This is a genomic window from Photorhabdus antumapuensis (assembly GCF_020387775.1).
Lineage (GTDB): Bacteria > Pseudomonadota > Gammaproteobacteria > Enterobacterales > Enterobacteriaceae > Photorhabdus > Photorhabdus antumapuensis.
Genome location: NZ_JAHZMK010000013.1, coordinates 1 through 40,723, shown reverse-complemented (window position 1 = coordinate 40,723; position 40,723 = coordinate 1). Strand labels below are relative to the sequence as shown.

Here is a 40,723-nt window from a genome sequence, read left to right as displayed (position 1 = left end):
TGAAAAACCTTGGTTTAAAAGAAGAGGCTAAACTAGCTGCTGCTGAAGGATTATTAAACTCCGATGGTTATATAACTATTCCTATGATAGTTAATGGTGTACCAAAGAAGTGGATATTTCAGTGGATGACAGGCCCAATTTGTAATAAAGAAGATGTAACTTACCCAGTATTACAGTTTCCACTTGCTTTCCCGAATATGTGCTTAATAGCTCTAACCGCAACAAAAGGCAATGACACCCGTTTCTCGGATCAAGTATTTCAAGTATCCTCTTGGACTAATTCAGAAGTAAAAATATTCCCACAATGGTTTGGTACAGGAAATCAAGGCTTATGTTATCCACTTATTATAGCTATCGGGTATTAAATATACTCAACAACTTAGGATTTTCACCCAGATATGTTAAAAGCTGGTTATCTTTCTATGAAAAGTTTTCCCTATCATGCAAAACATTCTGATGAACGAAGAATGGAATAGTTAACCAAATTGGTATTTCAAAAATACTAGAGATTGACTGACCAATTCCACCATTATCGTAACTTAAAGGAAGACCGGGGATAGAATAGTGCCCGGTCTTAATAATTTTATTTATTCTGGTATTTTTGGCCATTAAGTATCATAAGCCTATGAGGTATCAACCCTGCTCAGTAAAATCATAGATCCATTGTTCTACCGGCAAAGTTTGATCCGATTTAGCTTTCTGGGCTTCAATAACAATATTATTTTTATCAAGATTTTTCAAAACTCACCAATCCATGATAATTTCCGAAAAGATAGTCTCATATTGGTACTAAGCAGGGTTACATATGGGAAAGATTGGCTATATTTGGGTGTCAACAAATGAACAGAACAGTGATTTACAGGGAAATGCATTGATGTGTATAAATTACAATCTATTTTTGTAGAAAAAATCTGTGAAAAAATAACCAACGAACAGAGCTAAGAACTCATAATAGGAAGAAACAGGCTTTGATTTATAGAGGTTTCCCTTTCCACGGTAATAAAGTACTTACAATTAAATTATTAGAAAAAATAATAAATTAACCAACCTGATTTGTATCATCTCTCACACATTTCCCATCGAATGATTTAATAATTCGGATACTTCAACATAGCGGGACACCTTAATAGGAGAACCGCTAATATGGCACAAGAATATCATCACGGCGTCCGTGTAGAGGAAATTAACGAAGGCACACGCACCATCACCACTGTTAGCACCGCTATTGTTGGTATGGTGTGTACTGGTCCTGAGGCAGACGAAAAAACTTTTCCATTAAACACTCCGGTTTTGATTACTGATGTTTCGATGGCAATTGGCAAAGCGGGTAAAACCGGTACATTGCCTCAGGCACTTAAAGCTATCGTAGACCAGTCTAAACCCGTTACTGTTGTTGTCCGTGTAGCACAAGGTGAAACGGAAGAACAAACTACCAGCAACATTATTGGTACTACGACTAATGAAGGTAAGAAAACCGGTATACAGGCACTGTTGGCAGCACAAAGCCAATTGGGTGTGAAGCCTCGTATTCTGGGGGTTCCTGGGCTGGATACAAAGGCTGTTGCTGTTGAGTTAGCGAGTATCGCGCACAAGCTGAGAGCAATGGCTTATATCAGCGCCTATGGCAGTAAGACTATCTCAGAAGTTATCGAATATCGCAAAAACTTCAGTCAACGAGAATTAATGCTGATTTGGCCTGATTTCCTGAGTTGGGATACTGTTTCTAATAAAGAGACTATCGCCTACGCTACTGCTCGTGCACTGGGTTTGCGCGCAAAAATTGATGAAGAAACAGGTTGGCACAAAACACTGTCCAATATCGGTGTCAATGGTGTGACTGGTCTTTCAGCAGACGTATTCTGGGATCTTCAAGATCCGGCAACAGATTCAGGTCTGCTAAACCAAAATGGTATCACAACACTTATCCGTAAAAATGGCTTCCGTTTCTGGGGTTCCCGTACCTGTGCTGATGACCCATTGTTCCAGTTCGAAAGTTACACTCGTACCGCTCAAGTATTGGCTGACACTATGGCGGAAGCGCATATGTGGGCGATCGATAAACCACTTACTCCTTCACTCGTACGAGACATTATCGAAGGTATTAACGCTAAGTTCCGCGAACTGAAATCTGGGGGTTACATTATTGACGGTCAGTGTTGGTATGACGAAAACGCCAATGATAAAGACACCTTGAAAGCGGGTAAATTGACCCTCGATTACGACTATACACCTGTACCACCACTGGAAAACATGATGTTACGCCAGCGTATTACAGATCGTTACTTGATGGATTTCGCGAAAAGCATAAACGGCTAAGGGGACACAGATGGCATTACCTCGCAAACTTAAATTCCTGAACTTATTTAATGATGGCAATAGTTATCAGGGAGTAGTGGAAGAACTTACTCTGCCTAAGCTGAGTCGTAAACTGGAAACCTATCGTGGCGGTGGAATGAACGGTAGCGCAACCGTGGACTTAGGCTTGGATGAAGGTGCATTGGATGTTGAATTTACCCTAGGAGGTATGGAAGCTCAACATTATCGGCAATGGGGACTGACCAAAGCCGACGGTGTAATGTTGCGCTTTGCGGGCTCCTGCCAGCGCGATGATACCAGTGATGTGATTGCTGTTGAAATCGTGATGCGTGGCCGTTTCCATGAGTTTGACCACGGTACCTATAAGCAGGGAGATAATACTCAGACCAAGATCAGCGCTAAAAATACCTATTTCAAATTGACATGGGATGGTCAAGTTCTGATCGAAGTAGATACCGTTAACATGGTTGAAGTTGTTAATGGTGAGGATCGCCTGGCAGATCACCGTCGCGCTATGGGTCTTTAATCTAATCGGATAAACAAGGTTGAACCATGACAGAAACACTAATTACTCAAAATGACGAGCAGCGCACAATCGTATTAGAAGAACCGCTTGCACGTGGTAGTAGCAACATCACTGAAGTGGTGGTGCGCAAACCGAACAGTGGCGCGCTGCGTGGTGCTCGGCTACAGGCTTTGCTGGAGATGGATGTGGATTCAATGATATTGGTTTTGCCCCGCGTCACCACACCAGCGCTCACTAAAAGCGACCTGTTGTCAATGACACCCGGCGATCTGATTAATCTCAGTGTTGAGGTGGTCAATTTTTTGTTACCGAAGTCGGCGAAGTCCGGTTTCCAGACCGACTAACCGTAGATGAATTGGTGGCAGATATTGCCACCGTTTTCCACTGGTCTCCGGCAGTGACAGATGAAATGTCACTACCGGAATTACTGGACTGGCGACATCGGGCCATCTTACGAAGTGGTGCAGAAAATGAGTAATACACAGTCACAGCTTAAATGGGTAATACAGTCCGTTAATAAGCTGACCAGCGTCTTGAAATCCGCGCAGCGAAATAATAAAAGGTTGGCGGATTCTATCCGGCAAAATCGTGATGAATTCAAGCGATTAAATCAGACTTATAAAGCAATTAAACCTTATTCTGCTCCTGAATATGCGCAGGAAACTGCGCATACCAGTAACAAAAAGGAAGAAAATCGCGGTGAAGGTCGTTATAGCAAAATCAAAGAGCTTCGTGAGCGCGTCAGCCAATATGGCGCTAATGCGAAATCGGCAGGCAGTAAGATACTGACAACCGGTAAAAACTTTCTGATACCGGGTTATGATCTTAGTACTCAAATGTCCAAAATTCAGGCGCAAACTAATATTGAAAAGAGTTCTCCTGAATACACCATGTTGCTCAATCAAAGTCGTGAGCTGAGTAAAAGCACTGGGATTCCTGCTAGCCAGATTGCACAGGGACAGAGCCTTTATGCCTCCAAGGGTTATTCTCCTGACCAGATAAAGAATATGATGCCTGGCGCGGTATTAATGTCGCAGGCAAGCGGTACGGATTTTACCGCTGTAGCTGATATTGGTACCGATGTACTGAAAGGGTTTAAATTGCAATCCGAAGAGATGGGGCATGTTAGTGATGTTTTGACGGCAACGTTTATTGGTTCAAAAACAACGTTGGCGGGATTGGGTGATACCATGAAATCTGTCGCTCCAGCGGCCGCTTCTTTGGGGGTTGATATTGAAACCGTTGCGGCTGCTACAAGAAAGCTAAGTGATGCCAATATTAAGGGAAGTGAAGCTGGAGAGGCTTTGAGCAGTGTACTAAGCCAGTTGGCTGAACCACCTAAAGCTGCTGCTGCCGCATTGAAACAACTCGATATTAAAACTCGTGATGCTAAAGGTAATTTACGGCAATTACCTGATATTCTCGTTGAACTAGATGATAAAACCCGCTCAATGAGCAGTAAACAACGTACGAGTTATTTCACAACAATTGGTGGTGAAAATGCCGCTCCTGCTCTGGATGTGCTGGTAAATCAGGCAGGGCAGGGGGGATTGCAATCTTTTATCGCTGAACTAAAAAATGCTCAAGGTGAATCCCAAAAAGTTGCATCTGCAATGACGAATAGTCTTACCGGTGATATCCAAAAGCTTAATGCTGCCTGGAGTGATCTGGGTGTTCAGATGTTTTCCGGCGCAGAAGGTCCTTTAAGGGGAGCCACTCAGCAAGTGACAAATGTGGTCAATAAAGTCGGTGAGTGGATGGAGGCTAATCCACACTTGGCTGCAACGCTTGCGACTATTACGATGGTAATCGGAGGGGTGTTAACTGTTTTTGGCGCATTGGTGCAGGCGATCGCTTCAATATTACTTCCGTTAGCTGTGGCGAAATATAGTCTTACTCTCTTTGGTAGTGCTGGTGTGAGAGCCCTAGGATTTGTGGGCAATGCTCTGAAAATGTTGGGTAACACCATGATGATCGTCGGTCGTCTGATGATGGCTAACCCAATCCTCGCCATTATTGGTGTAATTGCTATGGCTGCTGTTTATATTTGGCAAAACTGGGAAACATTGGGACCGAAATTTTCTCAGCTTTGGGAAAATATTAAAATTAGCCTAAGTGAGAAATGGGAATCTATTAAACAGAGTGTCCTGCAAACTTGGGAAAATATTAAAAATAGTATAAGTAATGCCTGGGAATTAGTTAAGCAGAACACATTGGATATTTGGGAAAATATTAAAATATCGATTTCGGATAAATGGAATGAAATTATTGCCGGCATAATGAGTCTGCCCGATAAATTTAAAGAGTTCGGAACAGCGATAGTTAATAGTTTGCTAGATGGGATTAATGAAAAGTGGGAAGCCCTGAAAAAGAAATTGACTTCATTGTCTGAGTATCTCCCTGATTGGATGCGGTCAAAGGAAGATATTTCAAAAGATGCCAGTAATAATGTGAATCCTAATGTCAGTTCGGTTCTGCCCAAACATGACAAAGGGGGCATTATTCCGTCTGGACGATTTGGCATTGTTGGTGAATATGGACCAGAGATTGTCACTGGACCTGTCAATGTTATTAGCAGGCGACAGACTGCTAAACTTGCCGCGGCTGCTGCATTTTCTTTAAGCGTAATGGTGCCTTCTACCGCAGCCAGAACAGCACCGTTGCATACTCAGAGCTTGCCGGTTCATGCTTATCCGCAGATTCAGGAAAAGAAAGCGGACAAACGTCAGGTGGTAGAGTACCGCAGTGAATCACCGGTTTATCACATAAATATCTATGGTGCACCGGGGCAGTCTGCGCAGGATATTGCCGCTGCGGTTAGGCGCGAATTGGATGATCGGGAGCGTAAACAGCAGGCCCGTTTACGTAGTTCATTCTCTGATAGAGGAGAATTCTAATTATGATGGCTGTACTGGGTTTATTTGTTTTTATGTTGAAAACCACACCATACCAGAGTATGCAACATCAGCAGTCATGGCGACATGCTTTTAACAGCCGTATCGGGATGCGGCCTGCCTGGCAATTTCTGGGGCCGGATAACGACACAATGACACTTTCCGGTTCGTTATATCCAGAAATTACCGGTGGTCGTTTATCATTGACGGTACTACAAGTGATGGCTGATAGCGGTAAGGCTTGGTCCTTTATAGATGGCAGTGGCACGGTTTACGGTATGTTTGTCATTGAGAGTATCGACCAGACAAAAACTGAATTTATGTCGAATGGTTCTGCGCGCAAAATTGATTTCACGTTGACATTGCGGCGAGTGGATAGTTCTCTAAGTGAAATGTTTGGTGATCTTCAGGAACAATTCTCTATGCTTACAGACAATTTGTCAGATAGAGTCAGAGAGGTATTGCCATGACGTCTGAATTTGGCAGAGGTTCCGAAAAAGGCAGTGCACCGGCATTTCTTTTGGAAATTGATAATAAAGATATCAGCGGGCGCATTCAATCGCGCCTGATATCACTAACAATGACAGATAATCGTGGCTTTGAAGCCGACCAGCTTGATATTGAACTGGATGATGCAGATGGAAGTTTGGTGCTACCTTCCAGAGGTAATGTGATTTCATTGGCATTGGGATGGCGTGATCAACCACTGATTAGTAAAGGCCGTTTTACTGTAGATGAAATTGGCCACAGTGGAGCACCGGATAAATTAACGATTCGTGCCCGTAGTGCTGATTTCCGTGAATCTCTCAATATGAGACGTGAAGAGTCTTATCATGAGAAAACGATAGGTGATATTGTCCATACTATCGCGGCTAGAAATAACCTTACTGCCGATTTGCATCAAGATATTGCGAAGATATTTATTAGCCATATTGATCAGACGAATGAGTCAGATGGTAGTTTTCTTACGCGTTTGGCAAGGCAAGAAGGGGCAATTGCTTCAGTAAAAAATGGTAAGTTGATATTTATTCGGCAAGGACAGAATAAAACAGCCAGTGGTGCGGTTATCCCTGCATTAGTGATTACACGTCGGTCAGGTGACAATCACAATTTTACCCTATCCGACCGAGAAGCTTATACTGGCGTGGTAGCAAACTGGTTGGATGTCCGTAAACCGGAGAAAAAACATACCTTAACCGTTGAGCGAAAAGGTCAGAAGAATGCTGATAAATTAACATCTTATTTAGTGGGTAGTAAAGATAACGTATTGGAACTTTCCCGCACTTATGCTGATGAAGCTAGTGCTAAACGTGCTGCCAAGGTTGCCTGGGAGAAAATACAACGTGGGGCAGCGACGTTTTCGATTCAACTGGCTCAGGGGCGTGCAGATCTCTACCCTGAAATACCAATCAAAGTTACCGGCTTTAAACCAGAAATAGATACCGCCGAATGGACATTAACGACAGTTACTCACATGGTGAATGGATCTGGTGGTGGTTTTACAACAGCACTGACTCTGGAATTAAAAATTGATGATCTCGAAATGAAATAATTGTTCTTTAATAGAGATCTCATTGCTATATTGTTCACATAATGAGAGTTCATGTTTTAGTTAAAGGTAAAAAATATGATCAAGTGTCCTCTTTGTGGTAAAGCTGCTCATGCACGTAGCAGCTTTGAGCATTCCTGCCATACAAAAGAACGTTATAATCAATGTCAAAATATCAATTGTGGTGCAACTTTCGTTAGCCATGAAACGTTTGTCCGCTTTATTTCCAAACCTGGTGAAGTAATAAGTGTTAAGCCGCATCCCAAAGAAAAAACTAAAACTCAATTGAATGTGACTTGAAAATTAAAAGTTAATTGTAAATATTTGCCACCAAACAGGTGGCTTTTTACTCAGATGCTCGATTTGTTATATATCTTGCTGCTAGCTACGTTGCTAAATATCTTGTGAATGAGTTAATAAATTCACTTGCGTCCCTGGTCATATTTTGTCAGCTTTGGTGTAATCAGAATCACTGATCAACACTCACTAAAATAGGACAATAATGATGAAAAATGTGGGCTTTATCGGCTGGCGCGGTATGGTCGGCTCAGTATTAATGCAGCGTATGATTGAAGAGCGGGATTTTGATGTTATTCGTCCGGTATTCTTCACGACATCACAACACGGACAGCCCGCACCTGATTTTACTGGTCAGCAAGGTACGTTACAGAATGCTTTCGATATTGAAGCTCTTGGTGCTTTGGATATTATTATTAGCTGTCAGGGGGGAGATTATACTAATGAGATTTATCCAACGTTAAGAGCAACAGGTTGGCAAGGATATTGGATTGATGCGGCGTCAGCACTGCGTATGAATGATGATTCTATCATTATTCTTGATCCAGTTAACCATGTGCATATTCAGCAAGGTCTTAATGAAGGTATAAAAACTTTTGTTGGTGGTAATTGTACTGTTAGCCTAATGTTAATGTCTTTGGGCGGTTTGTTTGCTAATGATTTGGTTGAATGGGCTTCTGTTGCGACTTATCAGGCGGCTTCTGGTGCTGGTGCCCGTCATATGCGTGAACTTCTGGTTCAGATGGGATCTTTGCATACTCAGGTAGCAAAAGAGTTGCAAGATCCGGCATCGGCTATTCTGGATATTGAAAGAAAAGTAACGGATTTCACCCGTAGCGGAGTTATGTCAACTGAGCAATTTGGTGTGCCGTTGGCAGGTAGTTTGATCCCGTGGATTGATAAACAACTTGATAACGGCCAAAGCCGTGAAGAGTGGAAAGGGCAGGCAGAAACCAACAAGATCCTCAATACCGGTAATAATATCATTACTGTGGATGGCTTGTGTGTTCGTATCGGGGCGTTGCGTTGCCACAGCCAGGCATTTACTTTGAAATTGAAAAAAGATATTTCGGTTCCTGAAATTGAGCAATTACTGGCTGCGTATAATGACTGGGTAAAAGTGATCCCCAATGATCGTGAGTTGAGTATGCGGGAATTGACTCCGGCAGCGGTAACAGGCACGTTGAATACTCCTGTGGGGCGTTTACGTAAGCTGAATATGGGCCCGGAATATTTATCTGCTTTTACAGTAGGTGACCAATTGTTGTGGGGAGCAGCAGAGCCTCTGCGTCGTATGCTACGTATTCTGGCTTAATCATTTTAATCTATTTATTTATGTAAAAATCCACTCGTTATTCGGGTGGATTTCTCTATATGGCATTTGATGGTTCTGTTGATTGTTTCTTTATTGGTTTATTTTTGTTATATTCCATAAATTATATTTATGATTTGTATCTACCTGGTAAATCATTTTTATGGAGATGACAGGAATGGAACAAGATAAGCTACTGAGTTTAAAAGTAAGAGAATTAAGAGAGCTGGCAAGAACGTTATCTTTTCGCTATATCAGTCATAGTAAAATCAAAATGGATTTTAATTCAGATGTAAATCTTTTTATAGAGGATATATTGGGACGGGTTCGTGTTCATTGTTTATCTTCAAGTGGTGCAATTGAATTAATCCAATTTGAAATAGATCACCTGAAAGAGCAAGCTTTCTATTTAACAGCAAATAGAGTAAAGCAATATGCAATAATTGAAAAGGAAAGAGAGAAATCAAATTTTTTTACTCTTATGTTAAAGCAAGTTGGATTTGTTGCTGGTGGTACTCAACTTCTTACTGGGTATACAGTTTGTAAAGCTTCCCTGGGGTTAGCATGTGCTTCGTTTGGTGTTCCAGTAATGTCTCATGGATACAATAATATTGTTGAAAATGGATATTATCTACTGTACAGAGAAAATATTAATGGTGGTGTCAGAGAAGGATACAGGTATATTGCTAACAAAATCGGTTTAAGTGATAAAGATGCAGATATTGCTTATGCAACTGTTGATTTGGCTCTTTCAGGTTATGGAATTTTTAGAAGAGTCTTGAAGCCAAGGGAAAAATCCTGGAGTTTATTTAGAAATATCAATAGTGATTTTACCCGAGGATGGAAAGAAATGGATGTAATTAGCTTATCAACAGAAGTTGCTGCCGATTCTTATACTGCTTGGGGTATTTATAAAATACAAAAGGAAAAAGAATAATGGATTATACTGATATTATTATTTCGACTAAATCATCATGGTTAGATATATTATGTTATTATTTTTTTTCTATTATTATATTATTTATTTTGTTTATTATGAAAAGAATTGTAGAGGGAAGTAGTAATAGTTTTTTTATTATTTTTGGTGTTATTTCTGTTCTTATATTATCTAGCATTCAGCTAATTTTAACAGGATATGAATACGATATACCCTATTTTATTAACTTTAAAAGTGAAAGTATAAAGTTTGGTGGTGTTATATTTTCTATATTATATGCTTGCATGTTACCAAGGAAATATTGAAATTAGTTTTAGATTAGATGCTTATGAAATGAATTTGTTAATGGATAGGATAAGCTTATAATAACTATCTAATTACTGAGAAAATCATAATATGCTTGTTGAGTATTTGTTGATTAAGATAGGAAAGAATATGGATTATATTGATGTTATAATTTCCACTAAGCCCACTTGGTGGGATATTTCTCTTTATTACATTATGTCTTTAGTTGTTTTTATCTCATTTTATTTTATAAAAAAGATTGTGGATAAAAAGCGTAATTATATTTTGTCTGTTTTTGTTTCTATTTTAATAATTATATTTGGTTATATACAACTATTTGTTGTTGGCCTTAATGAGCACCATGATTTTATATCGAAATTCATTAATTTAAATAGTGAGGAGATTAAAATAGGAAGTATGATATTCTCTGTTTTATATGCTTTGGTCTTACCGAGACAAGTTCATTAATGAAACAAGGCGTTAAATTAAAACGCCTTGTTTTGATTATTTAATAAATCCTGTCATCCCAAATACTATAACCGCCAGTACCTGCGATAAGGTGATTCCAGGTAATGTTTGTATATTTTAACGAAATACTTTCTTGGGGTGGAAGCTCATTATGATTCAATGAATGTGGATGTAAGACACTTATTTCAGTGATTGTGGCGCCAGTGATTTTTATATTGTAATAACGTTCTTGAGCACCATTTGAGTTAGTTCGATAAAAATCAATAGAGCATTCAAGAGACTCATTATCAGAAATAGCAACACCAAGTAATGGTGATGATTTGTCGATAGGTTTTTGAATAACAATGGGTTGATGTTCGACGTTTTGAGCTCGTGTTATCGCGTGGCTTAAGCTATAAACTAATATTTGATCAAAGTGGTTTGCTTGATATTTATTACCAATAGAATCAACAGAAGAACATCCCGCTGATATTAATCCTTGTTTCTTTCCCTTTATAGTCATGTAAATCATGTCAGCCATATTATATCCTTAGATTATATTTAAGTGATGTTTTATAGAAACATTAGATAAATTACACTTTATTGGTTATAAATAACAGATAAAAAAGCGCTCATAGAGAATAAATATGAGCGCTTTGGAGATTGTTAAGAATAGCAATTAGATATCAATATTGGCCGCTTTCAGGGCGTTCTCTTCAATAAATGCACGGCGAGGTTCAACAGCATCACCCATCAGAGTTGTAAATAGTTGGTCAGTTGCAATAGCATCTTTTACTGTCACACGCATCATACGGCGGGTTTCCGGGTTCATGGTTGTTTCCCATAACTGCTCAGGGTTCATTTCTCCCAAGCCTTTGTAACGCTGTATGGACAGGCCACGACGTGACTCTTTGGTTAGCCAGTTCAGAGCCTGCTCAAAATCAGAGACAGGTTGGCGGCGTTCACCACGCTCAATATAAGCGTCTTCTTCAATCAAATTGGCAAGTTTGTCGCTCAATTGGGTAATACGGTGATATTCACCACCGTGGACAAAATCGAAGTCTAGTAGATAGTCAGTATCAATACCATGTGTACGAACACACAGAACGGGTTCATACATTTGGCGCTCACGGTTTTCATGGAGGCGATAGCTGTAGCTGCTGCTGTGTTGTTCACGGTCATTCAGACGAGTAACCAGCGTTTTAATCCATTCTTCAACTTTGGCCTTATCAGACAGCTTTTCTTCGGTTAGCTTTGGATGATAAATCAGATTGTTTAACAAACTTAGTGGATACAGGCGCTCCATACGTTTAATGATTTTCTGCACGCCATTGAATTCTGTCACCAGTTTTTCCAGTTGTTCCCCTTTCAGGGCTGGTGCGTGTTTGCTGGTGTAAAGTGATGCGCCATCCAATGCAATGGACAGTTGGTACTCATCCATTGCTTCATCATCTTTAATGTATTGTTCTTGTTTGCCTTTTTTCACTTTATACAGTGGTGGTTGCGCAATAAATACATGACCACGTTCAATGATTTCTGGCATTTGACGATAGAAGAAAGTTAACAACAGAGTACGGATATGAGAACCGTCGACATCCGCATCTGTCATGATAATAATACTGTGATAACGCAGCTTATCCGGGTTGTATTCGTCACGGCCAATACCGCAGCCCAGCGCAGTGATCAGGGTTGCGACTTCCTGAGAAGAGAGCATTTTGTCGAAACGCGCTTTTTCAACGTTCAGGATTTTACCTTTCAATGGCAAAATTGCCTGATTTTTACGATTACGCCCCTGTTTTGCGGAACCTCCCGCAGAGTCCCCTTCCACTAAGTAGAGTTCGGACAGTGCCGGATCACGCTCCTGACAATCTGCCAGTTTGCCGGGCAGACCAGCTAGATCAAGAGCCCCTTTGCGGCGTGTCATTTCGCGTGCTTTACGGGCTGCTTCACGGGCGCGGGCAGCGTCGATAATTTTACCGACGACGGTTTTAGCATCATTCGGGTTTTCCAGCAGGTATTCCACCAGCTTCTCGTTCATCAGTGTTTCAACCGCCGTTTTCACCTCGGAAGAAACCAGTTTGTCTTTGGTCTGAGAAGAGAATTTTGGATCAGGTACTTTAACGGAAATAACTGCGACCAAGCCTTCACGGGCATCATCACCGGTGGCGCTGACTTTAGATTTCTTGTTGTACCCTTCTTTGTCCATATAGCTATTGAGAGTACGGGTCATCGCAGTACGGAAACCAACTAAGTGAGTACCACCGTCACGTTGCGGGATGTTGTTGGTAAAGCAGTAAATATTTTCCTGGAAACCATCGTTCCATTGCAATGCGACTTCAACACCGATGCCATCTTTTTCTGTAGAAAAATAGAAAACATTGGGATGGATTGGTGTTTTGTTTTTATTTAAGAATTCGACAAACGCCTTAATACCACCTTTATAATGGAAATGGTCTTCAATATTGGTGCGTTTATCAAGCAGGCGGATAGATACACCTGAGTTCAGAAAGGACAGCTCACGCAGACGTTTAGCCAGAATGTCGTGTTGGAATTCAGTGTTGTTACTGAAAGTATCCATGCTCGGCCAAAAGCGGACACGGGTACCGGTCTGTTCGGTTTCACCAACGACTTTTAGTGGGCTTTGTGGCACACCAAGGTGATAAGTCTGTTCATGAACTTTGCCGTCACGGCGGATAACCAGTTCCAGCTTTTCAGACAAGGCGTTAACAACAGAAACCCCTACGCCGTGCAAACCGCCGGAAACTTTATAAGAGTTATCGTCGAATTTACCCCCCGCATGCAGCACAGTCATAATAACTTCAGCTGCTGAAACACCTTCTTCTTCGTGTATACCGGTAGGAATACCGCGGCCATCATCTTGTACAGAGACAGAGTTATCGGCATGGATAGTGACGATAACTTCACTACAGTGGCCTGCGAGGGCTTCGTCGATAGCGTTGTCGACAACCTCGAAGACCATGTGGTGTAAGCCGGTACCATCGTCTGTATCACCGATATACATGCCCGGACGTTTACGAACCGCATCCAGCCCTTTTAATACCTTGATACTTGAGGAGTCATATGTATTCGACATCAACGTTTCTCGCTCATTTTTAATCCTGTGGTTGAACCTCTATTTTGCCATTTTCCACGCGAAACATCTTGCTATTTCCATCAAGCATGTCTGTTATTTGGTCGGGATTTATCGCACTGACAAATACCTGAGCTTGCGTGGATTTTAAACGAGCGGCCAACAACTGACGGCGGCCGGTATCCAGTTCGGAGGCAAAATCATCAAGCAGATACAGACATTGTTGTCCGCTCTGTCGGGTGAAATATTCACCCTGTGCTAGCCGCAGTGCACACATCAGCAATTTTAATTGACCGCGGGATAGCATATCTTCTACTGGCGTTCCTTCTGCACGGATGCGCAGATCTGCCTTATGCGGGCCGGAAGCCGTGTAGGTTAACATTCTGTCACGCTCAAATTGGCGCTCCAGTAATTCAGCATAATCACTCTCTTTGTCCCATCCCTGTTGAAAAGAGAAACTTAATGTAAATTCGGGTAAGAACTGTTTACAGGTATCAGCAATATCTTGAGTGATGTTTGTAACGTATTCAGCTCGCCACTGGTTTATCTGGTTGGTCAGGGGTGCCAATTCTTGATCCCAGGGCCGTATCTGGCTGTAGCGGGAAACTTGTCGCAGCGCTGCATTGCGTTGTTTAAGCAGCCGTTTCAAGTTTACCCATGCAGAAAAAAAACGTGGCTCATTGTGGAAACAACCCCAATCAATAAAGGCCCGGCGATACTTTGGCCCGCCATTTAACAGGGTGAATCCTTCCGGGGTAATAAGCTGTATAGGCAACATCTTGGCTAATTCTGAAATTTTACCGCCATCATTGCCATCAATTCTGACTCTACTATCGCCATGACGGTTTTTGCTCAGACCGATAGACAGTTCCCGCTCATTCTTCCGTTGTCCTAGTCGTCCATGTAAAACAAATTCATCACAGTCATGACGGATGACTCGACCAGCCTGAATGCTACGAAAAGAGCGCCCGTGACCCAGTGTATAAATCGCTTCCAGTACGCTGGTTTTGCCGCTGCCATTAGATCCAACCAGAAAGTTAAATCCGGTAGCTAGAGGCAAGTCAGCGGCGGCGATATTACGAAAATCGCGGATAAGTAAACGCGTGAGAGTCATATACCTGAAATAAAAATCCGGTTACAGGCGCATTGGCATCACGACATAAGCCGCATTGTGGTTAGCACAGTCTTCTATCTGAACACTGGAAATAGCATCAGTCAGTAGTAAACGGACTTCTTCACATCTTAGTGCGTTGAGTACATCTAGCACATAGCTGACATTAAAGCCTATTTCCATTTCAGTACCTTGGTAGCTGACATCTACAATCTCTTCGGCTTCTTCCTGTTCAGGGTTATTTGCTGTGATTTTTAGCTGGTTTTCACTGAAATAAAGGCGAACTCCGCGAAATTTCTCATTAGAGAGAATTGCAGCGCGTGAAAAAGCCTGTTTCAGCATATCGCAACTGGCTTCCAGGGTTTTATCCGGGTTCTTTGGTAATACGCGACGATAATCAGGGAAACGTCCATCCACCAATTTAGAGGTGAAAATAAAGTCGCCAACGTGGGCACGAATATTGTTACTGCCGATTTGTAGCTGTAGCGGAGTATCGCCACCATCCAGCAATCTCATTAGTTCAATAACGCCTTTACGTGGTACGATGACCGAATGGGAAGGCAGCTTTTGACCAATTCCCATAGAACAGACTGCCAGACGGTGACCATCGGTTGCAACTGTACGCAGCTCTTCTCCTTCGGTTTCAAACAACATACCGTTGAGGTAATAGCGGACATCCTGGTGAGCCATTGAGAACTGAGTTGATTCAATAAGGCGCTTCAGTGTGGCTTGTGGCAGTGAAAACTCCACCTCACTTTGCCAGTCATCAAGATTTGGAAAATCAGCAGCGGGCAATGTGGAAAGTGAGAAACGGCTGCGACCAGAACGCACCAATAGGCGGTCACCATCCAGTTCCACACTGATCTCGGCCCCGTCTGGCAAACCTCGCCAGATATCAAAGAATTTACGTGCCGGTACCGTGGTTGCACCTGCTTCGTGTGGCAATGAAAGCGTGACTCTTGCCATCATTTCCATTTCTAAATCTGTGCCGGTCAGCAACAGGGAACCTTCTGTAACCTGTAGTAATAAATTACCAAGAATAGGCAGAGTAGGGCGCCCACTCAGCGGGCTACTGACCTGTTGCAGCGGTTTTAACAATTGCTCACGTTCAATGATAAATTTCATAGCACTAGGAAGACAATGTTCTGATTAAGTTAGAAAAATCCTCTTTGATGTCGTGACTTTCTTCACGCAGTTGCTCGATTTTACGACAAGCATGCAGCACAGTTGTGTGGTCACGTCCACCAAAGGCATCCCCGATTTCAGGCAAGCTGTGGTTGGTTAACTCTTTTGCTAGCGCCATTGCCATTTGCCTTGGACGGGCAACGGAACGGGAGCGCCGTTTGGAAAGTAAATCGGCCACCTTGATTTTATAATACTCAGCGACTGTTTTCTGAATATTATCAATGGTAACCAGTTTTTCTTGCAGTGCTAACAGATCACGTAATGCTTCACGTACAAAATCAATAGTAATCGCTCGGCCAGTAAAATTGGCATTTGCTATTACCCTGTTCAATGCCCCTTCAAGCTCACGGACATTAGAACGCAGACGTTTGGCTATAAAGAAAGCAACTTCTCCTGGCAACTGGATTTCGTTTTCGTCTGCCTTTTTCATCAAAATAGCGACACGGGTTTCGAGTTCCGGTGGTTCAATTGCAACGGTTAGCCCCCAGCCAAAACGGGATTTTAACCGATCTTCTACCCCATTGATCTCTTTTGGATAGCGATCTGATGTCAGAATAATCTGTTGATTACCTTCCAGTAATGCATTAAATGTGTGGAAGAACTCTTCTTGAGAGCGTTCTTTATTGGCAAAAAACTGAATATCATCGATCAGTAATGCGTCGACAGAGCGGTAATAGCGTTTGAACTCTTCTATTGCATTATTTTGTAATGCCTTGACCATATCCTGAACAAAACGTTCAGAATGCATATAGACCACCTTGGCATTTGCCTTACGTGCCATAATACTGTTGCCAACGGCATGTAATAGATGGGTTTTACCCAAACCCGTACCACCATAAAGAAATAGTGGGTTGTAAGCACCGCCGGGATTATCAGCTACCTGTCTTGCAGCAGCGCGAGCAAGTTGGTTGGATTTACCTTCAACAAAGTTATCAAAAGTATGTTTTGGGTTAACATTAGAGCGATAAGAGAGCTCTGGTTGTACCGCAGTGTTATCCCAACTAGGGCGTACTGATGTGTTTTGTGGTGCGGGAGCAACCGGCGTATGAGCAACAACCCTTTGTGGTGGGCTATCGTTTTGGGAAACGGGTTTATTGCCAACTTCAAAACGTAATAACGGTACTTCTGCTCCACAGAAGTCATTCAACAATCCATTGATATTGTTGATATACTTCTCTCTTACCCAGTCCAGAACGAACCGATTTGGGGCATAAAGTGCCAGAGTGTTACCACTTAGCTCTGCCTGAAGGGGGCGTATCCACATACTGAATTCTGTGGCAGGTAATTCATCCTGCAATCGGGCAAGACATTGCTGCCAAAGCGAAAGTGACACGGTGGACTCCCCTAAAACAAGGCCAATTAACAATTAAAGAAATCGGAGTGGTTAGCTCATTATATTGGGTACAAAACAACGGCTCCTCTAAGGTGAGGAAGGATCAATTGTCATGTGTATGGCGATTTTTAATGTCATCGCTCCCCCCCATGATCCGAGGATAAGATCTAAATCATGGCCTGGGATCATAGCGCAAAAGACGATATAGATCTTCATTCTTTTACACAGTTTAAGCGCTTTTTATCCACAGGATAACATTGTCTGTGAAATAAAGGGCTGTAAAGGGGTTGTAGTGGAATTATGGCGGATGCCAAATGCAGATCGAGAATAAGCCGATATTTAAAATAAAATCGGACCAAGGATCATAACAGAAAACGAAGATCTGCCGGTGATCGTTGCGCTTTGTTCAGTAGTCCGTATAATGTTGCACCCTATGTGCGGAACCAGAGTTTTTATCGGTAATGTTTGGTGAAGGGTTCTGGTGTACGCATGGGCAGAGTGTTGGTAAACATCCAACTCAGTAAAAAGCCGGCCGACTTTGTGTTATGTAAATTGACTCAGAGCTGTACATTTTATTACAATCCCGCTTCTTTTATATTGATGTTGCGATTGAGGCATCGGTGTCTATTTCTCACTGGCTGCCAACGCATTTACTGAATCAGTAATAATCTTAAGTTAGGTAGAAATCGCTATGAAACGCACTTTCCAACCATCCGTACTGAAGCGTAACCGTTCTCATGGTTTCCGCGCTCGTATGGCTACCAAAAATGGTCGTCAAGTTCTGGCTCGCCGTCGTGCAAAAGGCCGTACTCGTCTGACCGTTTCTAAGTAATAAAGCTAACCATCTAGTGGTTAAGCTCGCTTTTCCGAGGGAGTTACGCTTGTTAACTCCCAAGCATTTCACTTATGTTTTCCAGCAACCCCAACGGGCAAGTTCGCCAGAGATTACTATCCTTGGTCGCCCGAACGAGCTGGGGCATCCCCGTATCGGTCTTACTATAGCCAAGAAAAATGTTAAACGTGCTCATGAGCGTAACCGGATTAAGCGGTTAGCCCGTGAAAGCTTCCGTTTAAACCAACATAAGTTGCCTCCTATGGATTTTGTGGTATTGGTTAGAAAAGGCGTTGCTGAGCTTGATAACCGTGCGTTAACGGAGGCGTTGGGTAAATTATGGCGTCGTCACTGTCGTTTGGCTCGCGCTTCCTGATCGCATTAATCCGGGGATATCAGTTGGTAATAAGCCCGCTGTTGGGGCCTCGTTGTCGCTTCAATCCTACCTGCTCTCAATATGGAATTGAGGCATTATGCCGATTTGGGGCGATAAAAGGCTGTTGGTTAACGGTGAAACGCGTATTAAAATGCCACCCTTTACATGAAGGTGGTGATGATCCTGTCCCACCCGTAAAAAACAACGATAACAGAGAACACTAACGATGGATTCGCAACGTAATCTTCTTCTCATCGCTTTGCTGTTCGTTTCTTTCTTGGTCTGGCAAGCATGGGAAGCAGATAAAAATCCGCAGCCAACGACAGTACAGGCCACGCAACAAACGGATATGCCGAGCAGTGAGAATCAAGCTGTACCAGGCAGTGGAAAAGGTAAACTTATCACGGTTAAAACTGATGTGCTCTCTTTGACCATCAATACTCGTGGCGGTGATATCGAAGAGGCTGACCTGTTAGCCTATCCTGATACCCTGGGTTCAAACCAGCCCTTCAAGTTGTTGGAAACAACACCTGCTTTCACTTATCAAGCGCAAAGCGGATTGACGGGGAAAGATGGTCCAGATAACCCGATGAATAGTGAGCGCCCGCTGTATACCGCAGCACAGGATAGCTATGTATTGGCTGATGGACAGGATGAATTGCGTATCCCGATGAATTTCGTCACTAAAGATGGCATTGTTTACGTCAAAACATTTGTCCTGAAACGTGGCGAATACGCGATTAGTGTGGATTACCGTATTCATAACACGACAGAAAAACCGTTACAGATGGCCTTCTTTGGTCAGTTGAAACAGAATGTTGAACTACCAAAGCATCGTGATACAGGCAGCAGTAACTTTGCCCTGCATACTTACCGTGGCGCAGCTTATTCTTCAGACGATACCAAATACAAAAAATACAGCTTTAGCGATATTGAAGGCGAATCTTTATCCGTGACCACCAAAGGTGGCTGGATTGCCATGTTGCAACAATATTTTGCTACCGCTTGGGTTCCTGTGGCTAATGAAACCAGCACTTTCTACACTGCCGCATTAGGTAAAGAGATGGCTGCGATTGGCTATAAGAGTGCACCAATCTCTGTTGCGGCTAATAGTGAAAAAACGGTCTCTTCTACACTGTGGATTGGCCCGGAAATTCAAGATGAAATGGCCGCTGTAGCATCTCATCTGGATCTGTCCGTAGATTATGGTTGGTTATGGTTTATCTCTCAGCCATTATTTAAGCTGTTGAAGTTCCTGCATGGTTTTATTGGTAACTGGGGCTTCTCGATCATCGTTATCACCTTTATTGTGCGTGGTATTATGTACCCGCTGACCAAAGCACAATACACTTCAATGGCGAAAATGCGTCTGTTACAGCCTAAATTGGCGGCTATGCGCGAGCGTATTGGTGATGATAAACAGCGTATGAGCCAGGAAATGATGGCATTGTATAAAGCAGAGAAAGTGAACCCACTGGGTGGCTGTTTGCCTCTGTTGATCCAGATGCCAATCTTCCTTGCTTTATATTACATGTTGATGGGTTCTGTTGAATTGCGTCATGCGCCATTTGCTGGCTGGATTAATGATCTGTCTGCACAAGATCCTTATTACATCCTGCCGTTGCTGATGGGTGTAACAATGTTCATCATCCAGAAAATGTCTCCGACGACAATTACTGATCCGATGCAACAGAAGATTATGACCTATATGCCCGTCATCTTTACCATATTCTTCCTGTGGTTCCCATCAGGTCTGGTTCTGTACTATATCGTCAGTAACTTGGTGACAATTATCCAGCAGCAATTAATTTATCGTGGACTGGAAAAACGCGGTCTGCATAGTCGTGAGAAAAAGCCTGCGAAATAAAACATACACCCTATGGATTTCAAGATGGATCGCGGCGGCAAGGGAGCGAATCCCCGGGAGCATAGAAAACTATGTGACCGGGGTGAGTGAGTGCAGCCAACAAAGAGGCAACTTGAAAGATGACGGGTATAGCTTCAGCCAGAATACATGCTGGCCGTTGTCACGGTAAAGGCGGTCATTGACCGCCTTAACTATTTGAGTAAAAAAGTCATTTGAGCGAAAAAGTAAATAGGGAGATAACTATGAATACCACTGATACGATTGTTGCTCAGGCTACCCCACCAGGACGGGGCGGTGTTGGCATTTTACGTGTTTCCGGCCCGAAAGTCGCACAGGTAGCTGAGGTGGTATTAGGTAAATTACCCAAATCCCGTTACGCAGATTATCTGTCATTTCGTGATGTAGATGGTCAGATACTTGATCAGGGGATTGCTATTTACTTTCCGGGGCCTAACTCCTTTACTGGAGAAGATGTACTGGAGCTTCAAGGTCATGGTGGACCGGTTATTCTCGATTTGCTACTTAAACGTATTCTGACTTTGCCAGGTGTGCGAATTGCTAACCCAGGTGAGTTTTCTGAACGCGCTTTTCTTAATGACAAATTGGATTTAGCTCAGGCGGAAGCCATTGCTGATCTGATTGATGCCAGTTCGGAGCAAGCCGCCCGTTCAGCGATGAATTCCTTACAGGGCGCTTTTTCTACTCAAGTTCACCAGATGGTGGAAACACTTACTCACTTACGAATCTATGTAGAAGCGGCTATTGATTTTCCAGATGAAGAGATTGATTTCCTTTCTGATGGGAAAATCGAGGCCAAGTTGGATGACGTGATGGTTGAGCTTGAGTGTGTTCGTTCTCAGGCTCGTCAGGGCAGCCTTTTACGTGAAGGGATGAAAGTTGTGATCGCCGGTCGCCCTAATGCAGGAAAGTCCAGTCTACTTAATGCATTAGCAGGCCGTGAAGCGGCTATTGTGACGGATATTGCAGGTACAACCCGTGATGTGCTGCGTGAACATATCCATATTGACGGTATGCCGTTGCATATCATTGATACAGCAGGTTTGCGTGAAGCCAGTGATGAAGTTGAACGTATTGGTATTGAGCGTGCTTGGCAGGAAATTGAGCAGGCTGATCGTGTACTGTTTATGGTAGATAGCACGACAACGAACGCGGTTGAACCTGTGGAAATCTGGCCTGAATTTATGGCTCGTCTGCCTAAATCGCTCCCTATTACAGTTGTTCGTAATAAGACTGATATGACCGATGAAGAGACAAGTATTGACGAAGTAAGTGGTTACTCGCTGGTTAGACTTTCTGCCCGTAGTGGTGAAGGCATTGATTTATTGCGCGATCATCTGAAAGAAACGATGGGTTTTAGCAGTAATACCGAAGGTGGTTTCTTGGCTCGTCGTCGTCATTTACAAGCATTAAATACCGCAACGGAGCATTTACAACAGGGCCATGAACAATTAGTGGTTGCCCGTTCAGGTGAATTGCTGGCGGAAGAGTTGCGTCTGGCGCAGCAGGCATTGAGTGAGATCACGGGTGAATTTACTTCCGATGATCTGCTAGGAAGGATTTTTTCGAGTTTTTGTATTGGGAAGTGAAGTGGTCATTTTTAAAGTGTAACGCTTCAAAACCCATTTACTTCGCTTTGATTCGTTTTGCTCCGCTTTGCCAAAATTCCATCGTGCATTGTAAAGTCGTTTCCCGACTGCTTTTAAAAAAATGGCGCTGTTTTAAAAGCGCCAAATGCAGTGCGGTATACGCTGTTCCAACAGTCACAACATTTGTTACCGGAACAAAATTGTTTTTAAATGATCGTCTGTCAAATCAAACTCAGGATCTTTACCTGTTAACGCTTTCGTTAATGGCATAATTTTGGTTCTCACACCCATTCCTCGGTAATCGACATAGCCATAATCACGTAATACTTCCATAACAATGGTATTTCTGGGGGAACGCTGCCCTGCTTTCATTTTTTCTATCGTCATAGAGTTTGGTAGCGAACCCGGACTAATTACTTCAAGCCGGTCAGAATAACCAGATACTTCAATTTCAACAAAACGCGTCCAATCGCGGTGCGCCAGCGCATTGACCAAGGCTTCTCTAACGGCCTCAAGTGGATAAAACCACTGTGTCTCTCGCCTTAACTCTTCATTCACCTGATCAGACTCTTGAGAAATAAAGGGACTCATAGCCTCCATGAATTTCTCAATAACGCCACCATCGATTAGCCGTTTATCACCATTTTCAAGATCCCAGCGCCCGACCATTGGGCCATCAATGATGTCATCCAATGCAGCTTGGTATTCCTTATCTTCGCCATGAAATACCATGACCCGTAAACCCGATTGTTTGAGATAGCGTCTCGGGCTTTTACCAAATAACACCAAGCCCGCTATTGTGCAGCAAACATTGCCTGCGGCTTCGGTTAAAAAACCCAGACCAAGTAGCCTTGCTTGCCATTCATCAGGCGTTTTAGGTACATCGGGATCTTGTAAGATATCCTTTACATAATTGGTTAGGCGAGCGTCATCCAAACAACTCATATCTGTACGAGGCACAGGCATTACTTCAGTATGCAGCATTCCACCCAATTCAAACAATCGCATCTGCTGCTCTCTAGTTGCTAGCCTCGATGTTGTCCCAACACGAATATAGATGTCCTCTTTTCCGCTATGGCGAACGATGTAGGGTTTCGAAATGCCGATGGGAAAGCTAACGATAGCAACCAGTTTGCCATCATCCAATTTCACTTCTTCGTAAAACGGCAGAATCATCGGATGAATTTTGCTCTGAAAAACATTCATAACCCACTCTTCAAGATCATGCCTTTGTACGCCGCTAATAGTGCCGTCATCTTCCACACCTAGCAGTACCCGTCCCCCTTGAAAGTTGGTCATAGCAACAACTTCTTTGGCTAACTGCTCAGGACGTATATCATCTCGCTTAAACTCCACACCTGAGTTTTCGCCATTGGCAATAATTTCCAACAATTCTGTTTTTAACATCGTTCTCTCCCAAGGAAGTAAAGCATTCAGTTAAAGCCGTACTTTTCACGGCGTTGATTAAATGCACTCTCACCACCTTCCAATATATCTGCCGCTAGTTTTTGCACTTCTGGCATATCGATCGCACCCTGTTGTTCTGGCAGGATCAACCCTTTGTTATCTTCCACACTCAGCACGCCAATCCATTCCGCGTCGCCAAATACCGGAATATTGGCGTTGTGGGTTGCGAACAAGAACTGTCGGCTTAGCTTGGCTCTGCGCAGCTCAGCAACGATACGCTCAGCAATAAAGGCGTTATCAAGGTTATCCTCCGGCTGATCAAGGATAAGCGGATCTTGGTTGTCCAATAGCAACAGGTGCAAAATCGCCGTACATTGTTGGCCGGTCGATAGTTCCCCAATTGGGCGGAAAATGGCCTCCCGTTCACCGTGAGTTATATTCAGCTCAATCGCCATTGTATCGGGAAGCTGCAACTCTTCTAGCTCAAGCAGTTTATACTCAGGCAAACGGCTTAACGCTCGTACAACGGAATTAGGTATACCGAAATTAGAGGTTAATTCAGTCTCACCTTGGCGAATAGTGGCAGCAAGATTAGCGGGTGTGAACTCACCCTCTAAAACCCACGCTAGCCTTTTCGGCCCAACACCTTCCAAATTGCAATCACTCAGGAAATTCACTAATTCTTGGCGGTTACCTTCAGAATTCAGGCTAAGGCGTACCTTCTGATCCAACTTGCGAGTGAGCCGTTTAACCGACTTCTGCATGGCGCTAGCACGTGCGCTGGTCTGCTGATCTAACTCAAGCAATAGTTTCTTGCGCTGACTATAGAGCTCGTTGAGTTGGGTTTGTCGGTTTTGCAAGGCAGTTTCTTTTGGGCGAATCTGTTCAATTTGCTTTAGTAAGGTTTGATATTCAGCGCCAATCTGCCGACCCGTTTTACCCTGACTTGTAGGTATGTCTTTAAACGCATTTTCAAGTTGTTGTTCTTCTGCATGCAACCTTTCCAACAGTTGTTGCTGTAGAGGAAGTAAGTCCCTTGAGGTTTTACTGGAGAGCTCCTCGACTTGGATTAAACATTGAGTTAAAGAGTTATTTAACATCTCCAAAACTTGACGCTTTTGTTTTAAGAGATCTAAGTGTGGCAATCCTTCTAAGCTGGCATCGCTTAAAAATACCGTATCTGGCAAACTGTCTTTTAAGATGTTGATAGCTTCTTTTACTCGAGTAATTTCTTCATTAACTCTCCCACTCAGTTGTTTTTCCTTTTCCAGCTTTGGAATCACTTTCAACTTTTCATCAATACCCAGCGTCTGGAATTGTTTAGCCTGATCCAATAACTTGGGTAAGCGCTCAACTTCTGCCTCAACATCTGCTTTTTGGCTAAGCGCACGAATAATGGTTTCACGATTATCCTTAAGGCTCACTAGCACTTTGGCTATGGCCTTCTCAAACTGTTCGTGCTCACTTTCCAAGAATCGTTCAATAAGTAGGTTTCGGCTTTGCTCATCCCGAGTCATCTCATAAATTTCATTCTGACCGTACAGCTCAATGCCAGGCAGTAAATCTTCGGGGTGATAAGGTGAAATTCTGCCGTTTTCATTCACCACTGGCTGGTTTCCATATTTGCGGCTCACCGTAAATATGCGGCCATGCATGGTTGCAGAGCGAACACTGACTTCAACCATACCTTTTTCGGTACCTAAGTTATTTTTTACAATCGCGTCATGCTGAGCTTTCGATGCTTTACCAAAAGGTTCTAAACCAAAAGCATAACGAATACACTCCAGCAGGGTTGATTTGCCCGTACCTCTACCACCAATCACCGCGTTTAAGTGATCCGATAATTCAATATCCACACCATCAAGGTAGCCACCGACAAAACGAACACGTTCGATAGCTGACGCATAGTTTTCCGGTTTGTCTGAATTTAGCCGAACTCTGGAGCCCGCATCTAAAAAAGCTTGCTTGAAAGAAGTGAAGCAGGGCTTGGTCATTTTAATTAAACAAGAAGCGCCATCAGCTTTAATCTCTTCAGGCTTCGCCACATCAGCGGCATTGATGGCAGCCATTTCCCGCTTGCGGCGATAGTTATCATCCTTATTCAGGAAAACTTTACGATAAAAGTCGCTCTCTACACCTTTTAGGTCCTCAACTGAACCTGGGATCTGAGCAGCCAACAGCCTTTCATGTTGCCAAACATGATTCATCCGCCGCTTTAACACGCCATCATCATTAGTACAGTGGGCTGCGAAAATGAAACCACCCTTATCGTTTACGTAATTAATAATATCCGAGGCAGATTTCTGTACTGGAGCTTCCGGCTGGTTTATATCCACACCCAATGCGCCCAAATGCCTGTTTATCAGATCAGCCGAAGCTGATTCATCAAACAAGCAAACGAAGTGAATCTTCTCACTGGAGGCAACTTCAAAGCCGGGGAACACCACGATTTCACGTTGTGCAAAGAGATCTTTGATCTTTTCAAAACCATTCACCGACCCATGATCAGCCAGGCCAATGACTTCAATTCCCACCTCTAGCGAAGCATTTAACAATTGCTGATTATAATCATCTTCAGAAAGCGTCTGTTGCTGCCCTCGATATTTTATGTAGCTTGAAGAATTTACCTGCAATGCACACTTGAAAAAACGTGCTTTAGCGTACTTATTGGTCTTAACAGTCATACTTATACTCCACTTATACAGGCATATTCATCGTTCAGGCTTTGGTAATTTACATCGACAAAATTGTCTTAAAGCAGATCCGTATTAAGTCCTGCGGTTTTCAAACGCTGCGTCAAATTGCGCATTTTACTGAACTCAGTGCCAAAACTCTGGGTAAGCCCAACTCCTTCACAAAAGTCTTTAGCTGTAATGTTTTTCAGCTCATCGGCGTACTTAATCATTTGTAGATGCAGCTCAGCCGTGTACTGATTGCGTGGCGCATTCGCTAAAACCTGCTTGATCCTTTCGTAAATATCTTGTTCGTTTATCATAACCTTTACCATCGAACATCTAGATAATTTAGCTAAATTATCTAATTTATATATCTACCGCAAGGAAAACTGTAGTTGCGTTGGTAAATGTTCTAGGCTATGAACATCAATGCAATTCCTTTGCCCATTGGCTTGTGCTTTTAATTCCCGCTGCACATTCTGTGTATAGCATACTGCACCCAGCAAAGCATGGATGGGCATATGCCCATGAATCAGTGTTTCTGCTTGAATTTGATCCAGCTCCCAACAATTCAGAAAAATTAAAGAAAAAAATAGCTAAGTCCGATAAAATATAAAACAAAATTTCAATAAACTATATAATATAAGTGGAGTTGTAAGATGAAGTATGATCCACGGTTAAAAACATTTGTTGATAATGATTACAGATTAGAAGATCATCTTGATTTTAAAAAACAAATAGAAGATCAAAAATATAACCGTATGATATTGGAATTGGAGCATCAATTTAAATTAAACCAAGAAGTTATTGCTTTATTAACAGAGGATGAGGCAATAACTTATATAAAAACATTAGATCATAACTTCTATAATAAATGGAAAAATAATGTTAAAACCTTTTATTCATATGCTGATCCAGCTTCATCATTTGCTGGTAATATAAAAGACTCTTATGGCGTGGCTAAAATAGTAAATGATTTAAGAAGTTTCGGTGTTAAGGCAACGGAATATGCCGGGAAAGATGGTAAAAAATATATAAAATTAACAGGTTATCCTGGAGTAAGAGACTATTTAAATGCTACAAGATATCTTGCTAATAATCCACGTATAGTGTCTTTTGGGGTAGGTACGCTAGGTATTCATGATGGGATTGTTAACGGTGCTAGATTCGGTATAGTATTCTCAGCAGCATATAGAGCAGTTGAGTTAATACTTAAAGATGATTATGGATTAGCTGATTTGTTTGTTAACTTAACAATGGATGGTGCAAAATTAGCGGTATCAACAGGCGTTGCTTTGGGCGTTAATTCACTAATAGCAGCGCCACTCTTAACTATAGGGTGGAGTCTTTTGGCTGTAACTATTGGAGTTTTTGCTCTTGGGGTTGGAGTTTCGTTTGCTTTATATTGGTTGGATGATTATTTTAAAATTAGTGAAAGCATAATTAAAAACATAAAAAATAGAAAAAGAAATGTTCTTGTGGGGACACCTACGGCAGATCAGTTTTTTAATATGTGGGGTAGATATAGTCGTGGATAATATAAATAAAATAAAAATATACTTAGGTTCGTTATTTGTTTCTTTTATGGCGGCATTATTTGTATTTTTCTCATTAAATGATTATATAGGTTTTTTTAGGCGTGATAGCGTTATTACATTCTCATGGAAGAGTGCAGGATTTATCTGGTTCTCTCCTTTACTTATTCATATTGCTTATGCTTTGTTAAGAATTGCTAAAAATAGAACAAAAAATCTCAATGGTAAAATTGGGGATTATATTTCATGTGTATCAATAGTGGGGTTTATTCTTACTTTATTTGTATCTTTTTATGTTGATGATGAATTAAAGTTGGAGGGGTATGTAACATGTAGTAAATCATCATGGATGGCTCCAAATAAGTATGTTAAGGACATTTCACTTTGTCACTAAGCATATGTCTTTATATTTTTAGTATTTTATTTAATAATCTCTATCTATTGGTTAGATGACCACTTTAAAATCAGTGAAACTATAATTAAAAACATAAAAAATAAAAAATAAACCAGACACCATACCATCCGGATCAGTTTTTTAATATGTGGGGTAGATATAGCCGTGGATAATATAAATGAAAATAAAACTAAACTATATTTAGGAATTTTATTGCTTCTTTTTATGACAATGTTATCTATATTTTTTTCATTGAATGATTATGTCGGTTTTTTTAAGCGTGATGATGTTATTACATTCTCATGGAAAAGCGCAGGAGCTATTTGGTTTAGCCCTGTATTGATTTATATTTCTTTTATTTTATATAGAATCTCATTGGGTACAGTGAAACGTCTTAATAGTAAAATAGGAAATTATGTTTCATATGTGTCAATAACAGGCATTATTCTTACTTTATTTGTTTCTTTTTATGTTGATGACGAATTAAAATCTGAGGGATATTTAATCTGTAGTAAATCATCATGGATGGCTCCAAATAAGTATGTTAAGGACATTTCACTTTGTCACTAATCATATGCTCTTAAGGCTAACAAGTCTGCCCCCTATTGTTTTAAATTGCATCAATAACTCATAAGCAACAGGCATTGAACCGGGGAGAAGTCTATCATCAGTTCAGGGGAGCAATAGCGTCTGTCAATGGAAACCAGTTCCGCGGAGGCAATGATTATCAAATCGAGCAGTGGAACGACTGCGCCAGCCTGATAGCCAATTATCTACTACAACTTGGTATTTGGAGTCATTTACAGTGCCATATAAATATGGCACCTACTCACATGATGATTTTATAAATTACTTTTTACCTGCAACATCTAATTGCTGGTAAATGTAGTGTTTATAACTTTCCACCAGCGCCTTATCCTGACAATCATCCAACGCTCCTCGGCAGAGATGACGCATTGTCATATTTGCTCGGTAAAAAGGTGAAGCATCTAATTTAGCTCTCTCCATAATCATACTGCCAAGGAATGAAATATCCGTCAGTTCATCAGTCTGAATAGATGCTCCTTGTTGCAAGTTATCCCGCATAGTAAATTGGGTGATATGAGCGGGGTTTGAAAATACGCCATTATACTGATTTAGGCTGATATTGGGTTGATGATCACCGAAGTAGAGGAAAATAGTTGGCTTTTCCCGTTTAGCAACAAACTCACTGAAATCTTTAATTGCCGGATCAGAAGCTTTGATTTTCTCCATATAGTGACTGAACTTACCCACTGCCTGTGAATTTTTCATATGTCCGGTAAGCCCGTAATCATCAGCGTGATCTTCATCATATGGGCCATGTTCATACATAGTCAGTGAGAAAATAAAGAGCGGCTTATCCGTTTCCTGTGCCAAAATATCTTTCACATAATCCAACATCTCTTGGGTAGAAATGGTCCACAGATTTTTATCGAGACTGGCGGGATATCCCAATTCCTGTGGCTGAATAATACGATCAACGCCGAGAGTCTGATAAGCATGACCCGAATGATAAGAAGATTTATTAAATGGCGTCAAAACAACCGTGTAATAACCATTCTGTTTCATTTCACGGAACAAGCTGTATTTCAGATGATCAACAATAAAATAAAAAACCGCATTCTTACGTGAGCCAAAATCATCTGTATTTAAGCCGGTTAGAGCAGAGAATTCAGATAACCAGGTACCACCACCGAAAGTTTGTACCCGCATTGGGCTTTGTGCGCTGACACCCGAATCCCGCTGAAACATATAAAGATTAGGTAAGCGGGTATCATCAGGCAACTGATAGATATGTGGAGTCACGGTGGATTCCTGTAATAACATCACCACGTCAGGTTTGATCGCTGACTGCGACACAGGCAGCATGACATTCTTAGCCTGTTGCAGAAAATAATCGGATGATTGCCCAAACTGCGGCGCATGATATTTGGCATCCTTAGCCGACATCACCATATTGGTGACTGTACCACGCCCTTTTGGGAGTGAAGATTCCCACTGCTCTCTGAACCCATTGGCGGTAGCGCTCACTTCCCATATACAGAACGCTGCCAGAACCAAGCCGATAGTACGCCATTTAAAACTACGGCAGGCAGATGATTTTTTCCAGCTCAGTATCATGTTAAAGATCAGCCAGATAAACATCGCGACAATGCCTAAACCGGCCAACCAATAGTGGCGTAATGTTTCCTGATTGGCAGGATCAAACATCAAGTTTAGATCAGAAAACATCAACTGCTCTTTGTAGTAATGAACTTTTATCTGATTGAGGAATTTGAAGATAATAAACAGTGTTCCGGTAAAGGCAGCGGAAAACAGTAACCGGGCTGACACAAAAAACGCAAGGCCAAATATCACACCAAACACACCGACAGCGATCAGTGCCGGATAAATATCTTCACTTTTTTCAAAAACCAGTATTAAAGTTGCAATAAACAATAATCCTAGATAAACACCCGATATTATCTTCTTTTTCATCGTATTGAATCCAATTAATAGACGGTTCACGGTTGGCAAAAATAACACAGATCAGTTAAATCGATGAAACAAGACGGTGATTTTGCTGAAATCATCTATATTTTAGATAAAAAATCATCAAAATAGCCCATTATCTCTGAGAATATGTGACTCAGCTTGACGACGAGTAAAACCACTGCGATCAAAAAATTCCAATATCTGAATAGCCAGTTTACGACCGATACCGAGTTGATTACGAAAATCCGCAGCGGTAATCGCACCATAATCTTGATTGAATTGACGAATCAGTTCGGCAAACTGCTGAATTCGTTGGCTGCAATAATAACGATCAGGAACAATAGCGATAATATGCCCCAATTGAGCAGATTTTTTCAACAAACGGCGGATTGCGGCCTCTTCTTCTTTTAAATCAGCAGCCAGGTCACGTACCCACCAAGGATCATCTGCAAAATAGGGGGTTATTTGTTGCCACAATTTTGCCTGTTCATCACTAAAAGCTAAACCATGTTCAGGAAGGTATAACCAACCACGCAACTGCTTTAACTGCCCACTACTGAGCAAGGCATCTATCAAAGTATAAACCAGTGCTTCATCCAGCGTTGGCAGTGCCATCCGTTTCAGGCGTGCCCTGCCTAAACCTAGTTGATCAACATGCTGTTGGTGATATTCGGCCAAAACGTGTAACAACTTCTGCTTTGCTAATCTGGCATTGTTCTGTGATAACACCATACCATCGGCAATAATCACATCCTTATCAACGATTAGCTGGTGGAAAGTGGTTTCCGTTAGCTGGCGCGCCCAACAAAAATGGTCGAGAGAAAATGCACCTCGTGGCAGATGGAGCGCTAAATTAGCCGCATGATCGGATGTTCTGGCGAGCTGAGTGAGCCAATACAAAAATTCTGGTTGGCGCTTACCACGGCGGGGGGAATTTAGGTTGATCACTCGCGCACCCGCCAGTGTTTTTTTGGCACTGATATCTCGTAATACCAGTCGATCATCCTCAACCAACCATAATGGGCTATCAAGCACTAATTCAGCCAGCAGAGGCTTATCAGGAAGCTGATTCAGCAATGAAATCCGCCCCGTTATATGGCTGGCGGCATGATGAATGTGAAGTGATTGCCAGTTTCGCAAAGGTTCATCAGTTTCTACTTCCACTAGTACTTTCTCTACGTGCTCAAAGGGCTTGTGGGAAAGTAGCCAATCACCACGGGAAACCTGTTCTTTACTTACATCACCAGTAATATTCAATGCAATACGCTGCCCGGCTTGAGCCGTATCGGTCTGTTGATTCTGAGCATGCAAGCCACGTACTCTGACTGGCTGATCCCGGCCGGTCAGCCAGAGGATATCTCCCACACTGACTCGGCCAGCCAATGCTGTTCCCGTTACCACCAGACCTGCGCCTTTGACACTGAAAGCGCGATCTATCGCCAGACGAAAACGCTGATGTAATTTTTTATGCTGCTTATTTTGCTGATGCAACTGCAACAGATGCTGCCTCAAAGGGACAATACTTTCTTCATCCGTCGCAGCCATTACAAACAGAAGGAACTCGTTCCAACCTTGCGTTGCCAGCTCATATTCAATCTGCTGGCGAACTTCAACTATTCGTTGCGATTCCACCCGATCTGCTTTAGTGAGCGCAACTGTTATGGCCGGGCGGCCAATCAAACGCAGAATAGCTAAATGTTCTCTCGTTTGAGTCATTACCCCATCGTCACAGGCAACCACCAATAAAACATGATCGATACCTCCGATCCCTGCCAACATATTAGCGAGGAATTTCTCATGTCCGGGTACATCGATAAAACCAACCGAAGAGCCATTCGATTGCGGCCAATAGGCATAACCTAAGTCGATGGTCATACCGCGTTTTTTTTCTTCCGGCAAATGAGCCGTATTAACGCCGGTAATCGCTTGAATAAGTGTGGTTTTACCATGATCAACATGGCCGGCAGTGGCAAAAATCATAATAGTTTCAGAGAATTATTTTATTTCGATAAATTACTTTATTTCGGTAAATTACAATAATAGTGCCTGCAATAGCGCTTTTTCATCTTCAAGACAGCGTAAATCCAGCCATAAACGCCCGCCAGAGATACGACCAAGAACGGGTTTCGCTAATCCACGCCAGCATCGGGCCAACCGCTCCAACGAGCTTCCCTGATCATCAACGGCAGCAAAAGTCAAAGCCCAACTTGGCAAACGATCAACCGGCAATGAGCCACTGCCAATCTGTGAATAACATGGTTCATCCCGAACAATAAATTGGTCGCCGTAATGTGCTTGGAGCTGAGGTAATAGCCGTTGTGCCATATCATGCATTTGTTGTTGTGAACGGGTTAACAAACGTAACGTTGGCAACTGCTGGCAAAGCTGTTCAGGGCGCTGATATAACCGTAATGTGGCTTCCAAAGCGGCCAGCGTCATCTTATCTGCCCGCAAAGCCCGTTTCAGTGGATGACGCTGGATGGCTTCTATCCAGCGCTTTTTGCCAAGAATAATGCCAGCTTGTGGTCCCCCCAGTAATTTATCACCAGAGAAAGTGACCAAATCGATGCCCTGATTCAGATAATCCTGGGGCATAGGTTCGGCTGGCAATCCATATTGCGCCATATTGATCATGGAACCACTGCCCAGATCAATGGCAGTAGGAATTTGCGAGGCCATTCCCAGAGTGGCCAATTCACGACCAGACACTTCTACGGTAAAACCTTCAATATTGTAGTTACTGGTATGCACTTTCATGAGGAGAGCGGTCTCTTCATTAATCGCTTGCCGATAATCTTTCAGGTGAGTGCGGTTCGTTGTACCGACTTCAACTAATCGGCATCCTGCCTGAACCATCACATCAGGAATACGGAATGCGCCACCAATTTCCACTAGTTCACCACGAGAAACTACAACTTGCTTACCGGATGCTACGGTTGCCAACAATAACAATACCGCCGCTGCATTGTTATTAACAATACAGGCATCTTCCGCCCCGGTTAATTCACACAGTAAATCCGCCAAAGCATGGTCACGGTGTCCACGTCCGGCGTTATTGAGGGAATATTCCAACGTTACAGGTGAACGCATCACTTGTGTTACTGCTTCAATCGCTGATTCTGCCATTAGTGCTCGGCCAAGATTGGTATGAATCACCGTACCACTAAGATTAAACACCGGCTTTAAAGCCAAAACTTGTTTCTGTTCCAATTGCAGGCCAAGTGCCAAGGCCCAGTTATCACACCAATCAGGCAGTGCCTGATATTGCTTAATATTGATTCTGGCCTGTTCCTGCATTCTTCTTAATGTTGCAGTTACCAACGTTTGTCCATATTGTTCCACGAATGGTGTTATCTGTGGCTCACGTAATAGACGATCAATGGCTGGGAGCTGGCTGTACAACAGGCACGGTTTATGTGTCATGGCAATTCCGTCAACTCACTATTACTCATTTAGGAACAAAAACGGGTTGATGCTACTGCGGGCAAAACCTTCCTCTTCCATTTTGGCATCGAGGATCAGTGAAGCTAAATCATCAGCAACAGCTTCAACTTTTGGATCTTTCTCCTGATAGAGAATTTTCAAATAACTACCGCAATCACCGCAACTTTCCGCTTTCACGGCGGCTTGCTCACTATCCAGTGACCAATAATTGAGATCGCGGGTCTGTTCGCAATTACTGCATTTTACCCGTACCATATGCCATTCACTTTCACACAAACTACAATGCAGATAACGCAACCCGTTGGTTGTGCCAATCTGAACCACACTAGAGACCGGCATACTGTTGCAAACTGGGCAAAACTGACGATGTTCACCATATTCTGCCCTCGCTTTTCCTGGGATTTGATTTGCCATTTGTGCCCAATAGAGGGAAAGTGCCGCCCAGATAAAAAGTGCTTTTTCAGGGCTGACTTTACTGAATTCATTTTTCAGCAGAGCATCGGCCATCTGTTCCAGCTCCTGTTGCGACGCTTTTTCTAGATTGTCCAGAACGGTATTAATATGTTCCGACGCATCTGGCAGTAATTCAGCGATCAGAGAGTGAAGTAATTTTTGCCAGTGCTCAGTACGTTGGAAGGTTTTGCAATCCAGAGGCGGTTTACCCTCAATGACAGATTTTTCTAAGATATCTGCTATCTCCATTTTCAATGGATTATCATGCAACATTTTTTGCTGAGCTTGGGCAACTTGTGCTGAAAAGTTAAGATAATCAGCTAATGGGCTCTCTTCTGCCAGTTGTTGCAAGCGTTCTGCCCGACGCTGATAAAGATTTCTCAGATTAGCAAAAAGCAGTGGCGGGATATAATCTGCTGCTTTTTCATTGGTGCGATCTTTGCTCAGTTGTTCTTTAGGAACGATGCGGATACTCATTAAGTTCTATCTTCCTGCTATTTGCTTTGGGGCTTTCAGATTAATAATAATCTTAAGCTTGTTTTTAGCGTTCAGCATAGATCAAAAGTGGTTTCTGGGCTACAGAGATAATACTGGAAATTATGTGGTCGGTAATAATTAATATATTCATGAAATGGTTGTGAATTTTTTTTATAACCATTCATTGTTTGTGTGAATTTTCCGAAAGAAAAATATTGTTAAGACATATCTTTTAATTTAATCTTAAAAATCCCTAAAGAGAGTTAATTGTGATTTTTAACATTTCTTTCTATCATATTTTATATAGTCTGATAGTTAATTAACTCATGGCTAAAAACATATAATTAAAGTGAGTAAGCAATTGTCAAAGGTGAATAAAATTTTCATTACTTCATAAGGAAAAGATAGCAAAGTTAATAATTACATTTGGGTAAAAAAGTGTTTCAACTATATATAGTTAGTTATAGTGGTACTATCTATGTTTTATATAATAACCTCATTTAAAAATACAGAAAGGGTAATTCAATGCTAATCGATCTCATTACGTCATATAGAAAAACAGCTGCAATCTATACTTTTGTTGATGCTGGTTTATCTATTCACTTTAAAAATGGAGCCTATGTAGATATTAACAAACTTGCCAGTCAATATGGTATTGATTGTTCGAGACTTAATCGACTATGTGATTTCTTAATTGAAATAGGAGTATTGGTTAGCAACAACCATGGGGTTGCACTTTCTGAGGAATGCAGTGCACTTGCTGATCCTAATAGTATAGAATTCTTAACAGTAAAATATGAGATCAATCCAGAACATTGGGATTCTTGGTTAATGTATCCAAAATCCTTACTGGAAAACAATGGCAAATCGGCATTTGAAATGGTGTATGGAAAATCATTCTTTGAGCATTTGGATAGTAATCAGGTATTAAAATCAGATTTTGATGCTTTAATGTCAAAATTTACAAATAAAATAATTAAAGAATTGTTTGTTATTTATGATTTTAATAAACATAACAGAATATTAGATCTGGGTGGTGGAGACGGAGAGCTTTTGATCAGAATCAGTGAACAAGTCAAAGGAAAAGATTACGCTGTATTGGACAGATATAATGAAGTGCCTATTTCAGAAGGTATAAACTTCATAAATGGAGATTTTTTTAAACCAATTCCGACAGGTTATGATTTATATATTTTAAAGAATGTTCTCCATAACTGGCCTGATAATGATGCTATATCCCTTTTGAAGAACTGCCGAGAAGCGATGGATAATAACACAACCATCTTGATAATAACCTTAATGAAAAAACCACAATCCTTGGTAGTTAAATCCGTGGATATATTAATGGATATGCTATTTTCAGCGAAACAACGTTATTTGTCTGAATTCGAAGATATAGCTAACCAAGCGGGGCTTGTCATTCGAGATTATAAAGATATAGATGAAATATTTTCACTTATCGAATTAGGGGTAAAATAAATTATTAGGGGTTTATGGTTATTTCCAAAGATGATTATATTCATATTCTATCGTTGGGAAATAGATATAAAATGTGGCATCAAGATATTTGATGCCACATTTTTATTTTATGTTAATAATTAAATGTATAGGTATTAAAATAGAAAGTAAATTTATTCTCTGACAATAAAAACGATTAATAACTATATTAAACAATTCTATTTTATAATTTTCTGAGAAGAGTTAATTGTGATCTTTGTCATTTATTTTTGTCGAATTTAATATAGTCTGATAGTTAACAATTCTGTTCCTAAAAATGCGTTATTAAAGTAAGTTGAACAATGGGCAAATAAGGAGGATGAAATCTTTATTATCTCACTAAGAAAAGGTAACAAAGCTAATAATTACATATTAATTATCGGAATACCCAATTATTCATTATGGTATTTCATGTATTTATACCTAATAGATTTCGAGTTGCATCGCGACGGCAAGGGAGCGAATCCCCGGGAGCATAGAGAACTATGTGACCGGGGTGAGTGAGTGCAGCCAACAAAGAGGCAGCTTGAAAGATAACGGGTATATAAGATAAAGACATAAAGGATAACTCAATGCTAGCCGAACTTATTACATCGTATAGAAAATCAGCCGCAATCTACGCTTTTGTTGATACAGGTTTATCTATTCACTTTAGAAATGGAGCTTATGTAGATATAGACGAACTTTCCCGTCAATGTGGTATTGATTATTCTCGACTTGATCGATTATGTGATTTCTTAATTGAAATTGGGGTATTGGTTAACCACGGCCATAAAGTCACCCTTGCTGATGAATGCAGTGTACTTGCCGATCCTGAAAGTATAGAGTCATTAATTTTAAAATGGGAGCTGAGTCCAGATTGTTGGAACGCTTGGTCAATGTATCCAAGATCTTTACTTGAAAATGATGGAAAACCGGCATTTGAAATAACGCATGGAAAATCATTCTTTGAACATTTAGCGAGTAATAAATTACTCAAATCAAATTTTGATTCTTCAATGTCAAAAGGCTCAGATAATATAATTGAAAAGCTACTTGATATTTATGATTTTGGTCAATACAACAGAATATTAGATATTGGAGGAGGTGAAGGAAATCTTCTGGTAAAAATGAGTGAGAAGGTAAAAGGAAAACATTACGCTGTATTAGATAGATATGATGAAATTCCTGTTTGGGAAAATATAGATTTTATCAATGGAGATTTTCTAAAATCAATTCCATCAGGTTATGATTTATATATTTTAAAGAATATTATTCACGATTGGTCCGATAGTAACGCAATACTCATTTTAGAAAATTGTCGCAAGGCAATGGATAATGGTTCGGCTGTTTTATTGATAAGTTATATGAAAAAACCACAATCTAAAATGGTGATATATTTGGACATATTAATGGATGTGCTATTTTCAGGAAAAGAACGTTATTTGACGGAATTCGAATGTTTGGCTAATCAGGCAGGATTGGTTATTCAGGATGTTAAAGATATCGATGAATCATCTTCAATTATCCAGCTAGGAGTAAAATAACTTAAATAAAATAATATATTTTTATTAAATATAATTATATGGATATTGTTTCTCTGGATAAATATATAATAAGTATGTCATGAAAATATTTTATGACATACTTATTTGTATCGATAAAATATATGAATATTAAAGTGGAAATAACAATAATTTAAATAGCATAAATAACCGTATTAAATTATTTAATTTGTTTTTTAAAACCCCTTAAAAGAGTTAATTGTAATCTTCATCATTTCTTTTTATTATGTTTAATATAGCCTGATAATTAACAATTTTAACCCTAGAAATACGTACAAAGTAAGTTAACTAATTGGAAAATAAGGAGAATGATATCTTCATTATATTACCAAGAAAAGATAGTAAAGTTAATGAACTCATTCTAGTTGTCAGAATACCTAATAAATTATCATGGTATTTTCTGAATTTTAGATAAAATAATTCATCTTTTTATAAGATAAAGATATAAAGGATAACTAATGCTAGCTGAACTTATTACATCATATAGAAAATCAATTGCTATCTATACTTTTGTTGATACAGGTTTGTCTGTTCACTTTAAAAACGGGGCCTATATAGATATCAACGAACTTGCCAACCAATATGGTATTGATTATTCAAGACTTAATCGATTATGTGAGTTTTTAATTGAAATTGGGGTATTGGTTAGCAGCAATGATAGAGTTGCACTTTCTGAGGAATGTAATGTGCTTGCCGATCCTGAGAGTATGGAATCATTAATAGCAAAGTGGGAATTTAACTCAGATCTCTGGAACGCTTGGTTAATGTACCCAAAATCCTTACTTGAAAATAATGGTAAATCGGCATTTGAAATAGCGAATGGAAAACCATTCTTTGAACATTTGGATAGTAATGAATTGCTCAAATCAAAATTTGATTCCTTAATGTCAAAAGACTCAGATAAAATGATTGAAAAGTTATTTGATATTTATGATTTTAATCAACACGATAAAATATTGGATGTTGGAGGAGGAGAAGGAAATCTTCTGATAAGAATGAGTGAAAAGGTAAAAGAAAAACATTACGCTGTATTGGACAGATATAATGCACTTCCTGCTTACGAAAATATAGATTTTATAGATGGTGATTTTTTTAAATCAATTCCGACAGGTTACGATTTATATATTCTAAAGAATGTTATTCATGATTGGCCTGATAATGACGCAATACTCATTTTAGAAAATTGCCGAGAGGCAATGGGTAATAGCGCAACTATGTTATTAATAACCTTAATGAAAAAACCACAATCTAGAATAATTAAATATTTTGATATATTAATGGATGTATCATCTTTAGGGAAAGAGCGTGACTTAACGGAATTCGAATATTTGGCTGATCAGGCAGGACTGGTTATTCAAGATGTTAAAGATATCGACGAATCATATTCAATTATCCAACTAGGTATAAAATAAATTATAGATAATAGTGGAGCTTCACCAAATATAATGATATGGATATTGTATGTCTGATAAATCTATAATAAGTATGGCATTGAAATATTTGATGCCATATTTTTATTTTATATCAATAAGATATTGAAATAGAAGGTGGATTCGACTAATAAGTGCAATTTTTCAGAAAGGCGGTCAGTTGCTACAGTAGGCACCTTTCCCGCCACAGGAAAAATGTAATGAACGCATCCCAACTTTTAACAATGGTGAGATAACCGAACGGTTACTTAGCAAGAGTGCTAAATAGTGTTCCTTTACCTTGAGTTAATGCGCCTGTTCCTACCGCTATCAGTGTATCTGGCACTATAGTGTTCTTCTGGTTTTAATGTTAAAAACTGTTTGGTGGCATCTGTTACTCCTCCTAAAATACCGCCACCAATTACTGCCGCAGCCGCAGCCGCAGCCGCAGCCGCAGCCGCAGCCGCAGCCGCAGCCGCAGCCGCAGCAACAGGAGCAACTATAGTCCCTCCCACAACAGAAGCACCTGCACCCCAAGCGACCAACAATCCTCTTACCGGATCTTGTCCTTCCGGGGGATCCCCTTTAGCATGTTTTGACAATGCTGCCGAAATCTCTTGAGAGGATTGACCTTCATTTAACATCTCGGTAGCCAGACTTGATGCTGACCGACCATAATCCGCCATCCCTTTTGGCAAGCTCAGTGCATTATTGTCCGTCTTTATTTTCTTTCAATCTAGACATAATCCAGATACCGATCCCTGTGGGAATACCTGTGCTAGCACCCATTTTAAAAGAGTAATAAACATCTTCTAGAGTGAAGAAAAATTGTCCATCTTTGAAATAAAAAATGGTTGCTAGAATAAGGCTGGTGATAAAAACCATACAAAAAAATAATATAAACCATAGACTGGTAAGCAATAAAAGAGCCTGATAAGTTGCTTTTTGATGTTTCATTTACCACCTCCACGTTTATCTAGCTGATTTTCAACTCGATTTCCTACCGCTTCAGAAATTAGAGCTCCACCGATAGCACCGCCGACTTCACTTTTAATTGGATTAGCTGCTATTGGCGCGAGTTTATCAGTAATAACTTTCCCTCCCATTGTACCTACAACATTACCAACCGCTGCACCTGCTACTGGTGCAACGGGGTCTTTACCCTGCAATTTCGCTCCGACATAAGCACCAGTTATACTCGCCACTTCTGTAAACCAAAACCCTTTGCCCTGAGTTACCGCCCCCGTTCCAGTAGCTATCAGTGCATCAGTAATGTTCACTGGACCATTTGTCAGTTGATTACTGATATTAGCTGTTCCACTGATTATACCTCCAGCAAAAATACTTCCTACAGTTGCTCCTGATGGCAGCAACAATGGTGCCGCTACCGTGGACATTCCTGCACCCCCAAGCGACCAACAATCCTC

General features: G+C 41.1%; 39 protein-coding genes and 1 pseudogene. 25 read left to right on the top strand and 15 right to left on the bottom strand.

Annotated features, from left to right (window positions below; all coding sequences use genetic code 11):
* The 13 genes from KZ793_RS04590 to KZ793_RS04530 all read left to right on the top strand — a co-directional run.
* Positions 1–365 (top strand): gp53-like domain-containing protein (locus KZ793_RS04590; RefSeq protein ID WP_397443575.1); only part of this gene is annotated, 365 nt, incomplete at its 5' end.
* Positions 366–1,143: 778 nt separating this feature from the next.
* Positions 1,144–2,316 (top strand): phage tail sheath protein, encoded by a 1,173-nt coding sequence (locus tag KZ793_RS04585; RefSeq protein ID WP_225813920.1) that lies wholly within the window; start codon positions 1,144–1,146, stop codon positions 2,314–2,316.
* Positions 2,317–2,326: 10 nt separating this feature from the next.
* Positions 2,327–2,842, top strand: coding sequence for a phage major tail tube protein (locus KZ793_RS04580; RefSeq protein WP_225813918.1), 516 nt, complete (start codon positions 2,327–2,329; stop codon positions 2,840–2,842).
* Between the two features lie 26 nt (positions 2,843–2,868).
* Positions 2,869–3,186 carry a phage tail assembly protein gene (locus tag KZ793_RS04575; protein ID WP_011144426.1) on the top strand — a complete coding sequence of 106 codons (318 nt, stop codon included), beginning with the start codon at positions 2,869–2,871 and terminating at the stop codon, positions 3,184–3,186.
* Positions 3,187–3,200: 14 nt separating this feature from the next.
* Positions 3,201–3,320: a GpE family phage tail protein gene (locus KZ793_RS04570; RefSeq protein ID WP_011144425.1), complete on the top strand. Its 120-nt coding sequence runs from the start codon at positions 3,201–3,203 to the stop codon at positions 3,318–3,320.
* Positions 3,313–5,739: a phage tail tape measure protein gene (locus KZ793_RS04565; RefSeq protein WP_225813916.1), complete on the top strand. Its 2,427-nt coding sequence runs from the start codon at positions 3,313–3,315 to the stop codon at positions 5,737–5,739. The genes KZ793_RS04570 and KZ793_RS04565 overlap by 8 nt, the downstream gene beginning before the upstream one ends.
* Positions 5,740–5,741: 2 nt before the next feature.
* Positions 5,742–6,206, top strand: coding sequence for a phage tail protein (locus KZ793_RS04560; RefSeq protein WP_225813908.1), 465 nt, complete (start codon positions 5,742–5,744; stop codon positions 6,204–6,206).
* Positions 6,203–7,288, top strand: coding sequence for a phage late control D family protein (locus tag KZ793_RS04555; RefSeq protein ID WP_225813906.1), 1,086 nt, complete (start codon positions 6,203–6,205; stop codon positions 7,286–7,288). Before KZ793_RS04560 ends, KZ793_RS04555 begins: the two co-directional genes overlap by 4 nt.
* A 75-nt stretch (positions 7,289–7,363) precedes the next feature.
* A complete protein-coding gene (locus KZ793_RS04550) occupies positions 7,364–7,585 on the top strand; it encodes an ogr/Delta-like zinc finger family protein (protein ID WP_011144421.1) in 222 nt (73 codons plus the stop codon).
* Between the two features lie 205 nt (positions 7,586–7,790).
* Complete coding sequence (asd, locus tag KZ793_RS04545) at positions 7,791–8,897, top strand: aspartate-semialdehyde dehydrogenase (RefSeq protein ID WP_225813922.1); 1,107 nt, start codon at positions 7,791–7,793, stop codon at positions 8,895–8,897.
* Positions 8,898–9,072: 175 nt separating this feature from the next.
* Positions 9,073–9,831, top strand: a complete 759-nt coding sequence (locus KZ793_RS04540) for a DUF4225 domain-containing protein (protein ID WP_225813904.1) — start codon at positions 9,073–9,075, stop codon at positions 9,829–9,831.
* Complete coding sequence (locus tag KZ793_RS04535) at positions 9,831–10,136, top strand: hypothetical protein (RefSeq protein ID WP_225813902.1); 306 nt, start codon at positions 9,831–9,833, stop codon at positions 10,134–10,136. Before KZ793_RS04540 ends, KZ793_RS04535 begins: the two co-directional genes overlap by 1 nt.
* A 130-nt stretch (positions 10,137–10,266) precedes the next feature.
* On the top strand, positions 10,267–10,584 hold the full coding sequence (locus KZ793_RS04530) for a hypothetical protein (RefSeq protein ID WP_225813900.1): 318 nt from the start codon (positions 10,267–10,269) through the stop codon (positions 10,582–10,584).
* Positions 10,585–10,624: 40 nt separating this feature from the next.
* On the opposite strand, the gene KZ793_RS04525 is transcribed toward KZ793_RS04530, so the two are convergent.
* From KZ793_RS04525 to dnaA, 5 genes are all read right to left on the bottom strand, one after another.
* A complete protein-coding gene (locus KZ793_RS04525) occupies positions 10,625–11,104 on the bottom strand; it encodes an Hcp family type VI secretion system effector (protein ID WP_132353413.1) in 480 nt (159 codons plus the stop codon).
* 138 nt (positions 11,105–11,242) lie between these two features.
* Positions 11,243–13,657, bottom strand: a complete 2,415-nt coding sequence (gene gyrB, locus KZ793_RS04520) for a DNA topoisomerase (ATP-hydrolyzing) subunit B (protein ID WP_225813898.1) — start codon at positions 13,655–13,657, stop codon at positions 11,243–11,245.
* A gap of 19 nt (positions 13,658–13,676) precedes the next feature.
* The gene (recF, locus tag KZ793_RS04515; protein WP_225813896.1) at positions 13,677–14,768 is read right to left on the bottom strand and encodes a DNA replication/repair protein RecF; all 1,092 of its coding nucleotides are present in this window, start codon (positions 14,766–14,768) and stop codon (positions 13,677–13,679) included.
* Between the two features lie 21 nt (positions 14,769–14,789).
* Positions 14,790–15,890 carry a DNA polymerase III subunit beta gene (gene dnaN, locus KZ793_RS04510; protein WP_225813895.1) on the bottom strand — a complete coding sequence of 367 codons (1,101 nt, stop codon included), beginning with the start codon at positions 15,888–15,890 and terminating at the stop codon, positions 14,790–14,792.
* 4 nt (positions 15,891–15,894) lie between these two features.
* Positions 15,895–17,283: a chromosomal replication initiator protein DnaA gene (gene dnaA, locus KZ793_RS04505; protein ID WP_118987636.1), complete on the bottom strand. Its 1,389-nt coding sequence runs from the start codon at positions 17,281–17,283 to the stop codon at positions 15,895–15,897.
* A 691-nt stretch (positions 17,284–17,974) separates the two neighbouring features.
* On the opposite strand from dnaA, the gene rpmH reads away from it, so the two are divergent.
* The 5 genes from rpmH (at position 17,975) to mnmE (ending at position 21,965) form a co-directional block, all read left to right on the top strand.
* On the top strand, positions 17,975–18,115 hold the full coding sequence (gene rpmH, locus KZ793_RS04500) for a 50S ribosomal protein L34 (RefSeq protein ID WP_004093983.1): 141 nt from the start codon (positions 17,975–17,977) through the stop codon (positions 18,113–18,115).
* Between the two features lie 16 nt (positions 18,116–18,131).
* Positions 18,132–18,491: a ribonuclease P protein component gene (rnpA, locus tag KZ793_RS04495; RefSeq protein ID WP_118987635.1), complete on the top strand. Its 360-nt coding sequence runs from the start codon at positions 18,132–18,134 to the stop codon at positions 18,489–18,491.
* Entirely contained in the window at positions 18,455–18,715 is a 261-nt protein-coding gene (gene yidD / locus KZ793_RS04490; RefSeq protein ID WP_225813893.1) for a membrane protein insertion efficiency factor YidD, read from the top strand. The genes rnpA and yidD overlap by 37 nt, the downstream gene beginning before the upstream one ends.
* Positions 18,716–18,717: 2 nt before the next feature.
* A complete protein-coding gene (gene yidC / locus KZ793_RS04485; RefSeq protein WP_225813892.1) occupies positions 18,718–20,358 on the top strand; it encodes a membrane protein insertase YidC in 1,641 nt (546 codons plus the stop codon).
* A 242-nt stretch (positions 20,359–20,600) separates the two neighbouring features.
* Positions 20,601–21,965 (top strand): tRNA uridine-5-carboxymethylaminomethyl(34) synthesis GTPase MnmE, encoded by a 1,365-nt coding sequence (mnmE, locus tag KZ793_RS04480; protein WP_225813890.1) that lies wholly within the window; start codon positions 20,601–20,603, stop codon positions 21,963–21,965.
* A gap of 186 nt (positions 21,966–22,151) precedes the next feature.
* On the opposite strand, the gene KZ793_RS04475 is transcribed toward mnmE, so the two are convergent.
* From KZ793_RS04475 to KZ793_RS04465, 3 genes are all read right to left on the bottom strand, one after another.
* The gene (locus KZ793_RS04475) at positions 22,152–23,372 is read right to left on the bottom strand and encodes an RNA-binding domain-containing protein (protein ID WP_225813888.1); all 1,221 of its coding nucleotides are present in this window, start codon (positions 23,370–23,372) and stop codon (positions 22,152–22,154) included.
* 26 nt (positions 23,373–23,398) lie between these two features.
* A complete protein-coding gene (locus KZ793_RS04470) occupies positions 23,399–26,056 on the bottom strand; it encodes a TrlF family AAA-like ATPase (RefSeq protein ID WP_225813886.1) in 2,658 nt (885 codons plus the stop codon).
* 68 nt (positions 26,057–26,124) lie between these two features.
* A complete protein-coding gene (locus KZ793_RS04465; RefSeq protein ID WP_041381254.1) occupies positions 26,125–26,364 on the bottom strand; it encodes an HTH-like domain-containing protein in 240 nt (79 codons plus the stop codon).
* Positions 26,365–26,706: 342 nt separating this feature from the next.
* Between KZ793_RS04465 and KZ793_RS04460 the strand changes: the two genes are divergently transcribed.
* The 4 genes and pseudogenes from KZ793_RS04460 to KZ793_RS22820 all read left to right on the top strand — a co-directional run.
* Positions 26,707–27,585, top strand: a complete 879-nt coding sequence (locus KZ793_RS04460; protein ID WP_225813885.1) for a hypothetical protein — start codon at positions 26,707–26,709, stop codon at positions 27,583–27,585.
* Positions 27,578–27,976: a DUF1240 domain-containing protein gene (locus tag KZ793_RS04455; protein ID WP_225813878.1), complete on the top strand. Its 399-nt coding sequence runs from the start codon at positions 27,578–27,580 to the stop codon at positions 27,974–27,976. The genes KZ793_RS04460 and KZ793_RS04455 overlap by 8 nt, the downstream gene beginning before the upstream one ends.
* A 165-nt stretch (positions 27,977–28,141) precedes the next feature.
* A complete protein-coding gene (locus KZ793_RS04450) occupies positions 28,142–28,546 on the top strand; it encodes a DUF1240 domain-containing protein (RefSeq protein ID WP_225813876.1) in 405 nt (134 codons plus the stop codon).
* Between the two features lie 65 nt (positions 28,547–28,611).
* A pseudogene (locus KZ793_RS22820) lies at positions 28,612–28,755 on the top strand (Tn3 family transposase); the annotation flags it as partial.
* Between the two features lie 70 nt (positions 28,756–28,825).
* Here the strand turns inward: KZ793_RS22820 and KZ793_RS04440 are convergent.
* The 4 genes from KZ793_RS04440 to fdhE form a co-directional block, all read right to left on the bottom strand.
* Positions 28,826–30,475 (bottom strand): LTA synthase family protein, encoded by a 1,650-nt coding sequence (locus KZ793_RS04440; protein WP_225813872.1) that lies wholly within the window; start codon positions 30,473–30,475, stop codon positions 28,826–28,828.
* A 117-nt stretch (positions 30,476–30,592) separates the two neighbouring features.
* Positions 30,593–32,452, bottom strand: coding sequence for a selenocysteine-specific translation elongation factor (gene selB / locus KZ793_RS04435; RefSeq protein ID WP_225813866.1), 1,860 nt, complete (start codon positions 32,450–32,452; stop codon positions 30,593–30,595).
* Positions 32,453–32,503: 51 nt separating this feature from the next.
* The gene (selA, locus tag KZ793_RS04430; RefSeq protein WP_225813865.1) at positions 32,504–33,895 is read right to left on the bottom strand and encodes an L-seryl-tRNA(Sec) selenium transferase; all 1,392 of its coding nucleotides are present in this window, start codon (positions 33,893–33,895) and stop codon (positions 32,504–32,506) included.
* A 21-nt stretch (positions 33,896–33,916) separates the two neighbouring features.
* Positions 33,917–34,846: a formate dehydrogenase accessory protein FdhE gene (gene fdhE, locus KZ793_RS04425; RefSeq protein WP_225813864.1), complete on the bottom strand. Its 930-nt coding sequence runs from the start codon at positions 34,844–34,846 to the stop codon at positions 33,917–33,919.
* 525 nt (positions 34,847–35,371) lie between these two features.
* Between fdhE and KZ793_RS04420 the strand changes: the two genes are divergently transcribed.
* The 3 genes from KZ793_RS04420 to KZ793_RS04410 all read left to right on the top strand — a co-directional run bounded on the left by KZ793_RS04420 (position 35,372) and on the right by KZ793_RS04410 (position 39,299).
* Positions 35,372–36,325: a methyltransferase gene (locus tag KZ793_RS04420; protein WP_225813863.1), complete on the top strand. Its 954-nt coding sequence runs from the start codon at positions 35,372–35,374 to the stop codon at positions 36,323–36,325.
* Positions 36,326–36,915: 590 nt separating this feature from the next.
* Complete coding sequence (locus KZ793_RS04415; protein WP_225813862.1) at positions 36,916–37,869, top strand: methyltransferase; 954 nt, start codon at positions 36,916–36,918, stop codon at positions 37,867–37,869.
* Between the two features lie 476 nt (positions 37,870–38,345).
* Positions 38,346–39,299: a methyltransferase gene (locus tag KZ793_RS04410; protein ID WP_225813861.1), complete on the top strand. Its 954-nt coding sequence runs from the start codon at positions 38,346–38,348 to the stop codon at positions 39,297–39,299.
* A 293-nt stretch (positions 39,300–39,592) separates the two neighbouring features.
* On the opposite strand, the gene KZ793_RS04405 is transcribed toward KZ793_RS04410, so the two are convergent.
* The 3 genes from KZ793_RS04405 to KZ793_RS04395 form a co-directional block, all read right to left on the bottom strand.
* Positions 39,593–39,994: a hypothetical protein gene (locus tag KZ793_RS04405; protein WP_225813859.1), complete on the bottom strand. Its 402-nt coding sequence runs from the start codon at positions 39,992–39,994 to the stop codon at positions 39,593–39,595.
* 10 nt (positions 39,995–40,004) lie between these two features.
* Entirely contained in the window at positions 40,005–40,253 is a 249-nt protein-coding gene (locus KZ793_RS04400) for a hypothetical protein (RefSeq protein WP_225813857.1), read from the bottom strand.
* On the bottom strand, positions 40,250–40,723 hold a 474-nt coding region (locus tag KZ793_RS04395; protein WP_225813856.1), incomplete at its 5' end, for a hypothetical protein. The genes KZ793_RS04400 and KZ793_RS04395, both read right to left, overlap by 4 nt.

Coding starts and splice junctions, on each gene's coding strand:
- KZ793_RS04585 (WP_225813920.1), top strand. CDS start 1,144: ATGGCACAAGAATATCATCACGGCGTCCGTGTAGAGGAAATTAACGAA.
- KZ793_RS04580 (WP_225813918.1), top strand. CDS start 2,327: ATGGCATTACCTCGCAAACTTAAATTCCTGAACTTATTTAATGATGGC.
- KZ793_RS04575 (WP_011144426.1), top strand. CDS start 2,869: ATGACAGAAACACTAATTACTCAAAATGACGAGCAGCGCACAATCGTA.
- KZ793_RS04565 (WP_225813916.1), top strand. CDS start 3,313: ATGAGTAATACACAGTCACAGCTTAAATGGGTAATACAGTCCGTTAAT.
- KZ793_RS04560 (WP_225813908.1), top strand. CDS start 5,742: ATGATGGCTGTACTGGGTTTATTTGTTTTTATGTTGAAAACCACACCA.
- KZ793_RS04555 (WP_225813906.1), top strand. CDS start 6,203: ATGACGTCTGAATTTGGCAGAGGTTCCGAAAAAGGCAGTGCACCGGCA.
- KZ793_RS04550 (WP_011144421.1), top strand. CDS start 7,364: ATGATCAAGTGTCCTCTTTGTGGTAAAGCTGCTCATGCACGTAGCAGC.
- asd (WP_225813922.1), top strand. CDS start 7,791: ATGAAAAATGTGGGCTTTATCGGCTGGCGCGGTATGGTCGGCTCAGTA.
- KZ793_RS04540 (WP_225813904.1), top strand. CDS start 9,073: ATGGAACAAGATAAGCTACTGAGTTTAAAAGTAAGAGAATTAAGAGAG.
- KZ793_RS04535 (WP_225813902.1), top strand. CDS start 9,831: ATGGATTATACTGATATTATTATTTCGACTAAATCATCATGGTTAGAT.
- KZ793_RS04530 (WP_225813900.1), top strand. CDS start 10,267: ATGGATTATATTGATGTTATAATTTCCACTAAGCCCACTTGGTGGGAT.
- KZ793_RS04525 (WP_132353413.1), bottom strand. CDS start 11,104: ATGGCTGACATGATTTACATGACTATAAAGGGAAAGAAACAAGGATTA.
- gyrB (WP_225813898.1), bottom strand. CDS start 13,657: ATGTCGAATACATATGACTCCTCAAGTATCAAGGTATTAAAAGGGCTG.
- recF (WP_225813896.1), bottom strand. CDS start 14,768: ATGACTCTCACGCGTTTACTTATCCGCGATTTTCGTAATATCGCCGCC.
- dnaN (WP_225813895.1), bottom strand. CDS start 15,890: ATGAAATTTATCATTGAACGTGAGCAATTGTTAAAACCGCTGCAACAG.
- rpmH (WP_004093983.1), top strand. CDS start 17,975: ATGAAACGCACTTTCCAACCATCCGTACTGAAGCGTAACCGTTCTCAT.
- yidD (WP_225813893.1), top strand. CDS start 18,455: ATGGCGTCGTCACTGTCGTTTGGCTCGCGCTTCCTGATCGCATTAATC.
- yidC (WP_225813892.1), top strand. CDS start 18,718: ATGGATTCGCAACGTAATCTTCTTCTCATCGCTTTGCTGTTCGTTTCT.
- mnmE (WP_225813890.1), top strand. CDS start 20,601: ATGAATACCACTGATACGATTGTTGCTCAGGCTACCCCACCAGGACGG.
- KZ793_RS04475 (WP_225813888.1), bottom strand. CDS start 23,372: ATGTTAAAAACAGAATTGTTGGAAATTATTGCCAATGGCGAAAACTCA.
- KZ793_RS04470 (WP_225813886.1), bottom strand. CDS start 26,056: ATGACTGTTAAGACCAATAAGTACGCTAAAGCACGTTTTTTCAAGTGT.
- KZ793_RS04460 (WP_225813885.1), top strand. CDS start 26,707: ATGAAGTATGATCCACGGTTAAAAACATTTGTTGATAATGATTACAGA.
- KZ793_RS04440 (WP_225813872.1), bottom strand. CDS start 30,475: ATGAAAAAGAAGATAATATCGGGTGTTTATCTAGGATTATTGTTTATT.
- selB (WP_225813866.1), bottom strand. CDS start 32,452: ATGATTTTTGCCACTGCCGGCCATGTTGATCATGGTAAAACCACACTT.
- selA (WP_225813865.1), bottom strand. CDS start 33,895: ATGACACATAAACCGTGCCTGTTGTACAGCCAGCTCCCAGCCATTGAT.
- fdhE (WP_225813864.1), bottom strand. CDS start 34,846: ATGAGTATCCGCATCGTTCCTAAAGAACAACTGAGCAAAGATCGCACC.
- KZ793_RS04420 (WP_225813863.1), top strand. CDS start 35,372: ATGCTAATCGATCTCATTACGTCATATAGAAAAACAGCTGCAATCTAT.
- KZ793_RS04415 (WP_225813862.1), top strand. CDS start 36,916: ATGCTAGCCGAACTTATTACATCGTATAGAAAATCAGCCGCAATCTAC.
- KZ793_RS04410 (WP_225813861.1), top strand. CDS start 38,346: ATGCTAGCTGAACTTATTACATCATATAGAAAATCAATTGCTATCTAT.
- KZ793_RS04400 (WP_225813857.1), bottom strand. CDS start 40,253: ATGAAACATCAAAAAGCAACTTATCAGGCTCTTTTATTGCTTACCAGT.